Here is a 57,671-nt window from a genome sequence, read left to right on the forward strand (position 1 = left end):
GCGCCGCCATCCGCAAGGCCGGCGGGGCCGACCCACTGATCGTCGAATGCGGTGCCGCAGTACTAGAGGTCCCCAGCACGGTCGTGAAGATCCGCCGCCTCCCAGCCGCAAGCAAGCCGAAGGCGCGGAGCAAGAAGCGTTAACGGGCCGCGATGTTCCACGTGAAACGACGCGACTCGACCACCGACCAGACGTCTAGATGGAGGAGGTGTCGAGACCGGTGAATCCCCCGCCGTCCGACTCCACGGAGACCACCCCCGACGTGGGCTGGACCCCGATCGCCGAAGAAGCCGCCCGCGCCGCGCGTCTGCTGCACCCGAAGGAGGGGGAACTCCCCCGCCCCGGGCGCCGCCGCGTGATGACCGTGGCCAACCAGAAGGGCGGCGTCGGCAAGACCACGAGCACGGTCAACCTCGCCGCCGCGCTCGCCGTCCACGGGCTCAAGACGCTCGTCGTCGACCTCGACCCCCAGGGCAACGCGAGCACCGCGCTCGACGTCGACCACCGGTCCGGGACGCCCTCGATCTACGAGGTGCTCATCGGCGAGGTGACGCTGGCGGACGCCGCGCAGCCCACCGAGCAGTCCCCCAACCTCTTCTGCGTCCCCGCGACGATCGACCTCGCCGGCGCCGAGATCGAGCTCGTCTCGATGGCGTCCCGCGAGTCCCGGCTCAAGGAGGCCATCTCCTCGGAAATCCTCGACGAGATCGGCGTCGACTACGTCTTCATCGACTGCCCGCCCTCGCTCGGCCTGCTGACGGTCAACGCGATGGTCGCCGCGCAGGAGGTGCTCATCCCGATCCAGTGCGAGTACTACGCGCTCGAAGGGCTCGGGCAGCTGCTGAGCAACATCGAGCTCGTGCAGCAGCACCTCAACCGCGAGCTGCACGTCTCGACGATCCTCCTCACCATGTACGACGGCCGGACCAAGCTGGCCGACCAGGTGACGAACGAGGTGCGCAACCACTTCGGCGACACGGTCCTCAAGACCGTCATCCCGCGCAGCGTCAAGGTCTCGGAGGCGCCCGGGTACGGCCAGACCGTCCTCGCTTACGATCCTGGTTCGCGCGGTGCGATGAGCTACGTCGACGCGGCCAAGGAGATCGCCGAGCGCGGCGCACAGCTGGAGAAGGGTAGTTCGACATGACCGAGCGCCGAGGAGGGCTGGGGCGCGGCCTCGCCGCCCTGATCCCGACCGGGCCCGCCCCCGGCGGACCGCTGCCCGCGGCCGGAGACCCGGCCGCGGACAAGAAGGCGGCCGAGGACAAGGGCTGGTTCGCGGCCAACGGTCAGGCGAAGACGCACGGCGGCGAGGTCGCCGGCGCCGTCTACCGCGAGATCCCGGTCAGCTCGATCAAGCCGAACCCGAAGCAGCCGCGTCAGGTCTTCGACGAGGACGCGCTCGCCGAGCTCGAACACTCGATCCGCGAGTTCGGGCTCATGCAGCCCATCGTCGTCCGCGAGCTCGGGGACGACGAGTACGAGCTCGTCATGGGCGAGCGCCGGCTGCGCGCGTCGCAGCAGGCGGAGCTCGAAGCGATCCCGGCGATCGTCCGGCAGACCGCCGACGAGTCGATGCTGCGCGACGCGCTCCTGGAGAACATCCACCGCGTCCAGCTGAACCCGCTCGAAGAGGCGGCGGCGTACCAGCAGCTGCTCGACGAGTTCGCGGTCACGCACGAGGAGCTGGCGAGCCGGATCGGCCGCAGCCGGCCGGTCATCACCAACACGATCCGGCTCCTGAAGCTCCCCCTGCCGGTGCAGCGCCGGGTGGCCGCGGGCGTCCTGTCCGCCGGCCACGCCCGCGCGCTGCTCTCGCTGGAGGACGCCGACAGCCAGGAAGAGCTCGCCGCCCGCATCATCGCGGAAGGCATGTCGGTCCGGGCGACCGAGGAAGCCGTCACGCTCAAGAAGAGCGAGAAGCCGGCCAAGCCGAAGCCCGCACCGCGCAAGCCGATCCAGGCGCCGGGACTGCAGGAGCTCGCGAACCGGCTTTCGGACCGGTTCGACACCCGGGTGAAGGTCGACCTCGGCCGCCGCAAGGGCCGGATCACGCTCGAGTTCGGCTCGGTCGACGACCTCGAGCGGATCGTCGCGATCATCGATGCGAACGGGACGAATCAGACACCGAAAACCGATTAGGGATCACCCCGGGGTGTTTCGTCACGGTGATGATTGCTCGACGCAGTCGCGGTAACCACACCGGGTGATGATCAACCGCGACACGAAAAAGGCCGCCACGGACGTTCCGAGGCGGCCTTTCGCGTGAGAGGAGTCAGCGGGAAATCGCGCGACCGATCAGTTCGCCGAACACCGTGCCGAGCGACTTGCCCGCGGCCTCGATCGCCATCGGCACCGTCGACGTCTCGGTGAGACCCGGCGACGGGTTCACTTCGAGGAAGTACACCGTGCCGTCCGCCGCGACGACCGCGTCGGTGCGCGAGATGTCGCGAAGGCCGAGGACGCGGTGCGCGGCGACGGCCAGCTCGGCCACCGCCTTGGCCGCGGCGTCGTCGAGGCGGGCCGGGGTGAAGAAGTCCGTCAGGCCGGCCGTGTAGCGGGCCGTGTAGTCGTACACGCCGCTCTCCGGGACGATCTCGACCGCCGGCAGGGCCTCGGGCCCGTTCTCGCCCTCGATGACCGTCACGGCCACCTCGACGCCGTCCACGAACCGCTCGGCGAGCACTGTGTCGCCGTACGCGAAGCAGCCGACCATCGCCGCCGGCAGTTCCGCCGCTTCGCGGACCACCTGGGTGCCGAGCGCCGAGCCGCCCTGGTCGGGCTTGAGGATCAGCGGCAGGCCGAGGCGCTCGACCATCGCGTCGAGCACCGCTTGGGCGCCCAGCTCGCGGAACGTGCTGTGCGGCAGCACCGCCCAGCCCGGCGTGGTGAACCCGGCGTTCTCGATGAGGGCCTTCGCGGTCGGCTTGTCCCACGCGCGGCGGCAGCCCTGGGAGCCGGTGCCGACGAACGGCACGTCCAGCATCTCCAGGACCGTCTGCACCGAGCCGTTCTCGCCCTCGCCTCCGTGCAGGGCGACGACCACCGCGTCCGGCCGCTGGGTGCGCAAGCGCTCCAGCAGGCCCGCGTCGGTGTCCCACTCCTCGATGCCGAGGCCTTCGGACTTGAGCGCCGCGGAGAGCCGCCGCCCGGACCTCAGCGAGACGTCGCGTTCGTGCGAAAGCCCGCCGGCGAGCACGGCAACGGTACGGTCGACCACCGTGGGAACTCCTTAAGAAGATCTAGACCGTGTCCGGGGACGGGTTCTGCGGCCCCTGGATCTGGCGCGAGCCCACGCTACCGAAGGTGCGCGCCAGGTCCATTTCGGACTCCAGCACGGCAGCCAGCCGGCGCACGCCCTCACGGATGCGCTCCGGCGTCGGGTAGCAGTAGGACAGCCGCATCTGCCGGCTGCCGAACCCGTCCGCGTAGAAGCCGGTTCCGGACGCGTACGCCACCCGCGCGGTCACCGCGCGCGGCAGCATCGCCTTCGTGTCGACGCCTTCCGGCACCGTCACCCAGACGTAGAACCCGCCGTCCGGCTTGGTCCACGAGCACCCCGCGGGCAGGTACTGCTCCAGCGCGGACAGCATCGCGTCGCGCCGGTCGCGGTAGTTCTCGCGGAACTTCTTGATCTGGCCCTTCCAGTCGTGCGTGGCCAGGTAGCGCGAGACGATCATCTGGTTGAACGTCGGCGGGCACAGCGTCGCCGACTCCGCCGCCAGCACGAGCTTCTCGCGCACGGCGTGCGGCGCGAGCACCCAGCCGACGCGCAGGCCGGAGGCGAACGTCTTGGAGAACGACCCGAGGTACACGACGTTGTCGGGGTCGGTCGAGCGCAGCGCCGGGTACGTCTGGCCGTCGAAGCCGAGCAACCCGTACGGGTTGTCTTCGACGACGAGGACATTGTGCTCGCGGCAGATCTCGAGGATCTCCGCGCGGCGCTCCACGGCCAGCGTGACGCCGGCGGGGTTGTGGAAGTTCGGGATCGTATACAGGAACTTGACGCGGCGACCGGCCTTCTTCGCCTGATCGAGTGCTTCCCGCAGCAACGACGGCACCAGGCCCTGGTCGTCCATCGCCACGTGCACGACCTGCGCCTGGTACGCGGCGAACGAGCCCAGCGCGCCGACGTACGACGGGCCTTCGGCGATCACGACGTCACCCGGGTCGCAGAACAGCCGCGTGACCATGTCGAGGCCCATCTGGGAGCCGACGGTCACCACGACGTCGTCCGGGTGGGCCTTGATGCCCTCCAGGGCCATGATTTCGCAGATCTGCTCGCGCAGCACCGGCACGCCGTGCGCCGAGCCGTACTGCAGGGCAACCAGGCCGTCTTCGGCGATGATCTCCGCCACCTGCGCCGACAGCGTGTCGAGCGGGAGCGCGGCCAGGTTCGGCATGCCGCCGGCCAGCGAAACCACCTCGGGCCGGCTGGCGACCGCGAACAGCGCCCGGATCTCGGAGGCGGTCATCCCGGCGGTGCGCGCGGCGTACCGCTCGAGGTGCGGGTCGAGGTTCTGACGGCCACTGCTCGGCCGGCCGCTGTGCGGCTTGCTGGGGCGGTTCTCGGTCATCGACGATTCACCCGGGGCTCGATGGATGGGCTGCCTGTGAAGAGCGCAGCAGATCCAGTCGAGTGTAACCGGGCACCCATCCGGTACCCCTGGCCTTTCGGCGCTCGTCACATCGGCCTATCCTCGATCCTGGCTCCCGTGTCGTGCCGCGCTCCAGCGCGGCTTGACGGCCCGGGCGGCCGGTCGGGAGCAGCAGGTCAGGGGAGGTCGCGGGTGTCGCGTCGCGTCGTGGGCGTCACACTGGACAACCTCGAGCACCTGCCGAAGAGCTGCCGCCAGTGCGTGTACTGGGAGCTGGCCCCGCACCTGAAGAACCAGGCCGAGGAGTTCGGCGCCACCGAGGTCGAGAAGGAAGCCTGGGTTTCCAGCGTCCTGCTCGAGTGGGGTTCCTGCGGCCGCATCGTCTACAGCGACACGCTGCCGGTCGGGTTCGTGCTGTACGCCCCGCCGAACGCCGTCCCGCGCTCGCTGGCCTTCCCGACGTCCCCGCCGAGCGCGGACGCGGTCCTGCTGACGGCGTTCCAGGTCCTCCCCGAGTTCCGCGGCGGCGGCCTCGGCCGGATGCTGGTCCAGGCGGTCGCCAAGGACCTGACCAAACGCGGCGTCCGCGCGATCGAAGCGTTCGGCGACGCGCGCCCCGACGAGACCGACCCCGACGGCGGCCACAGCTGCGTGCTGCCGGCCGCGTTCCTGCAGAGCGTCGGCTTCAAGACGGTCCGCCCGCACCAGAAGTGGCCGCGGCTGCGCCTGGAACTGCGCTCGGCGATCACCTGGAAGGAAGACGTCGAGGCGGCCCTCGAACGGCTGCTCGGCCAGGTGACGATCACGACGGCCGAGCCGAGTCTCGGCCGCGCTTGACCCACCCGCAAACGTTTGCGCCCGTGCCTGAGCACGGGCGCGACACGCGTGTGCACAGCTGTGGAAGAAGTGCCGAGTTATCCACAGAGCGCTGCTAGACGCGGTGGACAAGCTGTGGATGACTGCCCGAAAACCTGGGGACGCAGCGCGTGCGTCCCCAGGGGTGGTGGGGCAGGTGAAGGTGAGCCGCTAGGGGTTGTGGTCGGCCCTATTCGGCCTTGGCGAGCTCGTGCGCCAGGACGTCGGCGAACGTGAACGTTCCCGTCGGCTGGTCGCCCTCGCCGAGCAGGTACAGGCGCTTGACGGCGATCAGGATGCCCTCCGCGACGATGTCGCGGAACGCCGGGTCGCCGAGCTTGCGGGCGTCGTCCGGGTTCGTCAGGTAGCCGATCTCGATCCGGACCGCCGGGCAGCGCGTGCGGGTGAAGATGTCCCACGACTTGTAGTGCGTGCGGTTGTCCTGCAGGCCCGTGCGGGCCGCGACCTCGCGCTGGATGAAGCCGGCCAGCAGTTCGCCCACCGTGGACGTCGTGCCGTTGCCGTTGCCGAAGTGGAAGCTCGCGACGCCCTGGGCGCGCGGCGACGGGTTCTTGTCGCTGTGCAGGGACAGGAACAGGTCCGCGCCCGCGTCGTTGGCGAACTTGGCGCGCTCCAGCTCGGTCGGGCTGTGGTTCGGCCCGCGGGAGATCAGCGCCTCCATGCCCGTGGCCTTCATCCGGCCTTCGAGGCGGCGCGCGAGGTCCCAGGCGATGTCGGCTTCACGCAGTCCGCCGGCGACCACGCCGAGGTCGTCGCCGCCGTGGCCCGGGTCGATCACGATGCGTTTGCCGCGCAGGCGCGGACCGGCCTGGCGCACCTGCTCCTGCTCGCGCAGGAACACGGGGCGCCCGCCGCGGGCCCGCGGCGAGGACAGGCGGTGCAGCTCGCGGATGGTCGCCGGGCCGCACATGCCGTCCGGCGTCAGGCGCATGTCGCGCTGGAACGTCTTGAGCGCGCGCTCGGTGGCCGGGCCGAAGTAGCCGTCCGGGCGGCCGGCGTCGAAGCCCAGCTCCGTGAGCCGCTCCTGCAGCGTGAAGACGTCGTCGCCGTGCACCGGCGACGCGATCATGTACGACAGCGGGCGGCTGCCCAGGTGGTAGCTGGCGCCCTTGAGCGCCTGGAAGGTCGCCGGACCCACGATGCCGTCGGTCATCAGCCCACGGCGCTGCTGGAAGGCACGGACGGCGTGCTCGACGGCGACGTCGAACGTGCCGTAGTCGTCGGTACCGGTGACCGGCGGGAGCAGGTCCATCCCGGCCAGGATGGACCTGATCTCGGCGACGTCCGGACCGGCGTCACCGCGGCGGAGTACCCGCATGCACTCCTCGCTCTTTCCTAGGGCACCGAGTCGGGGGGCTCGGTGCGTGGCAAGAAAACCTTCGCTGGGACGGGCCCAGGTCCTCTATTGTGCCTTGCCAACTCTCGGTGACAGCGCAGGCCCAGTAGGTTCGTCAAGAGCCCGATCGTGGAGTACCCCTCGTGGCCCCGGTCACGCTTGATTCACCCACACCGGTCGCATTCCCCCGAACGGCAGCGGACCCGGGGTCCACGAGAGGGTTCTCGCAGGCCCCGGGTCCGCCGGGCTTGATCGACTTCAGAGGACGTCGGCGAGGTCCGACAGCAGCGCGGCCTTCGGCTTGGCGCCCACGATCTGCTTCACCGGCTTGCCGCCCTGGAACAGGATCAGCGTCGGGATCGACATCACCTGGTAGTCACGCGGCGTGTTCGGGTTCTCGTCGATGTCGATCTTGGCGATGGTCAGCTTGTCGCCCTTCTCGGCCGCGATCTCCTCGAGCACCGGCGCGACCATCTTGCACGGGCCGCACCAGGTCGCCCAGAAGTCGACCAGAACGGGCTTCTCGCTGGTCAGGACCTCGTCGACGAACGTCGCGTCGGTCACCTTGACGGTGTTGGCCATGGTTTCTCCTCCAAGGGGGTGGTTGAACGCCGGAAAGTCAGTTGGTGCCCGCGCCGTAGCCGCCGCCGACGAGCTCGGCCGCCTCGTGCGCGTCCGATTCGCCGTGCTCCGCGAGCCATCGTTCCGCGTCGATCGCCGCGCTGCACCCGGAACCGGCGGCGGTGATGGCCTGCCGGTAGGTGCGGTCGACCAGGTCGCCGGCCGCGAAGACGCCGTCGAGGTTCGTGAAGGACGTCTTGTCCTTCGTCACGACGTAGCCGTCCTCGTCCAGCTCGACCTGCCCCTTCACCAGCTGGCTGCGGGGGTCGTGGCCGATCGCGACGAAGAAGCCGGACACGTCCAGCGTCGACTCCGAGCCGTCCTTGGTGTCCTTCAGCTGCAGACCCTCGACCTTGCCGTCGCCGACAACGCCGGTGATCTGCGAGTTCAGCTTCCACTTGATCTTCTCGTTCGCGCGGGCGCGCTCGAGCATGATCTTGGAGGCGCGGAACTCGTCGCGCCGGTGCACGACGGTGACGGACTTCGCGAACTTCGTCAGGAAGGTCGCCTCCTCCATCGCCGAGTCGCCACCGCCGGCGACCACGATGTCGTGGTCGCGGAAGAAGAAGCCGTCACAGGTCGCACAGGCCGAGACACCGCGGCCGAGCAGCTCCTGCTCGCCCGGCACGTTCAGGTACCGCGCCGCGGCACCCATGGCGAGGATGACCGCGCGGGCGGCGTAGCGCTTGCCGTTCGCGACGACGTACTTGACGTCCCCGGTCAGCTCCAGCGACTCGACGTCCTCCGCGCGCAGCTCGGCGCCGAAGCGCTCGGCCTGCTTGCGCATCTCCTCCATCAGGTCCGGACCCATGATGCCGTCGCGGAACCCGGGGAAGTTCTCGACCTCGGTCGTCGTCATCAGCGCGCCGCCGAACTGCGTGCCCTCGAACACCAGCGGTTCCAGCTGGGCCCGTGCCGCGTAGACGGCAGCGGTGTATCCGGCAGGACCCGATCCGACGACGATCAGGTTCCTGATTTCTTCGGCAGCCACCCGTGACCTCCGCTCGTAGTGACCTGTACCAGGCTCAACACGATCGTAGGTGGCCGTGTTCCCGGCCGTGACAGCCGCTACTTCTCCCCGACGACCTTGTCGAACAGCACCGCCGGGTTGCCGGGTCCGCAGTCCGCGCCGAAGGCCACGAGCCGGAACTGCGCGAGCTTGCCGGTGGTCAGGATGATCATGACCCCGGCCTTGCCGCCGACGTTCACCGGGCGGATGCCCTCCGGCCGCACCTCCGGGTCGAGCCCGGCGGCCGCGATGCACGCGTCCAGCTTGTCCTCCGTCTGCAACGGGCCGAAGTCGCGGACGCCGACCGCCTTGCCGATCAGGGCCTGCGCGCCGCTGCCGTCGCTGCCCACTGACGGGCCCGTCGGTGCCGGGGCCGCCACGTTCGGCGTGCCGCTCTGCTGCGCGGTGTTCGGGATCGCGACGGTCACGGCGACGACCGCCGCCGCGGCCGCGGTCAGGACGCCGGCGGCCCAGCCGAGCCGCTTGTTCCGGCGCCGCCGTGCGGCCGCGAGGTCCACCACCGGGGCGTTCCCCTGCTCCGGTGCCGTCCGCGGCTCCGGAAACTTGGCGGCTGCTTCGGCGGCCAAGGCCGCGTCGAGACGGGCCGCGAACTCGGCGGGCATCGGCGGGGCGGGCACGTCGGCGAGCGAGGCCAGGTCGGCCTGCGTCGCGTCGAGGGCGGCGAGGATCTCCCGGGCCTCCGGGTCGGCGTTCACCAGCGGCCACAGCTCGGCCGCCTCGGCGTCGTCCAGGACGCCGGCGTGGAGATCGGCGAGCACGTCGACAGACCAGGGCGGACCGACGGTCCCCCCGATCCCCCGGCTTTCGTCCGTCATCGTCCCTCCCCGCTACCCGGCTGGCGCCCGGCCCGTTTGCTTTCGTGAGTTGGGACGTTCGCAATCGCATCGGGGTTCCGCAGGTGCCCGAGAACCTTCGCGAGTTTTCCGCGGCCCCGCGCGCACCGGCTCTTCACGGTGCCTTCGGCGATGCCGAGCATCTTCGCCGTCTCCGCGACGGAGTAGCCCTCGACGTCGACGAGCACGATCGGGGCGCGCTGGTCCTCCGGCAGCTGGTCGAGGGCCTCGCGCACGAGCAGGCTCGTCTCGCGCTCGGCCATCGAGTCGCGCGGGGTGGCCGGCTCGTTGAAGCCGGTTTCCGGCAGCGGCACGGTCGGGCGGGCCTGGCGGCGGCGGATCCGGTCGAGGCAGGCGTTCACCACGATCCGGTGCAGCCACGTCGTGACCTGCGACTCCGCGCGGAACTTGTCGGCGGCCCGGAACGCCGAGATGAACGCGTCCTGCAACGCGTCGGCGGCCTCTTCGGGGTCGCGGACCGTGCGCAGGGCGACCGCCCACATGCGGTCGCGATGTCGCTGGACGAGTTCGCTGAACGCATGGGGGTCCCCCGCGGCGTGAGCCGCTATCAGATCCGCATCCGTGGGAGCTGCAGCTGTCACCCGCAAGAGCCTACTGACCCTGTCGGGTGCGTCACCCCGCAGGCAGGAACGTCAGGTCGGCGATTTCGGTCTGGAACTTCCCGTCGTCGCCACCCAGCTGGGTGATCCAGACGATGAAGTACTCGCCCTGCGTCGGCTGGGCCAGCGGGATCGTCGTCTCGCCGTCCTTCAGGTCGCCGTTGCCGACGACCTTCGTGTCGTCGAAGTCGGGGTTCTTCTCGGTCGCCGAGCGGATCTCCACCTTGGTGCCCGGCGTGCCGCCTTCGACCTTGATCTGGCTGAGGTTGATCGGGTCCTTGAAGGTGACGACCAGGCCGACACCCGGCTTGATGGTGGGGAACTGCTGCTTGTACTGCTCGGTCCGCCACTGCGTCTCGGGCTTGCCGTCGATCGCGTACTTCGCCCGCGCGGTGTTGTCGCCCTTGCCGTCGGGGTTGTAGACGGCCGCGGCCTGCGGGGCCACCGCGGCGCCCACGGTGGGCGACGGCGGCGGGGCCGGCGGGCTGGACGCGGGCGGCTGCCCGGCGGGCTGGCTCGACGCCGGCGGCGCGGCGACGTTGATCGTCGGCCCGCTCGCCTTCGAGTCGCCCTGGAAGACGTTGATCAGCATCAGCCCGCCCCAGGCGAGGATGACGACCGTCGCGACCACCAGCACGGTGACGCCGAGCGCGAGCTTGCGCCGCCGGGCGACGTCCTTGACCGGCTTCTTCGTCGTCCAGACGGTGCCTTCGCCCTCGGCCGGGTCCCCGCCGACGGCCTTGATCAGCTGGGTGCGCTCTTCCTCCTCGGCCACCTGGTCGAGCATGCGGAGGATGGCCGCGCTGGTGCGGATGCCGCCGTTGCCGCCGTCCTCAATCGTGCGGACGGCCAGCGACGACAGGTCGGCCGGGACCGTCGGCACCAGCTGGCGCGGCGGGACGATCCGCCCCTGCGGCGACAGCGGGGCCGGCTGGATCGCGGGCGGGCCGCCGGGCAGCGCCCAGCGGCCGGTGAGAAGCAGGTACAGGACCGCGCCGAGCGCCTTGACGTCGTCGCGCAGCGTCGCCTCCGGCAGCGGGCCGGGGAACGCGAGCTTCAGCGCGCCGTTCGGCGTCAGGCGGAGGCGCTGCGGGTGGTCGAGCCCGAGGACGAGCCCGTTCTGGTGGGCCTGCTCGACGGCTTCGGCCAGCGCCTGCACCATCCGCGCGGCCGCGGCGGGCGCCACCGGCCGCTGCGCGACGAGGTCGACCAGGTCGCTGCCCTTGGTCCACTCCGCGACGACGACGCCGAGCAGGCCTTCGCTGGAGGTGATGCCGCTGCCGAGCGCGAGCACGTCGAGCACGCGGGCGACGCCGCCGTGGCCGAACTTCGACGCGTGCGTTGCGCGTTCGAGGGTCCGCCGGGCCAGGCGGGCGGCTTCGGGGTCGGCCGGGTCACCGACCAGCAGGGTCAGCGCGACGTCCCGCTTCAGCTGCCCGTCCCGGGCGCGCCAGAGGTGCGCGTCGCCCCGCTCGTCCACGCCGAACTGCGCGAGGAGGCGGTAGCGGCCGTCGCCGACCACACGCCCGGGGGCCAGCGATCCGACCTGGGCCTTGCCCACGTGGTTCGCACCCCCCGCCTGTTCGCTCCGCCTCGTGTCCACCCTCACTCGCTCCCGCTCGATCCCCGGTGTCGAGGGTACCCAGAATACGACGCACGAGTCGTCGCCTTCCGTACCGGAATCGTTACCCCCGCTTGATCAACCGGGTGAACCTCGACGTGGCCGGTTTCAGCTCCTCCACCTTCAGCGCCATGAGCACGCCGAACGACACCACGATGCCGACGATGCCCTGCAGGAACAGTTTGACCCAGGCGCCCAGCTTGGGCCCGAAGGAGTCCGGCACGACCTGGCCCACCACCCACGCCGCGCCGACGCCGAGTGCGCTCGCGACCACCGTGAAGAGGATCACGCCGATCACCCGCTTGCTGCGCAGGTTGCCGAGCGTCACCCAGAGCCAGACCTGGCCGAGGATCGCGCCGACGACGAACGTCAGCGCGTTGACCATCATGACGCCGAGCACGACGTTGTCCGGCGACAGCAGCACCGGGCACAGGTACAGCAGCGGCACCTTGACCAGCGTCATCACGATCATGATCAGCGTCGGCGTGCGGGCGTCCTTCATCGCGTAGAAGACGCGCATCTGGAGCATGACCAGCGCGTACGGCAGCAGCGCGAACGCCGAGATGGCGAGGGCGTCGCCGAGGCGCTCGGCGGTGTCGACCGTGCCCTTGCCGAAGGTGAACAGCGCGATGCCGATCGAGCCGCCGACCACGGTCATCACCGCGGAGATCGGGACGAGCATCACCGTCGAGATCCGGGACGCGTACGAGAGGTCGCCGATCAGCTTCTTGTGGTCGCCGTCGGCGGCCGCGCGGCTCATCCGCGGCATGATCGCCGTCAGCAGCGAGACGCCGATGACGCCGTACGGCAGCTGGAAGAGCAGCCAGGCGTTGCTGTACGCGGTCACACCACCGGGTGAACCGGTGGTCAGCACGCGCGTGTTGATCGTGTAGCCGATCTGGCTGACGGCGACGTAGCCGAGGATCCAGAGCGCGAGGCCGCCGAACTCCTTCATCTGCTTGTCGATGCCCCAGCGCCACTTGAACCGGAAGCCGGACCGCAGCAGCGGCGGCACCAGCAGCAGGGCCTGGGCGACGATGCCGCCGGTGACGCCGATGCCGAGCGTCAGCACCTTCGGGTCGGTGATCGAGACGTTGGCCGTGTCGATGTCGCCGGGCATGACCCAGACGACGAGGATCGTGAAGATGACGACCAGGTTGTTGATCACCGGCGCCCACGCGGTGGGGCCGAAGATCTGCTTGGCGTTCAGCACCGCCGAGAGCAGCGCGAAGACGCCGTAGAAGAAGATCTCCGGCAGCAGCAGGTAGGCGAACGCCGTGGTGAGGTCCGCGCTCGCCTTGCCGGACGAGTCGACGTAGAGGCTCGTGAACGCGGGGGCCGCGAGCACCGCGACCACCGTGCCGACCAGCAGCAGCGAGAACGCCACCGTGATGAGCCGCTGGGTGTAGGCGGCCCCGCCGTCGGGGTCGTCCTGCGAGCGCACCAGCAGCGGGACGACCACGCTGGCGAGCACGCCACCCATCAGCAGCTCGAAGATGATGTTCGGCATCGTGTTGGCGACGTTGAACGAGTCGTTCGCGATGCCCTGGCCGATCGCGGCGACCAGCAGCAGCTTCCACAGGAAGCCGGTGATCCGGCTGATCAGCGACGCGATCGCCATCCGGCCGGACGCCTTCGCCAGCGACGGCGCCTTGGCCGGCGCTTCGACCTCTTCGCCGGGCCTCGGCTTGACCAGCGGGCCCTTGAGAGCCGGCATGACCTGGGTGGCCAGCGCGTCGTACGGGCGCATGACGTCCGGGTCGGCGACCGGCCAGCGCGAGTTCATCGGGACGCCGGCGGTGCGCGGGATGAACCGCGTCGCCTCCGGGTCGGGCGGGCGCTGGGCCTCCTCCTGCCACGGCCGGACCGGCGCGGGACGCCGGGAGCCGCGCCCGCGCGGGGGCACGGGGATGCCGGGCGGCGGGGTGCCGGGAGCGGGGGTGCCCGGCGGCGGGGTCACCGGCGGGGCGGGCTGCGGCAGCCGGCCCTGGGCCGACGGCGGGCCGGGTGGTCCCGGGGGCGGCGGCACGGGCGGCACCGGCTGGATGCGCGTGGGTGCCGGACCCCCGGCACGCGGCGGCTGCCCGCCACGCGGTGGCGGCGGGCCTTGCTGAGGCGGAGCGCCCGGCGGCAGGACGCGCCGGGCGGGACGCTGCGGCTCGCGGGGCGGGGCCTCGTCGTGGACGGGCCACGCGTCGTTGGGAGGCAGGTCGTCGCGGACCGGCTGGCCGTCGCGCGGCGGCCGCTGGTCGCGGACCACGCCGTCGTCGCGGAGGGGCCTGCCGTCGCGGGGTGGGCCGTCGACAGGTCGGCCATCGCGAGGTGGCCCGTCGACCGGGCGGCCGTCTCGCGGCGGGGCGTCGTCGCGGGCCGGGCGCCGGGGTGGCGGGCCGTCCTCTCGGACGGGCCGCCGGGGTGGGGCGTCGTCGCGCGCGGGCCGCCGCGGGCCTCCGTCGTCGCGGGCCGGCCGGGGTGGGCCGTCGTCGCGGACCGGGCGGCGGTCGCGGACCGTCGCGTCGTCCGGCGGCGGCATCTGGCGCGTCTGCCCGTTGCGGGGCGGCTGCCTGCGGCCGCGCTCCTGGGGTGGCGGAGGCGGCTGCTGGCGGCGGGCCGGACGCGGGGGCCCGTCACCCCGTTGCGGGGGCTGAGCGCCTTCGCGCCGAGGACGGCCCGCACGCTCGGGTGGTAAGCCCGGCTCTCTCTCCAACGCGTGCCCAATCCTCGGTGCTCTACTCCGGTGCCGCGGCCGGGTGCCGCGCACGTGCGGACCAAGGGTAATCGGGAACCGCCCGGAACACTCAAAGGCCGACGGATCAGTCCACGACGTCGCGACCCGTCCGGGCGTCCTTGACCCGCCGGTAGATGCGCCGGGAGGCGAGCAGAAGCAGGGCCACACCTGCGGCGACGGTCGCGATGATGGTGATCGCGCCGTACTCCGTCGACGTCAGTTCGAAGCGCGCGGATGACCCGAGCGGGGTACCGGTCGGCGTGCTCAACGACACATCGACGCTGAACCGGCCGGCCCGCAGCGCCTCCACGGGGAGGAAGTACTGCCGTCCGCCGCCCGCGGGGAACGACACCTCCTTGCGGTCGTCCGCGCGCAGGCCGATGTTGTTGTTCAAGGTGAACCGGGCGTTGATCCCGACCGGCAGGTCGTTCACCACGTACACCGGGAGCGGGGAGTTGCCGGACGCGAGCGCGATGGTCTGCCGCGGCTGCTGGACGCTCACCCGGTCGCTGATGGCCCCGATCTCGGCTTGGGCGTTCGCGGTCGCGGCGTCGGCGGGCAGGCCCCGCCAGCCGGTGGAGGCCCCGCGCAGCTCGGCCAGCCGGACCGGCGCGACGACGTCGTCCGGTTTCACCCGCTTGGTGGGGTCCAGCTGCATCGCGGACGCCATCCCGGTGGCCTGCTCGTCGAGCTTCGCCAGCGTCGAGACGGCGGCGGGGTCGGTGACCGCGCCGGGGTCCTGGCCGCCGTCGCCGACCGCGCCGGAGCCCTGCGGGTCGGCGTCCAGCAGCGACGGGAGCGACTGCGCCGTGACCAGCCCGGCGTTGAGGAAGTCGCCGACCTGCTGCAGGTACGCCGTGAGCTCGGCGGCCGGGGCGTCCCAGCGCCGCGGCGGGGCGACCAGCAGGTGGTCCGGGCGCTCCTGCCCGGACGGCAGGCCGAGGCCCGCGCGGAAGGCGAGCGCGCCGAGCCCGTTCTGGCTCGAGATCGCGCGCTCGGTGTTCACGGCGACGGTGACCGAGTCGGGCACGCTCGGCACGCCGGACATGGCCGCGGAGATCAGCGAGTCGGTCGGCTGGGCGCGCACGGCGCCGCCCTGCACGGTGACGCCGCCGCCGGCCCCGGCCGGAGCCAGCTTCGCCGCGTCGGTGAGCACGGTCTTGACGCCGGCCTGGGTGAGCGCGGTGAGCACGGCCTCGTTGAGCGTGCCGTCCGGCCAGAGCACGCCGGTCTGCGGCGTGACGCCCGCGACCTGCTGGATGGTCGCCGCCGCCGCGGCCGCCTGCGCGACCAGGATCGGGTCGCCGGGACGGATCCGGGAGACGGTGTTCAGGTCGGCGTCGGCGAAGGGCAGCGCCACCACGCACCGGCCGGTCAGCAGGGTGCGCAGCGAGGCGAGCCACGTCTTCGCCGTCTGGACGCCCTTGCCACCGATGTTGCCGCCCTCGGTGTGCACCTGGTAGCCGCGGGTCATCGAGTCGACCGTCGCCAGCAGGTCCGGGTCGAGCGCGAAGCACATCGACTTGGCGAGGCTCGGATCACCCTGCACGGCCGTCGACGCGGCGGTGACCAGCGCGTTCAGCCGGCCGTCGGGGCCGATCTCGTCGGCCAGCCGGTCGTCGCGCAGCACCAGCGGCTGGCCGTACGGCGCCGCGTACACCTGCGGGACGCTGCTGGTCAGCGGCCACAGCAGGGTCATGCTCGGCGCGCCCGCCGACGAGTGCCCGGCCGCCTTGCCCGGCCTGGCCAGCACCGGCATCAGCATGCTGACCGCGCCCAGCCGGGCCGGCCCGCCGAACTCCGGGGTGCCGTTGACGTTCACCAGCAGCGGGTAGACGCCGGGGCTGCCGAACTGCGCGGCCTTCGAGCCGGTCAGGTTCACCGTGATGTTCAGCGGTGCGCTCTGCCCGGGCTCCAGGACGTCGGCGACCGAGGTGAACTCGGTCAGCGGGGTGTCCTTGATGACCGCGCCGGACAACACGTCGTTGATCCCGCGCGAAGTCGTCGCGCGCTCGCCGACCTGCAGCCGGACCTGCGGCCGGGTGACCTTCCGGTCGCCGGTGTTGGTCACCGTGCCGGCGACGGTCAGCGTCGTCGACGACGTCGTGATCACGCGCGGGTTCAGCTGCGTCAGGTCGACGCGCAGGCGCGCGCCTTCCTCCGCCTGGGCCACCGTGGCTCCGGTGAGGGCGGGGACGGCCAGGAAGAGGACGGAAAGGAAGGCTGCGGCGAACCGCTTCACTCGGGGGCTCCCTCAGGGGCGTGCTCGTCTCGTCCGTGGACGTCCGGGCGCGCGAAAAGTTCCTCGATCAGCCGGCCGGCCTTCCGGACGAGCTTGCGCTCGTCGGAGTAGGCCAGCCTGGTCTCCAGCTCGGCCAGCGGGACCCAGGCCACCTCGGTGACCTCGACGTCCTCGTCGGACAGTTCGCCGCCGAGCGCTTCGAGCAGGAAGTGGTGGACGGTCTTGTGGATGCGCCGCCGCTCGGCCACGAACCAGTAGTCGATGGTGCCCAGTGGCTGCAGCACGCGCGCGGAGATGCCGGTTTCCTCCTTGACCTCGCGCACGGCCGTCTGTTCCACCGTTTCACCGTCCTCGATGTGGCCCTTGGGCAGCGACCACAGCAGTCTGCCGTGCCGGTCGAGCCGGCCGATCAGCACCGCCTGTTCGCGCTCGGCGTCCACCACGAGACCGCCGGCCGACGTCTCGTCGACCGTGGTCAGGCGCCTGCCGCGCTGACGCCTGCGCCGCCTCCGCGGCTTCGAGGCGCCGGGGCGGCCGGCTGATCCAGACATGCTGCGATGCTAGAGCAAACGGTTGCCCCGGTAGGCTGGCTCTCCGTGTCCTGTCCGGCGGTGCCTGTAGTAATCGCACCCGAAAGTAGTGGGAACTTCGTGAACGACGTGGTCGCCAAGGAGAACGCGGTGGTGGAGCTGATGCGGCTCTCCCCCCTGGCGGACGAGCTGGCCGAGCGGTTCGCCCGGGCCGGGCACCGCCTGTACCTCGTCGGCGGGAGCGTGCGCGACGCGCTGCTCGGCCGGCGCTCCGGTGACCTCGACTTCACGACGGACGCGCGGCCGGACCGGGTGCTGAAGATCGTCAGCGACTGGGGCGACGCGGTCTGGGACGTCGGGATCGCGTTCGGCACGGTCGGCGTGACCAAGAAGGGCATGCAGCTCGAAATCACGACGTTCCGCGCGGACAGCTACGACCGCGTCGGCCGCAACCCCGAGGTGACTTTCGGCGACAGCATCGAGGACGACCTGCTCCGGCGTGACTTCACGGTCAACGCGATGGCCGTCGAACTGGCGTCGAAGACGTTCATCGACCCGCACGACGGCTTGAGCGCGCTGCGCGAGCAGGTGCTCGACACGCCGGCGACGCCGCAGGAGTCGTTCGCCGACGACCCGCTGCGGATGCTGCGGGCTGCCCGCTTCGCCGCGCAGCTCGGCTTCACCGCCGCGCCGCGGGTGGTCGACGCGATGGCGTCGATGGCGGGCGAGATCGACCGGATCACCGCCGAGCGCGTCCAGGCCGAGCTGTCCAAGCTGCTGCTCGCGGACGACCCGCGGCCGGGGCTGGAGCTGCTCGTGGACACCGGGCTGGCCGACCGGGTGCTGCCCGAGGTGCCCGGCATGCGGCTGGCGATCGACGAGCACCACCAGCACAAGGACGTCTACCAGCACTCGCTGACCGTGCTCGCCCAGGCGATCGAGCTGGAGAAGACGCACGAGCCGACGTCGGAGCCGGACCTGATCCTGCGGCTGGCGGCGCTGCTGCACGACGCCGGCAAGCCCGCGACGCGGGAGTTCCAGCCGGGCGGCGGGGTGAGCTTCCACCACCACGAGGTGGTCGGGGCGCGGATGGCTCGCAAACGTTTGCGGGCGCTCAAGTTCTCCAAGGAGATCATCGACGACGTCTCCCAGCTCGTGTTCCTCCACCTGCGGTTCCACGGCTACGGCAAGGGCGAGTGGACGGACTCGGCGGTCCGCCGGTACGTCACCGACGCCGGCCCGCTGCTGACCCGGCTGCACAAGCTCGTCCGCGCCGACTGCACCACGCGCAACCGCCGGAAGGCGGCCGCGCTGCAGGCGACCTACGACGACCTCGAGGCCCGGATCGCCGCGCTCAAGGCCAAGGAGGACCTCGACCGCGTGCGGCCGGACCTCAACGGCGAGCAGATCATGGAGCTGCTGGGCATCCGGCCGGGCCCGGACGTCGGCAAGGCGTGGAAGTTCCTCAAGGAGCTGCGCCTCGACCGCGGCCCGCTGGAGCACGACGACGCCGTGGCGGAGCTGAAGAAGTGGGCGGCGGAACAGGGAATCGGAAATTCCTGACCGGTTTGCTGTGAATTCCGTGGAACGCTGGACCTAGCCGTCGCGGATCGGTGATACTCCCTATCCTCGGTTCACCGACGTGACCAGGGGGTTGTCCGCGCGATGTCCACGGAAGCGCCCGGCCCGCCCAAACCGGGCAGCTTCTTCGTGGCGCTCCTGCGGCAGGGCGCGCCTGCGATCGCGACGGCCACCAGCGAGCTTTCGGACGAGATCGGCGACCCGACCCCGATCCACGCGCTGAAGCGGATCTCGAAGATCGGCGGCCCGATCGACCCGAGCCGGCGCGACGGCCTGCTGCTGCGCGCCACCCGGTACGTCGTGCTCATCCCGCTGGCCTTCCGGCTGCTCGCGGTGCCCGGCCAGTTCGGCGCCTACGCCTTCCGCCACGGCACGACCGGCCTGCTGCCGGTCGGGCTGTTCACGCTGCTCTCGATCGCGGTGAACCTGATCGGCTTCCGCTGGATGTTCCGCTCGGCGCCGTACCGCGGCCGCGACGCGGGCAAGCTGCTGGCCGTCGACCTCGTCTTCACCGTGCTGTCGCCGCTGGTCCTCGCGCTGACCGTGCCGGCCGAGGCGTACTTCGACGCGCTGGCGGTCAGCAGCATCCACCTCTTCGGCGAGGCCGGTTTGCTGACGCTCGCCCTCGGCGTCCCGAGCGGGCTGGTGTTCGGGCTGCTCAGCTTCCCGCTGCGGATGCTGGCGAACTGGCTCAACACCGGGCAGTTCCACGTCGGTGCCGCGTTCTCGACGTACTCCGCACTGCTCGCCGAGCTGTTCCTGGCCACCGCCGCGCTGGTGCTGACCGGCCTCGGCACCCGGCTGGCGCTGGCCTACGGCACCCGCAACGGCCGGCTCGCCGAGCGCGCCCAGCAGCACCGGATGCTGCACGACACCGTGCTGCAGACCCTCGAAGCCATGGCGCTGTCCGACACGTCGAAGCCCGAAGAACGGCTGGTCGAAATCCAGCGGCTCGCCCGCGCGCAGGCGATGGAGATCCGGCACATGATCGAGACGGCGAAGACCGAGCAGGCGGAAGCCGGGGCCCGGCCGCTGGGCGAGAAGCTCGCCGCGCTCGCCGCCGAGATGGCGCGCGACGGGCTGCGTGCGCAGCTCGTGCTGGCCGAGCTCGACGACGACACGCTGTCGGAGGTCCGGCAGATCGCCATCCGCGACGCCGTGCGCGAGGCGATGCGGAACACGATGAAGCACTCCGGCACCGACCGGGTCGTGGTGCGCGTCGAGGAACGCGAGGGCGGCATCGCGGTGATCACCCGCGACCACGGCAGCGGCTTCAGCGCGGCCGACCACCCGGCCGGGTTCGGCATCAGCGAGTCGATCACCGCGCGCCTCGCCGAGGTCGGCGGGACGTCCCGGGTCGAGTCGGGACTCGCCGGCGGCGGCACTCGGGTGACGTTGTGGGTGCCGTTCTGATATCTCGTGGACATGACCTCGATCGAGCTGCTCGCCGACGCCCTCGCCGCCTACCGCTCCGGTGACCGCGACCAGGCCGCCGAACTCGCCCGCCGCGCCGGCTCACCATTGGCCGGCGAACTGCGGATCCACCTCGCCGGAGAAGGCGCGGCGGCGGTGTACGACCAGCCGGAGGCGTTCACGGCGTTCATCCGCGGCGGCGGCAACGTCGGGCTGTACCGGCGGCTGAGCGAGGAACTGGCCGCGCGCTACGACAGCGCGAAGCCGGAATCGCTGCTCGACCTGGGCTGCGGCGACGGCCTGGCCGTCGTGCCCGCCCTTGAGCAGGCCACGCACGTGCCGAGCCGGATCGACCTCGTCGAACCGTCGGCCGCGCTGCTCGACGGCGTCCGCGAACGGGTCCCGTCGGCGAGCTGCTGGCAGGCCACCGCGCAGGAGTTCCTGGCCCGCGACGACCTCGGCTGGGACTTCACCCAGTCGACGTTCGCACTGCAGTCCATCGAGCCGGAGCAACGCGCCGAAGTGCTGCGCGCGCTGCAGCCGCGCACCGGGACGCTGGTGCTCGCCGAGTTCGACGTCCCCGAGTACGTCGAAGGGTCGCCGGACCACCTGCGCTCGCTGGTCGCGCGTTACGAGCGTGGCGTCGCCGAGTACGGCGACGACGCCTCCCTGGTCGCGCAGGGTTTCCTGCTGCCCGTCCTGCTCGGGATCGTCTCCGGGCAGGAGCGGACGAACTGGGAGCACCCGGCCGCGGTCTGGGCCGGGCAGCTGAAGACGGCGGGCTTCGCCGACGTCGACGTCGAACCGCTCGCCGACTACTGGTGGTCGCCCGCCGTCCTGATCACTGCCTGCTGAGCGAGCCCGTCTCGAGGTGCTGGGCGAGCGGCCGCGGCAGCAGGTAGGCGACCGCGCCGCCCGGCATCCCGCCCCACGGCGCCGCCACGCCGGTCAGCACCCGCAGCGAGCGCTGCACGCGGTAGAGCCGCTTCTCGCGCTCACGCTCGAACGCCAGCGACGTCTCGACGAACCGCGAGCCGTCGGCGTGCACCAGGTTGCCGGTCTCGTTGCCGAACCGGACGACCGTCGTGCCCGGCGTGAGCACGATCAGGCGCTTGCCGCGGTAGAAGTTCAACGGCGGCTCGCCGCGCATCGGCAGGATCGGCCAGTCGGCGGGCTGGTCGGACTCCTCCGCCGGCCGCGGCGGCTGCATCAGCAGCACGCCGAGCAGGAACCGGGCCGCGTCGGCGAGCGAGCCGAACGCGACCGGCTCGTCGGACGGCGGCCGCGAGACCTCCCAGCCGTTCTCCGCGCGCCGCAGCGTCCAGACGTCGTCGGCGGGCACCTCGGTGGCGCCGATCCGGTAGGCCGAGGCCGGCACGCCGTGCTCGTGGAGCCGCTGCTGGAGCAGCTCCAGCGTCTCCGCGCCCTTGAGCGTCCGCACCTGCTCGCCGCGCGCGACGCGGGTGAGCGCGCGCTCGTCCGGCAGGTCGGCGGCCGTCTGCGGCGGCCGCGGCTGGCCGAGGACCTCCGCCTCCGCCGTCGCGCGGACCAGCTCGCCGACGAACGGCGGCCGGAAGCTCATCGCACGCGCGTGCTCGACCAGCTCCGGCTCCGGCGGCACCCCGTACTTGCGCAGGTAGTGCGGCACGGCGGCGGGCCAGATCCAGGTGCCGTCGGTGTGGAACGCGTTCGGCACGTCCGGCTTCGCGCCCGGCGCGCCGAAGATGTCCGGCAGCGGCGCGGGCCGGTGCAGCGCGACCGGCGCTCGGAACAGGTAGTCGAGCAGCCCGCGGACCTGGTCCGGCGGCACCGGCGGCCGGTTGACCACCGGGCGCTCGCCCTCGGCGTGCGAATCGGCGGTCCGGGCCAGCCGGAACGTGACGTCGAGCGGCAGCCCGGCCTTCGCGGTCAGCCACGCCGGGACGTGCTTCGCCGCCCGCGGGTAGGTGGCCAGCTCCAGCTCGTAGGCCGCGGTCGACGGGCGGCCGCCATCGTTGGGCGGCACCCGCCAGTCCGGCTCGCGGTCGGCGTCGAAGTCGAAGTCGAACTGCGACTCCGCGTCGAGCGTGAAGGTGCCCTGGTACCAGGTGCCGGTCTCGGGCTGGAACATCGCGGCCCGCAGCCGCGCGAAGAGCCCGCCGAGCCGCGGCACCGCCGGCAGTGAGACCGACACCGGGCCGTCCTCGTCGCCGACCGCGCGGACTTCGATCTCGGAGTAGTCCCCGACCTGCCGGAACTGGGCGCCGACGCGGGCCCAGCCACCCGGCACCGTGTGCAGCAGCGTCCGGCCGATCGCGCGCAGCAGCGCGTTCTGGTCGCCGGTGCCCGGCTGCGGCCGCGCCTCCGGCGTCTCGGTGAAGTCCAGCCGCGTCTGCCACAGCGCGGTGACCTGCTTGGCGGGCACCGTGACCGAGAAGTCGGTCAGGCCCAGCTGCGCCGCGCGGGCGGCGTCGTCGCGGACCCAGCGCAGCGTCAGCTCCGGCCGCGCGCCCGGCGCGACCTCGAAGATCTCGTCGTCGTAGGCGGCGAAGGTGCGCAGCGTGAACGTCGACGGCACCTCGCTGGCCGGCACGACCTTGGCCGGCCGGTCGTCGAACTCCTTGTCGAAGTCCTCCGGCGCCTCTTCCTCCGGCAGCACCGACAGCAGCACGGTGCCGTCGGTCGTCGAACGCTGCGCGCGGAACGTCCCCTCGCCCCACGTCGCGTACAGGCCGTCCGGGCGTTCGGCCACCTCTACCCGGTAACGCACGTTTCGTCCTCCCCTGACCCCAGTGACACCCGAAATCTAGTCGACCGGGTAGCGCGCGAACCACCGGTCGTCACCCGGTGCGTCCGGGCCGAATTCGGTGAGCGCGTCGTCCGCCAAGCCGATGATGACGTCGCGGAGCTCCAGCTGCTCCAGCCAGCTCTTGCGCAGGGCTTCCTCGCCGTACATCGCGCCGACGAGGTTGCCGCAGACCGAGCCGGTCGAGTCGCTGTCCCCGCTGTGGTTGACCGCCGCGAGCAACGCCGTGTCGGCGTCCGCGGTGGTCAGCGCGACGTACACGGACATCGACAGCGCGGTCTCGCCGACGTTGCCCTGCCCGAGCGTCTCCAGCTTTTCCGGCGTCGGCGGGCCCTGCTCCGCCAGCGCCAGGGCCGCGTCGAACGCGTCGCTCTGCTCTTCGTGACCCTCGTGTTTCACCAGCTCGGCCCGCGCGGCCGCGAGGGCGTCGAGCAGCGGTTTCCCGTGCAGCAGCCCGTGGACGAGCACCGCGAAGCAGCCCGAGGACAAATACCCGCTCGGGTGACCATGGGTCAGCGCCGCGCTCTCGGCGCCGAGCCGGAACACCTCGGCGAGGTCGTCGGACCACAGCGCGATGGGCGCCGCGCGCATCACGCCGCCGCAGCCCTTCGAGTTGTTCACCGGCCGCTCGATGGTGCCGCGGACGCCGGAGCGGCCGTACGCCTCCAGCTCGCCGAAGCACGTCAGCCCCGGCGCGCGGCGGCTGAACAGGTCCTGGTGCGTGATCAGCCAGCCGTCCGGCGCCTCGACCGCCGACTGCGGCCCGCGCGCCCGGTCCCACGCGACGCCCTGCGTGTGCAACCAGCGCTGGTAGGCCAGCTGCAGCGAGTGGACGACGTCCGCCGACCCGGTCTTCCGCCGCTGGGCGTGGGCGCGGATGAGCGCTTCGAGCGTGAAGAGCGTCATCTGCGTGTCGTCGGTGATCCGGCCGACGCCGCCGTACGCGGGGATGAAGTCGGTGATGCCCGCCGGCCCGGCGATCTCGCGGATCCGGTCGATCGAGTCGAACTCGGTCTTCGCGCCCAGCGCGTCGCCGATCGCCCCGGCCAGCAGGCTCCCCCGCAGTCGCGATCGCAAGTCGGGTCCCTTCGGTTTCGGCGTGAAGCGTCCGCTGGGGTATCGGCGTTCCCAGCGCGGGTGTTCCGCGGTCTCCGTCTGGAGGCCGTTGCGGTTGAAGTACCAGAAGACGTCGCTGGCGACGTCCTCGAGGAGGCCGAGGTCGGGCAGTCCCGTGACCCACGGCAGGCCCGGCACGCCGACCCGGGCGCCGACGAGCGCCCCCGCGATGGCGCCCGCGACCGGGCCGGACCGCGCGGCGAGCGTGATCGCGGCTTCGGGGTCGTGGCCGCGCTTGGCCGCGGCGAACAGCGCCCGGCCGAGCACCGACCGCACGCTCCGGCCGTCGCCGATGCTCTCCAGCTGCGTGACGTCGTCGGCGTCGCGGTCCTCGCGCAGCGCGAGTACCTGCGTGGCGAGGTCGCCGCCGATCTCGCGCAGCCGCAGGTGCACCGGCAGCGCGAACGCGTCCCGGGTGAGCAGGGCCTGGAACAGCGCGACCAGCAGGCCGACGCCCTCGGTCACCTCCGGGTCGCCGCCGGTGAGGGCGTCTGCGACGTCCTTCGCGTACTGCTCTCCGTCGACGCCGTCGATGGCGACCGCGCTCGCCGGCGTCGCGGCCAGCGCCGTCGCCAGCAACGTCGAGACGCTGTCCGGAGCGAGACCCGCGTGCCGCGTCGCGACCGCGAGCCAGCCGACCGGGTCCGGGAACGGCAGGTTCGCCGGCACTTCGCCGGTCGGCACCGGCGGCAGGCCGCGCAAGACGATGTCGGTGTGGAACAGCAGGTGGCGCGTCAGCCCGCCGAGCGTGCCGGGGGCACCGCCGCCCAGCGCGTCTCCGATGGCGAAGCCGACGTACGCGCCGACGAGCCGGTGCCACGCGAAGCGCGCGGCCGGCGTGCCGAAGGCGAGGAACTTGCCGTACGTCCACGGCACCGGACGCGGCTGAGCGTCCTCGCCGACGTGCGCGATCAAGCCGTTCGCGCCCAGGTCGGCGGGCCATTCCGGGTCCTGGCCCGCCCGCCGCCGGACGCCGTTGCGGTACTGCCAGGCGAACCCGCGCAGGTACCGGACGCACTCCTCCGGCGTCAGCTCGAAGTGGTGGTCACGGGCGTGGTCGACGGCGTACCGGAGGTGCCGTTCCAGCAGGTCGGGCGGCTCGACGCCGAACTCCGCGACCAGCCCCGGCAATGCCTCGGCGACCTCGGGACCGGCTTCCGGCGCGGGTTCGTCGACCTTCGTCCGCTCGCCCGGATCGATGTCACCCAGTTCGGCGGCGCTCAGGCTGCGCACCAGGCCGGTGCCGGGGTCGAGCGTCAGACCGGTCCCCGGCAGGTCCGCCAGCAGGTCGCGGACGGTCGTCCGCCACCGGTGCGGGTACCGGCCGGGCACTTTCGCCGACGAGCTGTAGGCGATGACCTCCCGGCCGCCCGGAACCGGCCGGATCAGCGGTTCGCCGTCCGGCACCGGCACCAGCACTTCGCAGTCCAGCAACGCGCGGGCGAACTCGGCGCGGCTGATCCAGTTCGCGCCCAGGTAGTTCAGCAGCTTCCCGGCGTCGGACGACGGCACCGGGAAGCCCCGCCAGACCGGGCCGGGCGTGTACTGCTCGTTGACTCGGCGCGGGCCGGTCGGCTCCCCGAACAGCGTGTACTGCACCCAGCCCCGGATGGCGCGCACCGGGATGCCGAGACCGGGAAACGCCTTCTCGTCGAACTCCGGGTCGACGTCGGGCCGCCACTCGACGAAGCCGTCGTCGCGTTCAGTCATGCTCCCCATCCTCGGGCTACCGCCGCGGGTACCGCTCGATCCACTCGTCGCCGAGCGCGCTCAGCGCCGAGTGGCGGTCGAAGTGCCAGTAGGCGTCCGAAGCGACGTTCTCCACCAGGTACCGCAGCTCCAGCTGGTCGACCCACTTCTGCGGCAGCCCCGGGATCCCGGTGCGCGCGCCGAGCAGGGCACCGGCGATCGCGCCGGTGAGCGCGCTGCGGCCGGAGTGGTTGACGGCGCGGAGCAGCGCCTGCTCCGGGTAGTTCTCGAAGCCCGACAACGCGGCGAAAGCACGTCCGAGGACCGAGAGGGTCGTCTTGCCGTCGCCGATCAGCTCGGGTATCCGCAGGTCGGGCAGTCCGTGCTCGCCGAAGAACGGCACCGACTCGGCGACCATGTCCTTGATGTCCGTCCACTCCGGACCCTGCTGGTACTGGTTGTCCGGGTTGAGCACCTCACGGCTGAGGTTCCAGATCGGGAAGCTGAACGCCTCCTTGGTCAGCGCGTGCTCGAACAGCCAGGTCAGGTAGGTCGCGGCGGCCAGGTCGGGCTCGGTCGGGTGGGTGACGCCGGCGAGGTCGCGCACCGCCTGGCGCGCGCCTCCACTCAGGCCACTGCCGGGCCCGGCCATGGTCAACGCCGCCGGCAAGGCCGGGATCAGCGCGGCCGGGCCGGTCATCGGCGGCGCGCTCCCGGCTTCGGTCGCGAGCTGGTGGTAGGAGTTCAGCTCGGCGTCGTCGGCGTCGCGGCGGGCGTGCAGGTCTGCGACCTGGACGAGCCAGCCGTCCGCGTTCTCCATCGGGGCGCCCTGCGTGCGCAGCCAGCGCTGCAGCGCCCCGCGGACGACGCCGGGGAAGAGCTGCTCGGCCTCACGCGACTCCGGCTGCTCGCGGTGCGGGCTGCGGATGGCGGCCTCGGTGTAGAAGAGCAGCCGCTGCGTGAGCGAGCCGATCCGGCCCGGCTGGTCGAACGCCGGCACCAGGTCGGTGACGCCTTCGATGCCGTACTTCGCGTGGATGTCGTGCAGCATCATCCGGTCGACGGCCGCGCCGAGGGCCTCCCCGAGCGCGAAGCCGACGTACGCGCCCGTGACGCGCTGCCAGCCGTAGCGGAAGCCGTCGAGGTTCCGCTCGAAGTACTTGCCGAACGTGTCGAGCCGCGGGGTCGGGCGGCCGGCGTTGTCGTACGTCGGGGCCAGGCCGTTCGCGCGCAGGTCGTTCGGCTTGCTGCGCGGCGGCTCCGGCATCTGCAGCCGCTTCAGCCACGACTCGCCGAGCACGGTCTTCGCGCACTCCTCGGCGGTCAGCTCGAAGCCGCGGCGGCGTGCCTTCTCGGCCGCGGCGAGCGGCGGCTTGACCGGGTCCGGCAGGCCCATCCGCGCCGCGGTGTCGGCGGCGACGCGGATCAGGTCCTCCTCGGCCTCCGGGCAGCGGCCGTGCACGTCGATGCGCGGCTCGTGGCGCGGGAACCGCTGGACGATCTCGGCGAGCTCCCCGCTGGAGACGTCCTCGATGGTCGTCGGGCCGCCGTTGATCACCAGGTTCGGCGGGTGCTCGAACTCGGCGAGCGTCGCGACGTCGACCTTCCACCAGCCGTGCTCGCGGGAAGGCAGGTGCCGGGTCGAGCTGAACACCTTGAGCTCGTTGCGCTCCTCGGCGAAGTAGAAGCGGTCGGTCTTGCCGGTCTCCAGGTCGAGCGGGACGTACACCTCGCACCGGATCAGCCCGATGAGCAGCAGCTCCCGGGTCAGCCAGCCGACGCTGCCGAACGACAGCAGCGTCTCCAGGGTGTTCTCCGGCTTCGGGTAGCCGCGGCGGATCGGCCCGGCCTTGTACTCGGGGTTTTCCCGCTCTTCGCCGGTCTGGTTGCCCTCGGCGTCGACCTTCACCCAGCCCGCGACCGCCTGCAGCGGCACGCCCAGCTCGCCGAGCCCGGCCTTCACGTACTCGGGGTCGACGACCTCGCGCCAGTTCTCCTGGCCGGGGAACGCCACCGGCACCGACAGCCCGCCGGGGTGCGGGTGCGCCTGGCGCAGCTCGCCGTCCGGCTCGCGGACGACGACCGACGGCGGCGGGAAGATCTCCTTCTCCGGGCGGCCCTCGTCGAGGAACGCGATGGTGTTGTAGGGCACCGACCAGCCCTCGGGGATGCGCAGCACCTTCTCGGTGTCCACCCGGAGCCCGGCGGGGCCGGAGACGTCCGGGCCGTGCACCGCGCGCAGCCACTGGCCGACCTTGGCAATCGCTTCCGCCGCTTCCACCTACTCGATCCTCTCCAGGCTTCCGTCGGACTCGTGCTCGGCGATCGTCTTCGGCAGCACGAAGGCCACCGCGCCACCCGGCAGGTTCGCCCACGGAACCGTGATGCCGGTGATCACGTGCAGCGGGCGTCTCAGCCGGTAGCTCCGCCGTTCCCGCTCGCGTTCCAGCGGCAGCGACGTCGTGGCGAACCGTACCTCCCCGTGGTGGACGAGGTTGCCGGGTTCCTCGCCCAAGCGCAGAACGACCGTACCCGCCACCAGCCGCGTGATGCGCTTGTTGCGGAGCAGGGTGAGGGGAGGCTCACCCGGTGCCGGGTGGACCGGCCAGTCGTCGAGCTCCTTGGCCGTTTCCAAGGGGGTTTCGTGGCCGGCGGTCATCCGGGCGGGGTGCAGCAGCAACGCGCCGAGCAGCTGCTGGGCGGCGTCTTCGAGGCGGTCGAAGTACTTCGGCTCGCGCGGCTTCCCGCCGGCGTACGCGGCGACTTCCCAGCCGTCCGGGGTGAAGTTGAGGCACCACGTGCCGTCGGCCCGGTCGCCGACGCGGTAGGCCTCCGGCCAGACGCCGTGCTCGCCGAGCCGCTGCACCAGCACGATCAGCAGCTCTTCGTCGGCGAGCTTCGGGTTCGGCGTCGTCTCCAGCTCCGCGGCGACGTCCCCGCTCGTCTTCTTGACGTCGGCGCGGCTCGGCTTCGGCCGCGGCTCGCCCAGCAGGTCGGCCGCGGCGGTCCGGCGCACCAGCGGCTCGACGTACGGCGGCTGGAAGTGGTGCCGCCGGATGTGCTCGACGAGGTCCGGTTCGGGCGGAACGCCGTCTTTGGCCAGCCGGTCGGCCACCGACGACGGCCAGATCCAGGCGCCGTCGGTGTGGAACCGCACGTCGCCGTCTTCGTGGACGACGGCTTCGCGCTCGAGGTACTGCAGCACGAGCGGCACCTCGGTGTCGGTCAGCGGCGGCCGCTCGACGTCCGGGCCGCCGGCGTCCGCGTGCCGGAACACCAGGCCCAGCGGCAGCTGCGCGCGCAGCCGCCACCAGTCCGGGATGTGCTCGTCGGCGCGCGGGAACGCGCCCAGCTCGTCGGGGTAGGCGGTGGCGGGTGGCGGGTCCGTCCACACCGGATCGTCGTCGAGCGCGAAGTCGAAGTCGAAGGTGCCGTCCGGGTTGAGGGTGAACCGCGCCTGCAGCCACGTCCCGCGGTCTTCGGCGTACATCCCCTTGCGCAGCTCGGAGAACAGCTCGGCGACGACGTCGGACGTCGTCGCGTTGTGGCCCTGCAGTTCGCGGTGCGTCCCGACCTGCCGGAAGTCGACGGCGGCCGGCCCGGCGGCGTCGGTCCGGAGCTCGCGGACGAGCTTTCCCAGCTGCACCAAGAGGGTGCGCTGGTCTTCGGGCGAAAGTCGATGTTCCACGTGAATCATCGCTCGAACACCGAGGTGAAGGTGAAGGTCGGGGCCTCGCCGGCGTCGCGGCGGGCGAACTCGTCCTCCCACATCTTGAAGGTGCGCCGGTACAGCGAGTCGATCAGCGCACGCTCTTCCTTGGTGATTCTGCGGCTGTCCTCTTCGGTGGCGGCCCAGATCGCGTCGATCGTCTGGTAGAGCGCGAAGATCGGTCCGTCGCCGCGGAGGTAGTGGTGCCGCTCCTCCTCGGTCCGGATGACGAACCGTTCCCGCGTGAGTTTCACGATCTCGGCTTCATGGCCGAGGAGCACGTCCGGGACGTGGTCCGGCCGTTCCTCGAAGGCGCCGGTCTGCCAGTTCAGGATGCGACCGGTGAGCCCGCCGTCGGGCGTGCTGTCGACCACGTACGTGTGGGCGTAGTACTCGAAGTAGGACGGCGTCTGGACCATTAGAGACTCCCCTGCAGCGCGTCCCAGAACAGCTCTCGTTCGCGCTTGATCAGCCCGTCGATCAGGGCTTGTTCCTCGGTGGTGAACTCCGCCCGGCCTTCGGCCTTCCGGAGTGCCTTGAGATCGCGCCGGACCTCGTAGAGCGAGTGCTCGTACGCCGAAACATCGTCGAGTGCCTTGACGTGCAGCCGCAGCTCGGCGACGTGGCCGTCGATGCGCACGCTCATCTGCAGATCGCGGTAACCCGCCTCGGCGGGGTTCGCGAACCGGTCCTCGAACTTCACGATGTCCAGCTCGGGGTGCGCGGCTACGCGTTCGAGCGCGGCGTACGCGTCCTGCACCCGCTCGAACCGGATCATCGCGCCGGCCAGGTCGATCAGCTGGGACGCGTCACCTTCGTAGCCGGCGATCTTGTCCATCGCACGACCGATCGACTTGGGACCGGGCCGGAAACCCGGGGTCCCCCCGGTCTCCTCGGCCAGCGGCGGCAAGGTCCGCTCGAGAACCGCCTGTGCGCGGGCCGCCTCTTCGTACCGGTGCCCGAGGTATTCGCGCGTGTAGGCCTCGTCGCCACGCATCGCGGGATCGAACGGGGCCTGCAGCCGATCGGTCGGCCGGTGCCGCCTCGCGTCATCGGTCACCTCGTCGGCGACCTGCTGCTGTTCCGCGGTGAGCGGGGTCGGCTCGGCGTCCGGCCCCACCGGGTCGGCGTCCGGGTCCGGGTGGTGGACCTCGTGCACGGCGTCGGCCAGGATCGGGATGGCCTCGTCGTGCACCAGCAGGCTGGCGATCGTCTCCGGCTTGCGCAGCAGCGAGCGCGTCAGGAACTCGTTGGCCGGGTCGTGGAGGAGTTCGACCAGCTCCGGGTGCTCCGCCAGCCGCGTCCGGACGAACTCGCCGACCGGCCCGAGGTTCTGCGGGTTGCCCTCGTGGTCCTTGACGACGAGGTCGGTGGTGGCGCCGTCGAGCGCTTCGGCGACGCGGGGCTGAGCGAGCAGTTCGTCGAGCCGGTTTTGCGGGGCGTGGCCGTAGCCGCCGTGTTCCGTCGTGGTCTCGACCTGGACGTGTTCCGTGCCTGGTGTGCCGACGTGCAGCAGCTTGATGTCCTTCGGCGGCTGCGGCAGGTGCATGAGGTCGCCGGACTGCGGGTCGATGAACGCGACGCCCTCGCGGGTGTGCACGACCATCGCGACGTGCCCGTACTCGGCGCCGTTCGGGCCCTCGTACTTGACCGCGACGACGGCGTGGTGGTCGAGCGGCATGTCCCGCATCTCGCGGATGACGTCGTCGTAGCTGCCGCGAGAGGAGAACGTCTCGCCGAACCGGCCCTCGATGTGCTCGAGCGTGCCGCGCGTGCCCATCTCGTGGAAGGGGATCGGCTCGGCCGTCGCGTCGCCGCCGTGCAGCCGGTCCCAGTACGCGCCGGGCCCGCGGGTGCAGTTGGACAGGTAGCCGTTCTCGAGCGCGCCCGGCTCGTGGAAGCCCGGGTTGACCTCGCGCAGGTGTGGGTGCCGGTCCTGGACGTAGGCCGCGCGCTCGCTCGGCGTCGTCCCGCCGGCGTGGATGGCCGGTTCGGCGGGCGGGTTGGTCGAGCGCGCCAGCCGTGAGTAGTCCGGCCCCGGTTCGGGGACGGGCAGCGGTTCGGCGGGGGTGTCGACGGCGCCGTGAACGGTCGGGTGCTCCGCCGGCGGCGTGACGTGCTCGGGTTCGTTGAGGCCGCCGAGGCGTTCCATCAGCGCGGACTGCCGGCGCCGTTCGAACTCCGCCGCGTTGTGGTCGTTCTCGGCGCGCCGCTCGGCCATCTTCTGCCGCGCGGCCTCGGGATCGAGGTAGCGCGGGTGGCCGGGGCCGATCTCCTCGGCCTCGATGACCCACTTGCGGCGCCCGTCGGGCGTGATCTCGAGCCGCCGTTCGTGCACCAGCAGCTGGGTACCGGGCGGCGACAGCGATTCGCGCTCGGACGGGTTCTCGGCGAGCTTCGAGATGTCGCGGAGGTTGTCGGACCGGACGTGCAGCTCGACGTCGTCGCCGAACTTGCTGGACGAGAACTCGTCGGTCTTGATGGACGCGCTGGAGAACGCGGGCTCGACGACCACGTCACCCGGGTTGTACGGCCCGGCGACGAGCTCGGCGAGCCGCGGGTCGCCCCCGACGTCGAAGGCGCGGACGGACTCGCCGGACGTGCGCGGGACCTGGTTGAGGCCGTCGGTGATGGCGCGGGCGTTGGCCTGCGCGAGGTCGAAGCCGGGGTGGCCGGGGCCGCGGCGAAGGGCCTCGTTGACGTCGTAGGCGTACTCGCCGCGGGTGTAGCCGTGCACCGCGACGGCGGCGTCGTCGGTCAGCGGCAGCCCGGCGGCGTCCCGGCGAGCCAGCGCGCGGTCGTGGATGTCCTGGTAGATGTGCTCGTCGCCGACCGCGCGCCGGATGCTCTCGTGGTCGGCCGTCGTCCCGCGGTGCTGGTCGTCGAAGAGGTAGCCCTCGTCGTGCGGCAGGCGTTCCGTCGTCGGGCTCAGGCGGTCGGCGATGGTTGGCGGTTCTTGATGCCCGAGCGGCAGTTCGCGGATCGACGTGGCATCGTGCGGCAGCTCGGCGAGCCGCCCGGTGACGGGATCGGCGAAGAGGACGCCGTGCTCGGTGCGCACACCGGCGACCAAGTGCTCCTGGCCACCGTGCTCGAAGGCGACGGCGGACCGCGCGCCGACGGGACGTTCTTGAAGGTCGCTCGCGACGTCGTCGAAGCTGTTCCTGGTGCTCCACGGCCCGTCGAGCGTTTCACCGCGGGCCGGCCCGGCGACGACGTCCTCACCGTTCATCCGCCGGTCGAAGGCGGTCATCGACTCGGCGGCGTTGGTCCGGAAGCCGTGCTCGCCGGGGCTGTAGTGGTTGCGGGTGTTGACGGCGGCGAGTTCGGGAACGGCGTCGCGGACGAGGCGAGCGTGCTGCTGCGGCGTCTCGACGGACCCGGCGTGCAGCACGGGCGTCCCACCAGGCGTCAGAGGTTCGGCGAGCTGCGACCAGCCCCCTTCGGGAGCGGTCGTGGCAGGCGGGCGCTTTTCCGCGGGCGGCGGCACGTCTTCGTCCCCGCCGAGCAGCTTGAACAGATCGTTGGTCGGCTTGAGGTGGGGGTGCTCGGCGTAGAACTGCTCGAGCTCGGCGTCGGCTTCGCGCTGGAAGCGTTCCTCGTCAGCGCGTTCCTGGGCCCGCCGTTGCTCGATGGCGTCGTGCTGGTCGGTCCGGAACCGCGGATCGCCAGGAGCGATCTCCTCGGCGTGCACGATCCACTGCGGCTTGTCCCGGGCCCCGGGCTCGTTCTTGAAGTCGGGGTGCTGGGGATGCCCCGGCCCCATCTCGACGCCGGTGATTTCGAACTGCGACCCGGCCTTGAAGAGGACCTCGCGTTCGCGCCCGATGCTGGCCATGGACTCGACGTCCCGCCCGGTCTTGGACTCGATCCGCATCTCGACCTCACCTGCGAAGGTGCTGCGCGGATGCTCCGCGTCGACCTTCGACGAGCTGAGGAACGAGGGTTCGGTGATGTGCGCGCCTTCGTGGAACCGGCCGAGGAAGGCCTGAAGCCGCGAGGGGTCGCCGTGGAAGTCAACGCGCCTGGAGACGGTCCCGACGTGCGGAGGCAGCTCGTTCAGCCCGGAAACAAGCGCGCCGGCTTGCGGAGCGAGGTCGAGCAGCTCCGGGCCACCGAACCGCAGAGCGTGGTTGAGCGGACCAACCATTTCCTGGCGCGTGTAGGCGTGTACGGCGAAGGCACCGTCGTCGGACATGCCGGGATGGAACTCGTCCCGCTTGGCGAGCGCTTCGCGACGGACCTGTTCGTGCCGCCACTCGCCCGTTTCCGGGCTTTGCCGCCCGGAGTCCATGAAGGTGTCCTCGATCCGCCGCACGCCGGCGGGGTCATCGGTCCGGAAGGCGGGATCGGTCAGGTAGGGCTCGTCGGGGGTCTGGCCGGACTGCCCGTACTGGTCATCGGGCGCGACTTCATGCTCGGCCGCCTGCTGCTCGTCGTGAGGTCCGTCCGCGGCTTCGTGATGCTCAGCAGTTTCCCCAACAACGGGCGGCTGTTGCTCGGAGCCGTGCTGCTGTCCGGCGCGCGACTCGGCGGCGGAAGGCTGTTTCGCGGACGGCTCGTGTTCAGCGGTCTCCTCGGCGCCGGGCGGTCGTTCAGTGTGCTGGTCGTCGCCGGGCTGCTGGTGTTCCGCGGGCTGCCCCTGCGCGTGCTCGGTTGCCCGTTCCTGGCCAGGCGCCTGCTCGGCAGCGTGGTGCTGAGCGGTTTGCTCGGCGTCAGGCTGTTTCGCGGACGGCTCGTGCCGAGCGGTTTCCTCGGCGTCGAGGGGCCGTTCGGCGTGCTGCTCATCGCCGGTCCGCTGGTGTTCGGCGGGCGTCCGGTGAGCCTGCTCGCCGGACACATCACCCATGGCAGGGCGATCCTGCGTCGGCTGCCCCGGCGCGGCGGTCCGCTGCTCAGCCGCGTGGTCGCGAACGCCAGCCTGCTCGGCGGGTGTTTGCCCAGCAGCCGGCGCCACCGGCCGCGGCGGCTCGGACGAACGCGGCGGATCAAAGGGACTTTGCGGCCCACGCCCCGAGTGCTCAGGCGGCGGCCCAAACCGAGGAGGCGGAACCTGAGGCGGCCGCGCCAACCCCAACCGCGGATCAAGAGGCGGCCGCCCACCCGGCGGCACAGGCGGACGCCCACCCGGATGCGGACCCGGCCCCTGAGGCCCCCGAGTCTGGTTCGGATACCCGGCCGGCCGCTGCCCACCAGACATCCCAGGATGCTGAGGCCCCCCAACAGGCGGCCGCTGCGACGGCATCCGCCGCGGATCATGAGGAGTCCCCGAACCCTGCCCGGGCGGCCCCCCAAGCGCCGAATATCCCCCAGGCCCCACCGGAGGCCGCTGCCCACCTGGCGCCGCCTGCCCGCCGGGAGCGTGCCCGCTGTGCGGAGCTTGCCCACCCTGCGGCTGCCCACCTGGCGCCGCCTGCCCGCCGGCAGCGTGCCCGCCGTGCGGAGTCTGCCCACCGTGCGTAGCCCGCCCACCTTGCGGCGGCGGACCACCCTGCGGCTGCCCACCGAGCGAGGGCAGGCCGCCCTGGGGCTGCCCACCCTGGGGCAGCGGACCACCTTGGGAGAGCCCGCCGTGCGGAGCTTGCCCGCCGTGCAGCTGCCCACCCTGCGGCGGCGAGCCACCCTGGGGCAGCCCGTCGTGCGGAGGCTGGCCGCCCTGCGGCAACCCACCGCGCAGCGCATGGCCGCCCGGCGCTTGCCCGCTGTGCGGCGCTTGGCCAGTTTGAGGCTGCCCGCTGTGCGGCTGCCCGCTGTGCGGCTGCCCGCTGCGCGGGAGGCCGTTGTTCGGTGGCTGTCCGCCGTGGGCTTGTCCGGTCGGGGGCGTCGCGCCGTGCGGTGCTTGGCCGCTCTGAGGCAGCCCGCTCGCCGGCTGTCCGCTGTAGGAAGGGCCCTGGTTCGGCGGCTGACCGCCCTGGGCTTGTCCGCCCGGGGGCATTCCGCTGTGCGGTGCTTGGCCGCTTTGCGGTAGCCCAGTCTGCGGCTGCCCACCGTGCGATAGTCCGCCGTTCGGCGGCTCTCCGACCCGCGCTTGCCCGCCGTGCGGCGACTGCCCGCCCGAGGCCGGCCCGCCGTGCGGGGCCTGGCCACCCTGCGGAGCCAGGCCTCCGGGTGGCTGGCCGCCGTGGAATGGCTGGCCGGCCTGCGGTGGCATTCCGCTTTGCCGCTGGCCGGCGCGTGGGGGCTGCCCACCGTTCGACGGCCGGCCGCCCAGCTGCTGTCCCGGCGGCATCCGGCGCGGGTCTTGCGGGGGCATTCGTCGGGGCTGCTCGACCGGAGGCTGCCCGCCACGTTGCGGCGTCGAGCCCTGGGGAACCGGCCCGCCCGCGCGCGGTCCTGGGCCGCCACCTGCCGGCATTCCAGCTGGTGGGGGCGGTGCGAATCCGCCGGGCGGTGGGGCCTGCTGTCCCGATGGTCCGTTCTGGAACGGCGCCGGGCCCCCGTCCGCCGCGAACGGCTGGTTCGTACCCCCGGTGAAGCCCGCCGCTCCGACGTTGTCCGCAGGGCGGCCACCCGTTTGACGGCCTGCCTCCGGGCCGAAGCCCGGCGGGGCCATGCCGTAACCGCCGTTCGAGGAGGCGGGTGACGGTCCGCCGCCTGACGGGCCGCCCGCCGACCCGCCTACCGAAGGTGCCGACCCGCCTACAGGTGGCGCGGATCCGCCCGCTGGCTGGCTCGGTGCCGGTGCCGGTTCCTGAGCCTGAGCCGGGGCCTGTTGCTGAGGTGTGGGTGCCGGCGCCTGAGTCTGGCCTGGTGTCGGTGCCTGCTGCTGAGGTGCCGGAGCTTCGGTGACCCTCGCCTCCGGCTGCTGCGACGGCGCCGGATTGTCGGCCGCCCGGACCTCGGGCTGCTGCTGGACGCGGTCGGCGCTCGGGCGCGGCCCGTCGGACTCGTCCGCAGTGGCCCGCGGCTCGACCGTCTGACGCTCCGGCTCCCGGCTCGGCGCGCTCTCCGCCCGTGACTGGGGAGCCTCGCCCCGGGACTCCGGTGCCGACGACGCCTCGCGCCGGGGCTCCTCACCACGCGACTCGGGCCCAGCCGACGGCTCCCGCCGCGGTTCCTCGCCACGTGATACCGGTCCCGAAGATGCTTCTTGCCGCGGTTCCTCGCCGCGCGACTCAGGCTCCGACGACGGCTCCCGCCTTGACTCGGGCTCGGAAGAACCCTCACCGCGCGGCTCTTCCCCGCGAGTTCCCGGCTCGGACGAATCCCGCCGTGACTCCGGCTCGGAGGATGGCTCGCTTCGTGACTCGCGCTCGGAAGACGGCTCGCCCCGTGACTCAGGTCCAGAAGACGACTCGCCCCGCGACTCGCGTTCGGAAGACGACTCGCCGCCCGACGGCTGGGAAGAAGACTCGCCACCCGACGGCTCGGAAGACGGCTCCCGCCTCGACTCCGGCTCGGAAGAACCCTCACTCCGCGACTCGGGCTCGGAAGAACCCTCGGTCCGCGACTCAGGCCCGGAAGAAGACGAACCCCCCTCGGAACCCGACCCCCCGGCATCCCGCGGAACGTTCGCCTCATGAACCGCATGCATCTGCTCCTTGGCGCCCCCAGCAGCCCCACCCACAGCCCCACTGGAAGCCCCAGTAAGCAACTGCTCCGGCGTCAAAGACCCCAAATCCCCGGTAACCGCGGCCTGCCCAACAGTCTGAGCAACCCCCTCCACAGCCCCCCGAGCCCCAGCGCGCAGCGCCGCGTCAGCAACCTGCCCCCCAGCGGAATGCGAAAGCCCCTCAGTAGCCCCCCGCCCGATCGACCCGGACGCCGCCCCCACGACTCCGCCGACAGCACCGGAAATCGCCGCGTCGGACGTCTTCGACCAGTCCCAGCTCTGGCGATCCCCCTTCGCCATCTGCAGACCCTGGATCCCCGCGTCCATCCCCAGGTTGATGGCCTCGTTCTTGAGGACCTCCATGCCGATCTTCTTGAGACCCTGCTTGAGCAGCTTCTCCAGCAGCTCCTTCGCGACCTGCTTGAACCCCTGCTGCGCCAGCTTCTCGAGCAGCTGCCGGAACAGCATCTGCACGGTCATCCGCGTCGCGATCTGGGCCGGCGCGATGCCCGCCGTCGAGCCGCCGAACGTCACCGCCGCGGCCGCGATCATCGCCGCTATCTGGGCCGCCAGCACGATCAGCGAAATGATGATCATGTACTTCGTGTACTCGACGTCCAACGCCGTCTGATCACACGAGTCGCCCAGTGCCTTTGCCGCGTCCGCCAGCTGCTTGAAGTACGCCTCGTCGCCCTCGACGAACTTCTTCCACTGCTCCACGAACGCGTCCGCGCCGTCGCCCGTCCAGTTGTCGCGGACGCCCGAAGCAGCCTGGTTACCCGTCTCCGAAACCGGTCCGACCGCCGACGACGCCGCGTGCCACGCGTCGCGCAACGCACGAAGCTTCGTCTCGTCGCCCTCCGGCCAGCTCTCGCCGACGACGATCGGCAGCAGCCACTTGACCGCGTCGGGCATCTCCATACCCACGGGTCATTGCCCCTTGCCGAGCTGCGAAGTCACGTCTTCGTCGGCGCCCGAAAGCGCCTTCATCGACTTGGCGACGTTCTGCTGCACGCCCCGCAACCCCTGCACGAGGTTGGTGAAGCCCTCGACCGCACCCTGCGAGCCGGGCACGTAGTCCTTCGCGAACTCCTTGCCCGAGTCGTCGCCGCCCCAGCACTCGCCCTGCGCGTCGAGCGCTCCCTGCAACGTCTTAAGCGCGCTCTCCAGCGCGTCCGCCGCCGTCGTGAAGCCGTTCGACGCGCGCAGGACGGCGTCGGGTTCCGCGGTGAACCCGGAGCCCCCGTCGGGCATCAGTCGCCCCTCGTCATCCAGGACGACGGCGGCTCCTCGTCCTCCTCACGCGGCGGGCGGACGCGCTTCGGGGCCGGCTTGGGGGCGGGCATCGGGGGCGGCACCGACTCGTTCCGCAGGATCGAGCCGCCTTCTTCGAACGGCGCGGGCTGCGGCGCCGGCGTCTCGACGAATTCGGGGATCTGCGGCACCAGCCCGGCCAGCGACGGCGCGCCTTCGACGAGGTCCGCGAGGTCGGGCAGACCCTCGGTGATCGGCGCCATCAGGTCGGCGATCTTCTGCTTGACCTGCAGCGTTCCCTGGCGCACCACCGTCTGGACGGTGGTCGCGAGCTGCGCGGGCGTCGTGCGGTCGAACGCGTTCGGCGCGATTTCGAGCTTCGCGAGGTTGCCACCGGCGTCGATCGTGGCGCGGACCAGGCCGTCGGGGGAACTCACCTGCGCGGTCGTCTGCGCCGCCGCCGACTGCGCGTCACGCAGTTGTGCCGTCTGCCGCTCGAAGTTCTCCAGGAGGGTGTCCACCTGGTCCTTCATCGCGGCATTGCGTGCTTCGAGCCGTGCACGGTCGTCGCCCGCGGTGGTCACAGGTGCCCCCGGTGTCCCTCGAACCTACTAATGACTTGCCGTCACCCTAATGCCAATGGAGCAGTCACCGTGACCGGTTCGGGTGTTTGCCTCAGCGAATCGCGCGGCGCCGCGCCAGCAGGTACCCGGCGCCGCCGACCAGGTAGCAGACCGTCGCCGCGATCAGCAGGCCCGGCGAGCGGCCGTCGTCCGGCACGACGAGCGCGCCCAGCGATACCGCCGCCACCTGGGTGATGTTGAACAGCGTGTCGTACAGCGCGAAGACGCGGCCGCGGGCCTCGTCGGCGACGTCGAGCTGGATCGACGAATCGACGCAGAGCTTCAGCACCTGGCCGGCGCCGGTGATGACGAACGACGCGAGCAGCGCCAGCGGCAGCAGCATCGGCAGGCCCAGCGCGGACTGCGCGATCGCGGCGAGCAGCAGCGACCCGAGCACCGCGCGCACCCGGCCGAACTTTCGGAGCAGCCGCGCGGTCAGCAGCCCGGCGAGCAGGATGCCGGCGCCGGCGAGCGCGGCCATCTGCCCGAGCCCGGGCAGGCCCGCGCGGAAGACGCCGTGGTCGGTGAAGTAGTTCCGCATCAGCAGCACCGTGACCAGCAGCGACGCCCCGAACGACGCCCGGTGCGCGAACAGCGCGATGAACCCGGCCGTGACACTGGGGGCGCGCCACGCGTGCCGCGCGCCGTCCGCCAGCCCGCGCGCGACGGCCAGCAGGGGGTTCGGCGGCTCGTCGACGACCGACGGCCCGAGCACACCGCGCGAGAAACCCCGGGCGATGAAGGCCGACACCAGCGTGCCGAGCACCGCGAACACCGTCGTCTCGGCCGATCCGACGTCGTTGCCGCCGAAGAGCGCGCGCAGGCCGATCGCGCAGCCGCCGCCGACGACGGCGACCGCCGAACCGAGCGTCGTCGCGAACGCGTTCGCCGTCACGACGCTCTCTTCTTCGACGACGTGCGGCAGCGACGCCGAAAGCCCGGAGCCGATGAAACGCGAGATCCCCTCCGCGGCCAAGGCCAGCGAGAACAGGCCGATCCCGCCCAGCCCGAAGCCGACGGCGGCCGCCGCGGCGACGATCGCCAGCCCGCGCAGGAGGTTCGCGAAGATCAGCACGCGACGGCGGTCCCAGCGATCCAGCAGCGCACCGGCGAAGGGGCCGACGACCGAGTACGGCAGCAGCAGCGCGGCGAACCCACCGGCGATGGCCAGCGGATCGGCGGCACGCTCGGGGTTGAACAGGACGGCTCCGGCGAGCCCGGCGCGGAAGACGCCGTCACCCCAGCTGGCGGCGAAGCGCGCGAAAAGGAGACGGCGGAAGTCGGGATCCTTGAGCAGCTCTCGCGGCCCTCGTCGCGTTGTCGCCGTCCGCTCGCTGATCGTCACGAAGCCAGGGTAAAGGGTGGCCGACGCACTAAGGTCGCCTCTCGGCGGCTATGCGCAGTGTGGCTCCAGCCGGACGGTATTCCACAAAGGCGGTTCTTCAGTGAGCCCGGGGGACACGGAGTGCGCCGGCCACATGTTTCAAACGAGGCTGCTGGGGCGATTGTTCCCGAGCCGAAGTAATTCGCCGGGCCAGGGGTGGGATCATGGGTCGCGTGCCAGCGGACGCCGAGGTTGAACCGGGAACGCTCCTGGTCGCCGCCCCCACGATGGTCGACCCCAACTTCAAGCGGACCGTCGTGTTCGTCATCGATCACCGCGACGAGGGCACCCTCGGCGTCGTCCTGAACCGGCCGAGCGACGTCGCCGTGCACGACGTCCTGCCCAACTGGGGCGGGCACGTCGCCGAGCCGCAGGCGGTGTTCGTCGGCGGGCCGGTCGAGAAGAAGACGGCGCTGTGCCTGGCGGCGCTGCGCACCGGCGAGACGGCGGCGAGCGTGCCGGGCGTGATCGCGGTCCGCGGGCCGGTCGCGCTGGTCGACCTGGACACCGACCCCGAGGCGCTGGTGCCGAAGGTCCGCGGCGTGCGCGTCTTCGCCGGGTACGCGGGCTGGGACTCCGGGCAGCTGGCGGGCGAGATCGAGCGCGACGACTGGGTCATCGTGCCCGCGCTGCCGAGCGACATCCTGGCCTCGCCCAGCGGCGACCTGTGGAGCCAGGTGCTGCGACGCCAGGGCATCCCGCTCGCGCTACTGGCCACCCACCCGGGCGACCTCCAGCGGAATTAGGCGTCTTCCTTCTTGAAGACGCCGCAACCACCGGCGCCGCACGCGCAGCCGCTGCAGCCGGCGGGCGCGGCCGGAGCCGGGGCGGGCACGCTCAGCGCGGCCCGGTTGCCGAGCACGCCACCGCCCATGACCAGCACCAACATGGCGAGCACGCCGGCGACCGCGGCGGAGACCAGCCCGGCGGACGTCGGCATCGCGAGCCCGGCCAGCCCGGTCAGCACGGAGATCGCGCCGCCCGCCATGGTCGGCAGCCCCGCGACGCGGTTGGCCAGCTTGAACGCCTCTTCGCTGCGCATCGAGGCCTGCGTGCGCACCCCGGTCCCGCCCTCGCGCGTCAAGCGCTCGCGGAACCCGAGAAACCCACCAAAGCCGACGAGCAGACCCAGCACGACCGGAACCAGCGCGATAGCGAACACGGGTCAAGGATAAGCGTGACGTCGTGGCAACCTGCCGGATACCCTGACCGACTGTGCTACAGGCCATGTCACCACGCGTACTGACCACAGCGTTGACCACTGCCCTGATCGGGGGAATCCTCGCCGCGACGCCGGCGAGCGCCACCGAGAGTCACCAGCGGCCCATCCGGCTGCTCGGCGAGCAGATCGTCCCGAACTCCCTGCAGTTCCAGGGCACGACGGTCGGCGGCCTGTCCAGCATCGACTACGACCCGCGGACCGGCGGCTACGCGCTGATCTGCGACGACCGGTCGGCGATCAACCCCGCCCGCTTCTACACGGCGACCTTCCCGGTGTCCGCGAACGGCGTCGGCCCGGTCACCCTCACGGGCACGAAGCCGCTCCTGCGTCCCGACGGCACGCCGTACCCGCCGCTCACGCAGAACGACCCGGCGAAGCCGCAGAACGAGCAGACGATCGACCCCGAAGAGCTGCGCGTCGACCCGTGGACCGGCGATTACTACTGGTCGCAGGAGGGCGAGCGCACCGCGACGACGTTGATCGACCCGTCGATCCGCGAGGCGCGCCGCGACGGGAAGTACGTCCGCGACCTGCCGATCCCCGCGAACGAGAAGATGACGCCGACGACGGGTCCGCGGCAGAACCTGGTCCTCGAGGGCATCACGTTCGCCGGCTTCGGCGCGCTGATCGCCAGCGAGGTCGAGGGCCCGCTCCTGCAGGACGGCCCGGAGTCGACGCTCACCACCGGCGGCGTTTCCCGGATCACGCTGCAGGGCCGCTACGGCCCGGTGCTGGCGCAGTACGCCTACCCACAGGAGCCGATTTTCGCGTCACCGGTCCCGGCTGGCGCGTTCGCCACCACCGGCGTCTCCTCGATGCTGGCCGTCGACCAGGCGGACCCGACGAAGTTCCTGATGATGGAGCGCTCGTTCGTCACCGGCGTCGGCAACAAGGTGCGCGTCTACGAGATCGACACGAAGGGCGCGACGAACGTCCGAGGCGTCAAGTCCCTGGCCGAGGCCAAGAACGTGAAGCCGGTGAAGAAGCGGCTCCTCTTCGACGCCGCCGACCTCGGGCTGTCCACTGTGGACAACCTGGAGGGCATGACCTGGGGCCCGAAGCTGCCGAACGGCGAGCGCAGCTTGATCATCGTCAGCGACAACAACTTCTCCGCCACCCAGGTCACCCAGTTCGCCGCTGTGGCGGTCCCCTCCGAACGGCTTTGACCAGCAAGTTACGATGTGCACATGAACACGGCTCGGCTGCTCCTTAGCCTGCCGCGCTGACCGGGCCCGGCCCGGCCGGCGCGGCGACCCCTCATGCCCTGGTGGCTGAGGGGTCGAGTTGTTTCTGGAGTAGCTCCGACGGAGGAAGACGTCATGACTGAGGCGACCGGGACCGACGTCCCCGCGCACCGCTACACGGCCGCGCTGGCGGGTCAGATCGAGCAGCGCTGGCAGGACCACTGGGCCGACCAGGGGACCTTCCACGCGCCGAACCCCGTCGGGCCGCTCGCCGTCGAGGGGCAGCCGGTGCCCAGCGACAAGCTGTTCGTCCAGGACATGTTCCCGTACCCGTCGGGCTCCGGCCTGCACGTCGGGCACCCGCTGGGCTTCATCAGCACCGACGTCTTCGCCCGGTACCACCGGATGATCGGGCGCAACGTGCTGCACACGATGGGCTTCGACGCGTTCGGCCTGCCGGCCGAGCAGTACGCGGTCCAGACCGGGCAGCACCCGCGCAAGACGACCGAGGAGAACATCCGGACCTACCTGCGCCAGATCCGGCGCCTGGGCCTGGGCCACGACGAACGCCGTCGCATCTCGACGATCGACCCCGAGTACTACCGCTGGACCCAGTGGATCTTCCTGCAGATCTTCAACAGCTGGTACGACACCGAAGCGGGCAAGGCGCGGCCGATCGCCGAGCTGGAGGCCGCGTTCGCGGACGGCTCGCGGCCCACGCCGGACGGCCGTGACTGGGCGTCGCTGAGCGCGTCCGAGCGGAAGAAGGTGATCGACGACCACCGGCTGGTGTACATCTCCGAAGCGCCGGTCAACTGGTGCCCGGGCCTGGGCACGGTGCTGTCGAACGAAGAGGTCACCGCCGACGGCCGCAGCGAGCGCGGCAACTTCCCCGTCTTCCGCCGCAACCTGCGGCAGTGGATGATGCGGATCACCGCGTACGCGGATCGCCTGGTCGACGACCTGGACCTGCTGGACTGGCCGGAGAAGGTCAAGTCCATGCAGCGGAACTGGATCGGCCGCTCGCACGGCGCCCGCGTTACGTTCTCCTCCGGTGACGACGGCATCGAGGTCTTCACGACCCGGCCGGACACGCTGTTCGGCGCCACCTACATGGTGCTGGCGCCGGAGCACCCGCTGGTCGACAAGCTGACGTCGGCTGAGTGGCCCGCCGACGTCGACTCTCGCTGGACCGGTGGCGCGGCGACGCCCGCCGAAGCCATCAAGGAGTACCGCGTCGCCGCGTCGCGGAAGTCCGAGCTGGACCGGCAGGAGAACAAGGAGAAGACCGGCGTCTTCACCGGCGCGTACGCGACGAACCCGGTCAACGACAAGCAGATCCCGATCTTCGTCGCCGACTACGTGCTGATGGGCTACGGCACCGGCGCGATCATGGCCGTGCCCGGCCAGGACGTCCGCGACTGGGAGTTCGCCGAGAAGTTCGGCCTGGACATCATCCGGACCGTGCAGCCTTCGGATGGCTTCGACGGCAAGGCGTTCACGGGTGACGGACCGGCAATCAACTCGGGCTTCCTGGACGGCATGGACGTCGCCGAAGCCAAGAAGACGATCATCGACTGGCTGGCCGAAAAGGGCGCCGGCACCGGCACCGTGCAGTTCAAGCTGCGCGACTGGCTGTTCTCGCGCCAGCGCTACTGGGGCGAGCCGTTCCCGGTGGTCTACGACGAGTCCGGCGAGGTCCACGCCGTGCCCGAGTCGATGCTGCCGATCGAGCTGCCCGAGGTCGCCGACTACTCGCCGGTGACGTTCGACCCGGAGGACCGCGACTCGATGCCGTCGTCCCCGCTGGCGCGCGCGACGGACTGGGTCGAGGTCGAGCTGGACCTGGGCGACGGCGTCAAGAAGTACCGCCGCGACATCAACACGATGCCGAACTGGGCGGGTTCCTGCTGGTACCAGCTGCGCTACCTGGACCCGACGAACGCCGAGACGTTCTGCGCGCCCGAGAACGAGCAGTACTGGATGGGCCCGCGGCCCGGCGAGTACGGCGCGGACGACACCGGCGGCGTCGACCTGTACGTCGGCGGCGTCGAGCACGCGGTGCTGCACCTGCTGTACTCGCGGTTCTGGCACAAGGTGCTGTTCGACCTGGGGCACGTGACGTCCAAGGAGCCGTACCGGAAGCTGTTCAACCAGGGCTACATCGAGGCGTACGCGTACACGGACGCGCGCGGCGTCTACGTCCCGGCCGAGCAGGTCGAGGAGCGCGACGGGAAGTACTTCTTCAACGGCGAAGAGGTCACCCAGGAGTACGGCAAGATGGGCAAGAGCCTGAAGAACGTCGTCACACCGGACGAGATGGCCGAGAACTACGGCGCCGACACGTTCCGGTTCTACGAGATGGCGATGGGCCCGCTGGCCATGTCCCGCCCCTGGGCGACCAAGGACGTCGTAGGCGCGCACCGGTTCCTGCAGCGGCTGTGGCGCCTGGTCGTCGACGAGACGTCCGGCGAGCTGCGAGTGTCCACTGAGGACGCTTCGGAGGCGGACCGCAAGGCGCTGCACCGCACGATTTCCGGCGTCCGCGAGGACTACGCGGAGATGCGGTTCAACACGGCCGGCGCGAAGCTGATCGAGCTGAACAACCACGTCACGAAGGTGTACGGCGCGGCCGCGTCGACGCCGCGCGAGCTGGCCGAGCCGCTGGTGCTGATGCTGGCGCCGCTGGCCCCGCACATGGCCGAGGAGCTGTGGCACCGGCTGGGCCACGCGGACTCGCTGGTGCAGGGCCCGTTCCCGGTGGTGGACGAGAAGTACCTGGTCGAGGACTCCGTCGAGTACCCGATCCAGGTCAACGGCAAGGTCCGGTCCCGGGTGACGGTCGCGGCTTCGGCGTCTTCCGACGAGGTCCAGGCGGCGGCACTGGCGGACGAGAAGGTCGCGGCCATGGTCGGCGACGGCTCGCCGCGCAAGGTGATCGTGGTCCCGGGCCGGCTGGTCAACATCGTCCTGTAGCGCTGCGTCGGAAAGCCGCCGGTGCTTCTCCGGCGTTCTCGATTTGATTGAACGGTCAAGGAATTTCGTTCGATCGAAGGAGAACCGGGGATGACCCTCGACGGCAAGGTGGCACTGGTGACGGGCGGCAGCCGCGGCATCGGCGCGGCCACGGCACTGCGGCTCGCCGAGGACGGCGCGGACGTCGCACTGACGTACGTGCACAACGGCGCGCAGGCGGCCGAGGTGGTCGAGCAGATCAAGAACCTCGGCCGCCGCGCGCTGGCGATCCAGGCGGACTCGGCGGACGCTGCCGCGGTTTCGGCCGCCGTTTCGGCGGTGGTGGCGGAATTCGGCCGCCTGGACGTCCTGGTGAACAACGCGGGCGTCGGGTTCGTCGGCGCGTTCGCCGAGACCGCGTTGGAAGACGTCGACCGCGTGCTGGCGGTGAACGTCCGCGGCGTGTTCGCGACGACCCAGGCGGCGGCCGGCGTGCTGAGCGACGGCGGCCGCGTGATCACGATCGGCAGCTGCGTCACGGACCGTGTGCCGGGCCCGGGCATGACGCTGTACGCGACGAGCAAGGCAGCGATGGTGGGCCTGACCAAGGCGCTGGCGCGCGAGCTGGGGTCGCGCGGCATCACGGTCAACCTGGTCCACCCGGGTCCGACGGACACGGACATGAACCCGGCCGACGGCCCTTACGCGGCGGACCAGCGCGCTTTGACGGCGTTCGACCGCTACGGGAAGCCGTCCGAAGTGGCGGCAGCGGTCGCTTACCTGGCTTCACCCGGCGCCGAATACGTGACGGCGGCGGTGCTGTCGGTGGACGGCGGCCACGCGGCCTAGCCGGAGTAGAGCCCGATCTCCCGGGCGAGGTCGATGAGCATGGCCTCGAACAGGACGTCCGGCTTGGACATCGGGATCGGGTAGTTGCCGAAGACCTCGAGCGTGACGTGCCCGTAGAGCCGGGCCCAGAACTGGATCATCAGGTACGTCACGCCGAGGTCGAGCTTCTCCACCGGAACGTCGTGGTCGGCCTCGGCGAGCACGGCGCTCAGCGACTCCTGGAAGGTCTGGAAGTCGTCCCGCAGCTCGTCGGGCACCCCGCTGGCAGAGGGAAGCACGATGTCGGTCCGCGCGAGCACCCGCCCGGCGGCGGCGAGGAAGATCCGCCCGAACGGCTCGTCGACCCGGCTCAGCGCACTCCCGGCCGCCGAGCCCACGCCCCCGGTCGGAGACGCGAAGACGAGCGTGAATTCCTTCGTGTGGGTGAGTGCCCAGCGGCGGAAGCCCTTGCAGATGGCGAACAGCTGCAGGATGCCGTCGTCGGGCAGCTCGGCGATCTCCTCGGCGAGCTCGTCGGCCAGGTCGGCGCAGACGTCCAGCCGCAGGTTCTCGACGAGGTCGTCCCGAGACTCGTAGTACCGGTAGAGAGCGGGCGCGGTGATCCCCAGCTCCCGCGCGATGGCGCGCAGCGTGACCGCCTCCGGCCCCTGCTCGACGAGCAGCTTCCGGGCGGTCCGCCGGATGTCCTGTTCGGTAGCCGCACGCGCGCGACCCCTGCGGGTGGGGTGGCTCATCCGAACAGTCTAGGTGCTTACTACGACAAGTCTTGCATTAACGCGATCTCGGTCGTAACGAAAAGGCGCAGCTCAGGCGCGCGCCTTGAGGTTGGTCAGCACCGTGTCGGCGACTCCGCGCCCGAGCTGGCAGGCGTCCTTGCCGGCCTGGACCGCCGAGTCACCGATGCTCAGTGAGACGGAGTACGCCAGCTCGTCGGAGATACCGACGACGATCACACAGGTCCGGTTGTCGGTCGACCCCACATCCACGTAGCCGACGGCGGGGTAGCCCTGGATCGGCTCCAGGTCGTCGACCCACCGTTTGGCCTTCGGCTTCTCGTTCTTGTAGGCGAGGCTGATGCCTTCGTCGTTCTTGGTCTCGTAGATGACCAGGATGCCGGCACTGCTTCCCGAGGTGCTGCCCCAGTCGCACATGGGACCCAGCTCCGAGTCCTTCGGTTTCGGCGAACCGTGCTCTCCGAGGTAGCCGGTCAGTTGCTCCGCGGTGAAAGCCGAATCGCAGGGACTGCCGTCCAGCACCTTGGCGGGCAGGGGGTCCGTCACCTTGGGAGCACCGCTGTTCGGCAGTTCCGCGCTACTGGCCGGCGCCGCCGATGCGGTGCCGGGCGTGCGCCGTTCACCCGTGCACGAGGTGAGCAACGCCGTGCCTACGACCACCGCGGTGGCACCGACGAGAACCCGTCGAATCATTCGAGCGACCCCTTGATCGTTTTCGTCGAATCCGCGGCTTGCTGGTCAGCCGCTTCGGTGATGCCGAGGGCTTGACTCAATCGCCGGATCAGTTCCGTGTAGTAGTTGAGCTGGTACTGCAGATGGCCCCGGTAGTAGCGCCCGGCTTCGTTGACTCCGTTCGGGCCGAGCACCGCCTGCCGGCTGACCGGCTCGTCCGCCGGCGGTTTCGCTTGGCTCAATCCTTCGGCGGCTCGCATCTGTTCGACGATGGTGTCCTTCTGGATCCCCGCCTTCTTGAGCATCGCCCGCATCTCCGAGCTGCTCATCGCGAACCCTTGCCCACCAGCAGGCCGCGCCGCTGCCCCGCTCGGCATGTCCGTCGCCCAGAAGTCGATCCCGCTGAAGATCGAGCCCGTCATCGTCCTCCCCCTAACCCGTTCAGGGTCGCGTACAGGACATCGGTCAGCGCACCCCGGGTCCCCGGCTGAAAGCTGACCATTCGCTCCCGCCCCGGATACACGTACGTCAGCACCCGCCCGGTCCCGGCAACGTCCACCGCCGTGATCGGCGCGCTGCGAGCACCGCGGTTCACGGCGTAGCACTGGTGCAACCCCGTCCGCCGAGCAGCCATCAGCCGACGCGCCCACGGCAACGGGTCCCGGCCCCGGTCGACGGTCGGGTCTTCCAAGTCGTACGACTCCTCCACCGCGCGGCCCGAGAACCGCGCTTCCGGGATCGACACCGCCGAAATCCGCGCCGGCGGGACCGGTGGCAGCACGTCCACCAGCGACTCCGCCAGCCGTGACGGCTCCACGACATCGATCCGGATCGTGTCGTCCTTACGGATGAGCCGGAGCGCGTCCGGCCCGGAGGCGGACACGAGCACCGCGCCCGACTCGTCCGCTTCGATGTCGCCCAGCCACGCCGTGAACTGGTGGGCGCCCTTCGCCAGGACGCGCAGGACATCGCGGAACTCCCGCGTCAACGTGCCGCCGGCCGCGAGCCGCAGCGATGCCAGGACGTCGAGGACCTGCTGCTCGAGCCGCTTACGGGCCTCGTCGCCGAGCCAGAGGTTGTCGGCGCCGAGGACCGCGGGTGGCGGGCCGTGCCGTTCCCACTCCCACGCGGTGAGCAGGGCGGCCTTGGGCAGGAAGATCACAGGCCGATCACCGGCGGGACCGTCCGCTCGTCGGAGCCGCCGAAGATGCTCTCCGGATCCGCCTCCACCAGGTACGACGCGCGCTGGTGCTCCGCGTCCTCCTCACCCTTGCCGCCCTTGGCGCCGTGGCCCATGCCGCCCATCCCGGGCGAGCCGGGCTTGCCCGCCGCGCCGCCGCGGACCCCGCCTGCCGCGCCGGGACGTCCTTCGCCCGGGACGCCGGCTCCGGTCGCCGCGCCTGGACCGCGGCCGCCCGCGCCGGTACCGCCGCTGCTCGCGCCCGACGACGAGCCCGGCCCGAAACCGCCACCACCAGGGCCGAAGCCCGGCCCGAAGCCGGGACCGGCCCCACCTCCGGGACCAGAACCGGGGCCGAACCCCGTCCCCGGCGGCTGGTAGCCCGGCGGGTACTGCGTCGACGGCGGCACGTAACTCTGCGCGCGAACGCTGTCGTCCACGCCGGACGTGTGCGATCCCGGCGGCGGCATGACCTGCCCCGGCGGCGTGACCTGGCCCGGCGGTGGTGGCTGGACGACCGGCGGGTGGACCGCCGGCGGCGGCTGCACCTGGGTGCCGATCGACCGGTCGTCGTCGCCACCACCGGGCGGTGTCCGCTTCGGAGGTGGCGGTTCGACGCGCTTCTTCGGGTCCTGCACCGTGAAGTCGCCGCCGGTGTACTCGCGGAGCTGGCCGTAGTCGATCGTCCGGGCCGCGGTGTTCGAGCTGGACTGCTGCGAGTACGCGGTGTACCGCTCGACGTTCTCCTGGGCCTTCTGGTTGTACTGGTTGATCTTGTCTTCGGTGTCGGTGTCCCACGGCGTCGCGACGTCCCAGGCGCTGCGCGTCGGCGGCTGGTCGGTGACGTCGGGGTGCAGCGAGTTCTTCATCTGGTGGAACTGGTCGATCTGCGTCTGGGCCAGCGTCGAGTTGCGGTCCAGCGTCGTGGACGCCGAGGTCGCCGACGCCGTCAACGGTTGCAGGCGCTCCCGGGCCGCGTCCGACGCGCCACCGGTCCACGCGGACTCGAGACCGGAAGTCAGCTCGCGCGTGCCCTGCTCGAGCTGGCGCTGGTAAGCCGACTGGTCGACGCCCGCCTGGTGCACCTTCTGCAGCGACTCGGTGCCGGGACCGTTCATCACGGCCTGGACCAGCTGGCCGGGTGACAGCCCGGAAGCCTGCGGGTTCGCCGCACCGGTGCCGGTCTGCGAGCCGATGTACGCCCCCGCGACGGCGCCGGGAATGCCGCCCGCGAGCAGGCCGACACCCGCGCCGGTCAAGACGTTGCCGAGCCGCTCACCACCCGACTGGACGGCGTGCGCGATCTCCGACCCGACGTGCTTGGCAGCGTCGAGCATGTCGCCGAACAACCCCACCGAACCGCGCTCCCCTCGCGTTCGATCTCCCCTCTTGCGTCACGCACAATACCGCACCGGTTACCGGCTGTGTGAGGAATCGACCAGGTCAGGCGACCGGAGCGCCGCGAACACCAGGCTGACTGCCCGGACGGGTGGGGAAATCCCGGACTGCTCCGAAACTGTCGGACCGGTGTGCCACACTCGGTCGCCGTACGGCTACTGACGTGAACGGGGAGGTTCGCGTGTCGAACCCTGAGCAATTGCTGGCGAGCTTCGACGCCAAGATCGCCGAGGCCAAGCAGCGTGGCGACCGCATGCAAGCTGAGATGGCGACGGTCTCCGTGGCCGAGCGCAGCCAGGACGGCCAGATCGCGGTCAAGGTGAACCACCTCGGCAACCTCGTCGGCCTGGAGATCGGGCACGCGGTGCGCGACAAGGCGAACCTCGCTGACGAAATCCTGCGAACCGTCCAGCGCGCGCAGAGCAAGCTGGCCGGGGCCGTGCAGGCCGGGATGCCGTCGATCGCGGGCACCGACACCATGAACGAGCTGGTCCAGCAGCTCCACCGCGAATTCCCGGAGCCGGAGCCGCAGGGTTTCGTGGACGGCGGCCACACGGCACCCGCGAACGAGGGGGCGCGTTTCATCGCCGAGGAAGAGCCGCCGGCGCAGCCGAAGCCGAAACCCGCGCCGCCGCGTCCCACGCCCGAACCGGGCGCCGACGACGACTACTTCAGCGACGGCGACTACCTGCGCTGACCAGGACGACGAGGGAGGGGAACACCGTGAACAACCCGCAGGCGGACATCCGGATCAAGCCGGAGCAGTTGCTGTCCCACGCGAAGAAGCTCGAACCGTTCGTCGACCGGTTCGCGAAGACGCTGGACGCGGCGGCCCAGGTCGTCGACCCGATGGCGTTCGGTCTCATCGGCCAGGCCTGCGGCCTCGGCGCGCTGTGCGGGGTCGCCCAGACGCTGGGGAGTGACTCCATCGGCCACGCGAAGAACGTGGCCCAAGAGCAGATCGACCGCGTGCGCACCTGGTCCCAGCACGTCGACTGGCGCGAGCAGGACGTCAAGGCGAGCCTGGAAGGCATCCACCTTGACTGAGAACGCGTTGGTGACGGCAGCCAAGAAGAAGGTCGACGAAGGGTCTTCGGCGCTCGAAGGCGCCGGGATGGCGCAGGACTTCTGGGACGCGGCGACGAAAGCCGCCGACGGTGACTGGACCGAAGGCCTGCTCAACCTCGGCTTCGGTGCCATGGGAGTGATGGACTTCCTCCGTGACCCGATCGCCGGCCTGGCCAGCATGGGGCTCGGCTGGCTGATCGAACACGTCGAGTTCCTGCGCGCCCCGCTCGACTGGGTGACCGGGAACCAGGAACAGCTCGACGTCATGCAGGAGACGTGGAGCGGCATCAGCGACGAGATCGACGCCATCGCCAAAGACCTCCTGGAGGTGGTGAAGGCCGACAGCGCGGAGTGGCAGGGTCAAGGTGCGGACGCCTACCGCGCGTTCACCGCCGAACTCGGCGACATGTACTCCAGCGTCGCGGGTGGTGCGAAGGCCGTCTCCGTCCTGATCGACGTCTGCAAGAGCATCCTGAACGTCGTGCGCAGCGTGCTGCGGGATCTGCTCACCGAGTGCATCGGCAAGCTGATCAGCATCCTCATGCGGTATCCAGGCCCCGCCGCGCCGGCCGGCCTGGCCGGTGAAGGCACGGCCGAGATCGTCAGCTGCGGCACGCGGATGTCGGAGTGGCTCCAGAAGCTCATGCGGGCCTTCCGGAAGGGCATCAGCCAGTTCAACCATCTCAGCGGGCTCTTCCGAACCGTCGGCCAGAAGCTGCTCGCCGCACTGCGGGACGCGGCGCACGCGGCGCCGGGCGTCTTCAAGGACGGGCTGAAGGAGCTGCCCAAGGCGCTCGGTGAAGAAGCCGGCAAGGAAGCGGGCAAGAAGACCGCGGGCGCCTACGACGAAGCGGACAAGAACTACCGCGAGAACCACTACAACGAGAAGAAGCCCGCGGCCGCCGAACCGGTCTTCCAGCAGCAGGGCGGCCAGCGCATCTCCGGGTCGATCTGACGCCGTGGTGTCGACGACTCCCGGCGAGCCGGAAACGGCCGTGGTGCGGGTCCGGTTGCCGATCCACAACCCGCCGGCCGAATTGAGGACGGCCGTCGGGTGCATGGCGGTTCTCGGACTCGTGCTCGCGGTCGCGGCGGGCCTGCTGGCTTGGGTGCGTCGCGGAGATCCGGTCGTGTACCTGGTCGCGCCCGCGCTCGGTCTGCTGGCTGTGCTGTGCTTCTGCGCCAAGCCGATCCTGGGGCGCTACATCCGACGGCACGGCGGAATGGTGACGGCGCGGGTCGAGTTCGGCCCCGACGGGTTCCGGCAGCCGCTCGAAGACAAGACGACGCTCGTCCTGCCCTGGGACGACGTCCGGCGGTTCGTCTTCCGCGAAGGGCAGCCGGGCGGCCGGGTCGCGCTCGCCGTTTCCCTCGTCGACGACGAGGCGATCCGCAACCTCAACCCCGACTGCCGGCACAAGTCCGACGACGGCTTCATCTTGTCTTCCGCGTTGGCCGGGGAAGAAGCCGAGAAGGCGTTGGCGGCGATCGAGCGGTATCGCCCCGGCCTCGGGCGGTGGAACTCCAAGGACGTCCGGCGCGGCGGCTTCGGCGTGCCGAACCCGGTGCGGCGGCTGGTCAAACGCTGGAGTGCGGACCAAACGCGCACGCTCGTCCGCGCCGAGCAGAGTTCCGCCGGCCGGTTGTTCGTCCTGTGGGCGGCGTGGCTGGCCGTCATCGCCGACTTCGTGGCGCCGGCCTTCTACGACATCCCGCCGGGTATCCCGCTGCCGGTCGCCCTGGCGACCTGGGTGTTGCTCTACCTGACGCGCTACCGGGGCGACTTCGGCGAATTCGCCGTGACCGCCGACGCGATCACGTGGCGTCCCAAAGAAGGTGATCCGGTCCGGGTGCGGCGCACCGACCTCGCCCGGCTGACCGCTGAGCCCTCTGCGAAGAAGGCCACGCGCCACTACGTCTCGGTCCACGCGATCCTCCGTCGCGGTGAGGCTCGGCAGTTGGCGGCGAGAGTCTCGCCGGGCGCGGCCAAAAACGTGCTGCGGCTGGTGACCCCGTGAACGACGGTGAGTCGCGAGGCGATGGCGGTCTACCAGCCGAACCGGTTCCGCGTGTTCACCGCCGAACTCGACGAGGTGGCGGTGACCGCGTGACCGACCGGCCGCGCGTTCCGAAGCTGTCGCCGGATGCCGCGGCAACACTCGTTCGCGAGGTGTGGGCGCCGCCGACGCCGATCACTCGGGGGGCTACGTGATCGGCGCCGGCGACCTGATGCCCTCTCCGGCTCTCGCCGGTTGGGGCACTGTCACCACGGCTTGCGTGATGACGCACCTGGAGAGCGGGACCGGTCCGGGATGTGACGGCCGGGGGACGGACATCCCCCGATCGAGTGACGGGTATCCGCTGCTCGCATGATTGTCGCACTCAACGCCGGATAAGTTACAAAAACCTTCACTTTCCTCTTCGTCACCCTTCCCGACCTGGTCGGACGGCTTTCGTGGGACAGTGCGGTATGAACTCCGACGTACTCGTTGTGGGATCCGCCAACGCCGACCTCGTCGTCGCCGTGGATCGGCGGCCGGCGGGTGGCGAGACCGTCTTGGGCGGGGACACCGTGCTCTCGCCGGGCGGCAAGGGGGCCAACACGGCGGTCGCGGCCGGGCGGCTCGGGGCGGACGTCGCGCTCCTCGGGGCCGTCGGGGACGATCCCTACGGGCGGCTGCTGCTCGACTCGCTGCGCGCCGCCGGTGTCGACACGGGGCTCGTCCGGACCAGTGAGCGGCCGACCGGCATCGCCTACATCACCGTCACCCCCGACGGTGAGAACTCGATCCTCGTCTCGCCCGGCGCCAACTCGAGCCTTGAACCCGGCGACGTCGACGCCGTCTTCGACGGGGTCGAGATCATGGTTGCCTCGCTAGAAGTGCCGCTGCCGACCGTCGAACACGCTGTTGCGCGGGCCGCCGAAAAGGGTGTCAAAGTCCTGCTGAACCTGTCGCCGGCGGCGAAGCTCTCCCCCGAGACGCTCGCCAAGCTGGACGTCCTGCTCGTCAACGAGCACGAAGCCGCCTGGCTGACCGGGCCCGGCGCGGACTTCCGGCGGCTCCTCGAACTGGGGCCGCGGGCCGCCGTCGTCACGCTCGGGGCGGCCGGTGCCGTCGTGGTGGAAAAGGACGCCACCACCGAGGTGGAATCGCCGCAGGTCGAGGCCGTCGACACCACCGGCGCCGGGGACGCCTTCGCCGGCGCGCTCGCCGCGTCGCTCGCCGATGGTGCGGACCTCGTCTCCGCGGCGAAGCGCGCGGTGCGCGTCGCGGCCTTCAGCGTGACGCGGGCCGGGGCGCAGCCGTCCTACCCGACCGCCGCCGACCTCGGGGAATGATCGTCCGACGGGACGTGTTGCCCATCACATGGGCGACTCTTTCGGTTCGGCCTGGTGGCGCGGCTACGCAGCTCAGCTGAGGGCGATCGCGGAAGCGCGGCGGCCCGACCACCTCGCGATCATGCCGCTCGAGGAGACCCTGCAGGCGCTCGGCAAGCAGACCGAGGTCGACGAAGGCGTCTACGACGTCCCGCTGGAGGGCATCGTCGGCACGGTCGCCCGCGCCGGCGACTTCGACCGCGAGTTCCGGCCGCGCAACCGCGCCCTGCGCGACCGCTGGGACCGGCTGACGCGGACGACCGCCGACCTCCCGCCGGTGCGGCTCGTGCGCCTCTCCGACATGTTCTTCGTCGACGACGGCCACCACCGCGTCGCCATCGCCCGGGCCCGCGGCGCCACGACCATCCGCGCGCGGGTCCGCTGGATCAGCACCGTCGCCTGCGCGCTGCGCTGCCTGACGCTCGCCGACCTGCCGTCGAAGACCGCCGAGCGGATGTTCCTCGAGCGCGTCCCGCTGCCCGACGACGTCCGGCTCGGGCTCTGGCTCGACGACCCGGCCGACTGGTTCCGGCTCGCCGACTCGGCCGAGGCCTGGGGTTTCCGCCGTATGCTGGCCGGACGGCCGGTGCACAGCCGCGGCGAACTGGCCGAAGCCTGGTGGCACGAGGAGGTCCGGCCGGTGCTCGAACAGGTGCGTCAGCGAGGCTTGTGCCCGCCACCACGAGATATCCAGACGTACTTGAGCTATGGTCTAGACCATGTCTGAGCTTGATGCCGCCTCCGCGGGGAAGAGTGCGTCGGCGGAGTCCCTGTCCGGGGTCGCCGTCAGCCCCGGCCGCGCCAGTGGTCCCGTCGTCCGCGTCGCGGAGCCGCTCGGCGAGCCCGCCGCCACCCCGGCCCCGGCCGATCCCGCCGCCGAAGCCGCCCGGATCACGCCCGCCGCCGCGGTCGTCGCCGGACGGCTCGAAAAGCAGGCCGAGACGGCCACCGGCGAGGCCGCGACGATCCTCATCACCACCGCCGCGATGGCGGCCGACCCGGCACTCGCGTCGCAGGCGGAAACACTGGTCAAGACGCAGGGGCTGCCCGCCGCGCGCGCCGTCTACCAGGCCGCGGAAGGGTTTGCCGAGGCACTGGCCGCCGCGGGCGGGTACATGGCCGAGCGCGTCCGCGACGTCCGCGATGTCCGCGACCGGCTGATCGCCGAGCTGCTCGGCATCGCGCCGCCGGGGGTGCCCGAGCTGGCGTCGCCGAGCGTGCTGGTCGCGCGCGACCTCGCGCCGGCCGACACCGCGGGCCTCGACCCGGCCAAGGTGCTCGCCCTGGTCACCGAGGAGGGCGGCCCGACGAGCCACACCGCGATCCTCGCGCGGGCGCTGGGCATCCCGGCCGTCGTCGCGGTGCGCGGCCTGCTGGCCTTGGACGCGCAAGCGCTTGCGGTCGACGGCGACGCGGGGACGGTCGAGGTCGCCGACCCGTCGGCGCCGGTCGTCGCGGCGACGGTCGCGCAGCTCGCCGACTGGAACGGCACCGGTGCGACGTCCGACGGCCACCGCGTCAAGGTGTACGGCAACGTCGGCTCCCCGGCCGACGCGCAGGCCGCGGCCGACGCGGGCGCCGAGGGCGTCGGCCTCTTCCGCACCGAGTTCTGCTACCTGGACGCCTCGGACGAACCGTCGGTCGCCGAGCAGCGCGCCGCGTACACGGCGGTGCTCTCGCCGTTCCGCGGCAAGCCGGTCATCGTGCGGACGCTGGACGCGGGCGCCGACAAGCCGCTGGCCTTCCTCTCGCCGGAAGCCGAGCCGAACCCGGCCCTCGGCGTCCGCGGGCTGCGCGTGGCGTTCGACCGCCCCGAGGTGCTGGACCGCCAGCTCGAGGCGATCGCGGGCGCGGCCGAGGACTCCGGCGCCGAGGTGTCGGTGATGGCCCCGATGGTCGCGACGGTCGAGGAAGCCGCCTGGTTCGCCGAGCGCGTCCGCGCGGCCGGCATCGCCCGGGCGGGCGTGATGATCGAGATCCCGGCGGCGGCGCTGAGCGCCCGCGAGATCCTCGACGTCGTCGACTTCGTCTCGGTCGGCACGAACGACCTGGCCCAGTACACGTTCGCGGCGGACCGCCAGCTGGGCGCGGTCGCGAAGCTCAACGACCCGTGGCAGCCGGCGCTCCTGCGCCTGCTGAAGCTGATCGGCGACGCGGCCAAGGCGACGGGCAAGCCGGCGGGCGTGTGCGGCGAAGCGGCGGCGGACCCGCGGCTGGCGCTGGTCCTGGCCGGCTTGGGCCTGACGAGCCTGTCGATGAACGCCCCGGCGGTCCGTTCGGTGGGCGCCAGCTTGGCGTCGGCGACGCTGGCGGAGTGCGAGGCGCTGGCGGAAGCGACGCTGGCAACATCGGACCCGGCGGCCGCCCGCGCGGCGGCGCGCCCCTGAACGACGACGGCAGCCGCACTCACGGCGGCAGCCGCACGCACGGGGCAGCTGCACGCATGGCGGCAGCTGCACGCATGGCGGCAGCTGCACGCATGGCGGCAGCCGCACGCATGGCGGCAGCCGCACGCACGGCCGCGCGAGCGGCGGATTTCAGCCCGATCCGCCGCCCCCTGGGGGTCCCCCCCCACTTTCAGTCTATCGGTCGTGACCGACAGTCCTGGGCTGTGCGAACCTGGATGCGCGGAGTTGTCCCCAATGCACGAGGGGTGTGGACAACCTGACACCACCCCGTGAAGGCCGCCTCGAGCGCGAGGTGGCCTTCACGGCTTCCGAAACAAATCCCGCGAGGCTGTCGATTACGGCCGGGTCCGCTCGACGAAGTGGTGAGAGCACCACCGAGCCGAGAGGACGCAGCCATGACCATCACCGCCGAAGCGCCGGGAGCGCCGGCCGGAGCCCGAGCGGGCGCACCGGTCGAAACCGCCGGGCGCCGGGAGTGGGT

The 57,671-nt window shown here is 71.5% G+C and carries 48 protein-coding genes (2 of these 48 cut by a window edge); 22 read left to right on the forward strand and 26 right to left on the reverse strand.

What is annotated here, in order from left to right; genetic code table 11:
* The 3 genes from rsmG to ACIQWX_RS05710 all read left to right on the forward strand — a co-directional run.
* Positions 1-143: the 3' portion of a 16S rRNA (guanine(527)-N(7))-methyltransferase RsmG gene (gene rsmG, locus ACIQWX_RS05700; RefSeq protein WP_400866053.1), read on the forward strand. The gene continues 541 nt to the left of window position 1, outside the view; only the last 143 of its 684 coding nucleotides appear in the window; its start codon lies off the left edge, out of view; its stop codon occupies positions 141-143.
* A gap of 77 nt (positions 144-220) precedes the next feature.
* Positions 221-1,147, forward strand: coding sequence for a ParA family protein (locus ACIQWX_RS05705; protein WP_400866056.1), 927 nt, complete (start codon positions 221-223; stop codon positions 1,145-1,147).
* On the forward strand, positions 1,144-2,142 hold the full coding sequence (locus tag ACIQWX_RS05710; protein ID WP_400866059.1) for a ParB/RepB/Spo0J family partition protein: 999 nt from the start codon (positions 1,144-1,146) through the stop codon (positions 2,140-2,142). Before ACIQWX_RS05705 ends, ACIQWX_RS05710 begins: the two co-directional genes overlap by 4 nt.
* A 133-nt stretch (positions 2,143-2,275) precedes the next feature.
* Here ACIQWX_RS05710 and ACIQWX_RS05715 read toward each other — a convergent pair whose 3' ends face one another.
* Positions 2,276-3,220, reverse strand: a complete 945-nt coding sequence (locus ACIQWX_RS05715; protein WP_400866062.1) for a D-alanine--D-alanine ligase — start codon at positions 3,218-3,220, stop codon at positions 2,276-2,278.
* Positions 3,221-3,242: 22 nt separating this feature from the next.
* Positions 3,243-4,577, reverse strand: coding sequence for a PLP-dependent aminotransferase family protein (locus tag ACIQWX_RS05720; protein ID WP_400866065.1), 1,335 nt, complete (start codon positions 4,575-4,577; stop codon positions 3,243-3,245).
* 213 nt (positions 4,578-4,790) lie between these two features.
* Here ACIQWX_RS05720 and ACIQWX_RS05725 point away from each other — a divergent pair, with 213 nt between their 5' ends.
* Positions 4,791-5,435, forward strand: coding sequence for a GNAT family N-acetyltransferase (locus ACIQWX_RS05725; RefSeq protein ID WP_257922727.1), 645 nt, complete (start codon positions 4,791-4,793; stop codon positions 5,433-5,435).
* Positions 5,436-5,643: 208 nt separating this feature from the next.
* On the opposite strand, the gene ACIQWX_RS05730 is transcribed toward ACIQWX_RS05725, so the two are convergent.
* The 7 genes from ACIQWX_RS05730 to murJ all read right to left on the reverse strand — a co-directional run bounded on the left by ACIQWX_RS05730 (position 5,644) and on the right by murJ (position 13,321).
* Positions 5,644-6,792 carry an N-acetylmuramoyl-L-alanine amidase gene (locus ACIQWX_RS05730; RefSeq protein ID WP_400866069.1) on the reverse strand — a complete coding sequence of 383 codons (1,149 nt, stop codon included), beginning with the start codon at positions 6,790-6,792 and terminating at the stop codon, positions 5,644-5,646.
* A gap of 276 nt (positions 6,793-7,068) precedes the next feature.
* Entirely contained in the window at positions 7,069-7,392 is a 324-nt protein-coding gene (trxA, locus tag ACIQWX_RS05735; protein ID WP_072475336.1) for a thioredoxin, read from the reverse strand.
* A gap of 37 nt (positions 7,393-7,429) precedes the next feature.
* Positions 7,430-8,422 (reverse strand): thioredoxin-disulfide reductase, encoded by a 993-nt coding sequence (gene trxB / locus ACIQWX_RS05740; protein ID WP_400866073.1) that lies wholly within the window; start codon positions 8,420-8,422, stop codon positions 7,430-7,432.
* A 77-nt stretch (positions 8,423-8,499) separates the two neighbouring features.
* The gene (locus tag ACIQWX_RS05745; RefSeq protein WP_400866076.1) at positions 8,500-9,276 is read right to left on the reverse strand and encodes a hypothetical protein; all 777 of its coding nucleotides are present in this window, start codon (positions 9,274-9,276) and stop codon (positions 8,500-8,502) included.
* Complete coding sequence (gene sigM / locus ACIQWX_RS05750; protein ID WP_086679039.1) at positions 9,273-9,896, reverse strand: RNA polymerase sigma factor SigM; 624 nt, start codon at positions 9,894-9,896, stop codon at positions 9,273-9,275. The genes ACIQWX_RS05745 and sigM overlap by 4 nt, the downstream gene beginning before the upstream one ends.
* A 31-nt stretch (positions 9,897-9,927) precedes the next feature.
* Positions 9,928-11,517 (reverse strand): hypothetical protein, encoded by a 1,590-nt coding sequence (locus ACIQWX_RS05755; RefSeq protein ID WP_400866079.1) that lies wholly within the window; start codon positions 11,515-11,517, stop codon positions 9,928-9,930.
* A gap of 82 nt (positions 11,518-11,599) precedes the next feature.
* Positions 11,600-13,321 (reverse strand): murein biosynthesis integral membrane protein MurJ, encoded by a 1,722-nt coding sequence (murJ, locus tag ACIQWX_RS05760; protein ID WP_400869404.1) that lies wholly within the window; start codon positions 13,319-13,321, stop codon positions 11,600-11,602.
* Between the two features lie 321 nt (positions 13,322-13,642).
* Here murJ and ACIQWX_RS05765 point away from each other — a divergent pair, with 321 nt between their 5' ends.
* Positions 13,643-14,224 (forward strand): hypothetical protein, encoded by a 582-nt coding sequence (locus ACIQWX_RS05765; protein WP_400866082.1) that lies wholly within the window; start codon positions 13,643-13,645, stop codon positions 14,222-14,224.
* A gap of 124 nt (positions 14,225-14,348) precedes the next feature.
* Here ACIQWX_RS05765 and ACIQWX_RS05770 read toward each other — a convergent pair whose 3' ends face one another.
* On the reverse strand, positions 14,349-16,505 hold the full coding sequence (locus ACIQWX_RS05770; RefSeq protein ID WP_400866085.1) for a DUF6049 family protein: 2,157 nt from the start codon (positions 16,503-16,505) through the stop codon (positions 14,349-14,351).
* Positions 16,502-17,056 carry an NUDIX hydrolase gene (locus ACIQWX_RS05775; protein ID WP_400866088.1) on the reverse strand — a complete coding sequence of 185 codons (555 nt, stop codon included), beginning with the start codon at positions 17,054-17,056 and terminating at the stop codon, positions 16,502-16,504. Before ACIQWX_RS05775 ends, ACIQWX_RS05770 begins: the two co-directional genes overlap by 4 nt.
* Positions 17,057-17,155: 99 nt before the next feature.
* On the opposite strand from ACIQWX_RS05775, the gene ACIQWX_RS05780 reads away from it, so the two are divergent.
* The 3 genes from ACIQWX_RS05780 to ACIQWX_RS05790 all read left to right on the forward strand — a co-directional run bounded on the left by ACIQWX_RS05780 (position 17,156) and on the right by ACIQWX_RS05790 (position 20,884).
* Positions 17,156-18,598 carry a CCA tRNA nucleotidyltransferase gene (locus tag ACIQWX_RS05780; RefSeq protein WP_400866090.1) on the forward strand — a complete coding sequence of 481 codons (1,443 nt, stop codon included), beginning with the start codon at positions 17,156-17,158 and terminating at the stop codon, positions 18,596-18,598.
* A gap of 102 nt (positions 18,599-18,700) precedes the next feature.
* Complete coding sequence (locus ACIQWX_RS05785) at positions 18,701-20,029, forward strand: sensor histidine kinase (protein WP_400866092.1); 1,329 nt, start codon at positions 18,701-18,703, stop codon at positions 20,027-20,029.
* Between the two features lie 12 nt (positions 20,030-20,041).
* Positions 20,042-20,884 carry a class I SAM-dependent methyltransferase gene (locus ACIQWX_RS05790; protein WP_400866094.1) on the forward strand — a complete coding sequence of 281 codons (843 nt, stop codon included), beginning with the start codon at positions 20,042-20,044 and terminating at the stop codon, positions 20,882-20,884.
* On the opposite strand, the gene ACIQWX_RS05795 is transcribed toward ACIQWX_RS05790, so the two are convergent.
* From ACIQWX_RS05795 to ACIQWX_RS05820, 6 genes are read right to left on the reverse strand one after another with little or no spacing between them, the layout of a single operon-like run.
* Positions 20,871-22,778: a TNT domain-containing protein gene (locus ACIQWX_RS05795; RefSeq protein ID WP_400866097.1), complete on the reverse strand. Its 1,908-nt coding sequence runs from the start codon at positions 22,776-22,778 to the stop codon at positions 20,871-20,873. The two genes, ACIQWX_RS05790 and ACIQWX_RS05795, sit on opposite strands and share 14 nt — an antisense overlap.
* Before the next feature lie 36 nt (positions 22,779-22,814).
* On the reverse strand, positions 22,815-25,640 hold the full coding sequence (locus tag ACIQWX_RS05800; RefSeq protein WP_400866099.1) for an ADP-ribosylglycohydrolase family protein: 2,826 nt from the start codon (positions 25,638-25,640) through the stop codon (positions 22,815-22,817).
* A 16-nt stretch (positions 25,641-25,656) separates the two neighbouring features.
* On the reverse strand, positions 25,657-27,900 hold the full coding sequence (locus ACIQWX_RS05805) for an ADP-ribosylglycohydrolase family protein (RefSeq protein WP_400866102.1): 2,244 nt from the start codon (positions 27,898-27,900) through the stop codon (positions 25,657-25,659).
* Positions 27,901-29,316, reverse strand: coding sequence for a glycohydrolase toxin TNT-related protein (locus ACIQWX_RS05810; RefSeq protein WP_400866104.1), 1,416 nt, complete (start codon positions 29,314-29,316; stop codon positions 27,901-27,903).
* Positions 29,313-29,747 (reverse strand): hypothetical protein, encoded by a 435-nt coding sequence (locus ACIQWX_RS05815; RefSeq protein WP_400866106.1) that lies wholly within the window; start codon positions 29,745-29,747, stop codon positions 29,313-29,315. The genes ACIQWX_RS05810 and ACIQWX_RS05815 overlap by 4 nt, the downstream gene beginning before the upstream one ends.
* Positions 29,747-34,177, reverse strand: a complete 4,431-nt coding sequence (locus ACIQWX_RS05820) for a toxin glutamine deamidase domain-containing protein (protein WP_400866108.1) — start codon at positions 34,175-34,177, stop codon at positions 29,747-29,749. The genes ACIQWX_RS05815 and ACIQWX_RS05820 overlap by 1 nt, the downstream gene beginning before the upstream one ends.
* 1,936 nt (positions 34,178-36,113) lie before the next feature.
* Between ACIQWX_RS05820 and ACIQWX_RS05825 the strand changes: the two genes are divergently transcribed.
* Both ACIQWX_RS05825 and ACIQWX_RS05830 read left to right on the forward strand, forming a co-directional pair.
* The gene (locus tag ACIQWX_RS05825) at positions 36,114-36,248 is read left to right on the forward strand and encodes a hypothetical protein (protein ID WP_400866111.1); all 135 of its coding nucleotides are present in this window, start codon (positions 36,114-36,116) and stop codon (positions 36,246-36,248) included.
* 993 nt (positions 36,249-37,241) lie between these two features.
* Positions 37,242-37,511, forward strand: a complete 270-nt coding sequence (locus tag ACIQWX_RS05830; protein ID WP_400866114.1) for a hypothetical protein — start codon at positions 37,242-37,244, stop codon at positions 37,509-37,511.
* 299 nt (positions 37,512-37,810) lie between these two features.
* On the opposite strand, the gene ACIQWX_RS05835 is transcribed toward ACIQWX_RS05830, so the two are convergent.
* The 3 genes from ACIQWX_RS05835 to ACIQWX_RS05845 form a co-directional block, all read right to left on the reverse strand.
* Complete coding sequence (locus tag ACIQWX_RS05835; RefSeq protein WP_400866117.1) at positions 37,811-38,134, reverse strand: WXG100 family type VII secretion target; 324 nt, start codon at positions 38,132-38,134, stop codon at positions 37,811-37,813.
* The gene (locus ACIQWX_RS05840; RefSeq protein WP_400866120.1) at positions 38,134-38,667 is read right to left on the reverse strand and encodes a YbaB/EbfC family nucleoid-associated protein; all 534 of its coding nucleotides are present in this window, start codon (positions 38,665-38,667) and stop codon (positions 38,134-38,136) included. The genes ACIQWX_RS05835 and ACIQWX_RS05840 overlap by 1 nt, the downstream gene beginning before the upstream one ends.
* Positions 38,668-38,809: 142 nt before the next feature.
* On the reverse strand, positions 38,810-40,102 hold the full coding sequence (locus tag ACIQWX_RS05845; protein ID WP_400866123.1) for an MFS transporter: 1,293 nt from the start codon (positions 40,100-40,102) through the stop codon (positions 38,810-38,812).
* Between the two features lie 203 nt (positions 40,103-40,305).
* Between ACIQWX_RS05845 and ACIQWX_RS05850 the strand changes: the two genes are divergently transcribed.
* A complete protein-coding gene (locus ACIQWX_RS05850) occupies positions 40,306-40,887 on the forward strand; it encodes a YqgE/AlgH family protein (protein ID WP_163046886.1) in 582 nt (193 codons plus the stop codon).
* On the opposite strand, the gene ACIQWX_RS05855 is transcribed toward ACIQWX_RS05850, so the two are convergent.
* Entirely contained in the window at positions 40,884-41,303 is a 420-nt protein-coding gene (locus ACIQWX_RS05855) for an SdpI family protein (RefSeq protein ID WP_400866127.1), read from the reverse strand. The genes ACIQWX_RS05850 and ACIQWX_RS05855 overlap by 4 nt on opposite strands.
* A gap of 65 nt (positions 41,304-41,368) precedes the next feature.
* Here ACIQWX_RS05855 and ACIQWX_RS05860 point away from each other — a divergent pair, with 65 nt between their 5' ends.
* The 3 genes from ACIQWX_RS05860 to ACIQWX_RS05870 all read left to right on the forward strand — a co-directional run bounded on the left by ACIQWX_RS05860 (position 41,369) and on the right by ACIQWX_RS05870 (position 46,351).
* A complete protein-coding gene (locus ACIQWX_RS05860) occupies positions 41,369-42,529 on the forward strand; it encodes an esterase-like activity of phytase family protein (RefSeq protein WP_400866129.1) in 1,161 nt (386 codons plus the stop codon).
* A gap of 153 nt (positions 42,530-42,682) precedes the next feature.
* Positions 42,683-45,523 (forward strand): leucine--tRNA ligase, encoded by a 2,841-nt coding sequence (gene leuS, locus ACIQWX_RS05865; RefSeq protein WP_400866132.1) that lies wholly within the window; start codon positions 42,683-42,685, stop codon positions 45,521-45,523.
* A 90-nt stretch (positions 45,524-45,613) separates the two neighbouring features.
* The gene (locus tag ACIQWX_RS05870) at positions 45,614-46,351 is read left to right on the forward strand and encodes an SDR family oxidoreductase (RefSeq protein WP_400866135.1); all 738 of its coding nucleotides are present in this window, start codon (positions 45,614-45,616) and stop codon (positions 46,349-46,351) included.
* On the opposite strand, the gene ACIQWX_RS05875 is transcribed toward ACIQWX_RS05870, so the two are convergent.
* The 5 genes from ACIQWX_RS05875 to ACIQWX_RS05895 all read right to left on the reverse strand — a co-directional run bounded on the left by ACIQWX_RS05875 (position 46,348) and on the right by ACIQWX_RS05895 (position 50,292).
* The gene (locus ACIQWX_RS05875; protein ID WP_400866137.1) at positions 46,348-47,085 is read right to left on the reverse strand and encodes a TetR/AcrR family transcriptional regulator; all 738 of its coding nucleotides are present in this window, start codon (positions 47,083-47,085) and stop codon (positions 46,348-46,350) included. The genes ACIQWX_RS05870 and ACIQWX_RS05875 overlap by 4 nt on opposite strands.
* A 72-nt stretch (positions 47,086-47,157) precedes the next feature.
* A complete protein-coding gene (locus tag ACIQWX_RS05880) occupies positions 47,158-47,778 on the reverse strand; it encodes a DUF3558 domain-containing protein (protein WP_400866140.1) in 621 nt (206 codons plus the stop codon).
* Positions 47,775-48,179, reverse strand: coding sequence for a hypothetical protein (locus tag ACIQWX_RS05885; RefSeq protein WP_400866143.1), 405 nt, complete (start codon positions 48,177-48,179; stop codon positions 47,775-47,777). Before ACIQWX_RS05885 ends, ACIQWX_RS05880 begins: the two co-directional genes overlap by 4 nt.
* On the reverse strand, positions 48,176-48,919 hold the full coding sequence (locus tag ACIQWX_RS05890; protein ID WP_400866146.1) for an ESX secretion-associated protein EspG: 744 nt from the start codon (positions 48,917-48,919) through the stop codon (positions 48,176-48,178). The genes ACIQWX_RS05885 and ACIQWX_RS05890 overlap by 4 nt, the downstream gene beginning before the upstream one ends.
* Positions 48,916-50,292, reverse strand: a complete 1,377-nt coding sequence (locus ACIQWX_RS05895; RefSeq protein ID WP_400866149.1) for a hypothetical protein — start codon at positions 50,290-50,292, stop codon at positions 48,916-48,918. The genes ACIQWX_RS05890 and ACIQWX_RS05895 overlap by 4 nt, the downstream gene beginning before the upstream one ends.
* Before the next feature lie 224 nt (positions 50,293-50,516).
* Between ACIQWX_RS05895 and ACIQWX_RS05900 the strand changes: the two genes are divergently transcribed.
* The 8 genes from ACIQWX_RS05900 to ACIQWX_RS05935 all read left to right on the forward strand — a co-directional run.
* Positions 50,517-51,032: a YbaB/EbfC family nucleoid-associated protein gene (locus ACIQWX_RS05900; RefSeq protein ID WP_400866152.1), complete on the forward strand. Its 516-nt coding sequence runs from the start codon at positions 50,517-50,519 to the stop codon at positions 51,030-51,032.
* Between the two features lie 26 nt (positions 51,033-51,058).
* Positions 51,059-51,382, forward strand: coding sequence for a hypothetical protein (locus ACIQWX_RS05905; RefSeq protein WP_091389312.1), 324 nt, complete (start codon positions 51,059-51,061; stop codon positions 51,380-51,382).
* Entirely contained in the window at positions 51,375-52,358 is a 984-nt protein-coding gene (locus ACIQWX_RS05910) for a hypothetical protein (protein WP_400866155.1), read from the forward strand. The genes ACIQWX_RS05905 and ACIQWX_RS05910 overlap by 8 nt, the downstream gene beginning before the upstream one ends.
* A 103-nt stretch (positions 52,359-52,461) precedes the next feature.
* On the forward strand, positions 52,462-53,421 hold the full coding sequence (locus ACIQWX_RS05915) for a hypothetical protein (RefSeq protein WP_400866158.1): 960 nt from the start codon (positions 52,462-52,464) through the stop codon (positions 53,419-53,421).
* Between the two features lie 452 nt (positions 53,422-53,873).
* Positions 53,874-54,743: a ribokinase gene (locus tag ACIQWX_RS05920; protein WP_400866161.1), complete on the forward strand. Its 870-nt coding sequence runs from the start codon at positions 53,874-53,876 to the stop codon at positions 54,741-54,743.
* A gap of 28 nt (positions 54,744-54,771) precedes the next feature.
* Positions 54,772-55,509, forward strand: coding sequence for a hypothetical protein (locus tag ACIQWX_RS05925; RefSeq protein WP_400866164.1), 738 nt, complete (start codon positions 54,772-54,774; stop codon positions 55,507-55,509).
* Positions 55,502-57,169, forward strand: a complete 1,668-nt coding sequence (ptsP, locus tag ACIQWX_RS05930) for a phosphoenolpyruvate--protein phosphotransferase (protein WP_400866167.1) — start codon at positions 55,502-55,504, stop codon at positions 57,167-57,169. Before ACIQWX_RS05925 ends, ptsP begins: the two co-directional genes overlap by 8 nt.
* A gap of 416 nt (positions 57,170-57,585) precedes the next feature.
* Positions 57,586-57,671, forward strand: partial view of an MFS transporter gene (locus tag ACIQWX_RS05935; protein ID WP_400866170.1) — the 5' end (the start) only. It continues 1,330 nt past the right edge of the window; the window shows 86 of its 1,416 coding nt (coding positions 1-86); it begins with the start codon at positions 57,586-57,588; its stop codon lies off the right edge, out of view.

Source organism: Amycolatopsis sp. NPDC098790 (genome assembly GCF_044759945.1).
Classification (GTDB): Bacteria; Actinomycetota; Actinomycetes; order Mycobacteriales; family Pseudonocardiaceae; genus Amycolatopsis.

Coding starts and splice junctions, on each gene's coding strand:
- ACIQWX_RS05710 (WP_400866059.1), top strand. CDS start 1,144: ATGACCGAGCGCCGAGGAGGGCTGGGGCGCGGCCTCGCCGCCCTGATC.
- ACIQWX_RS05720 (WP_400866065.1), bottom strand. CDS start 4,577: ATGACCGAGAACCGCCCCAGCAAGCCGCACAGCGGCCGGCCGAGCAGT.
- ACIQWX_RS05730 (WP_400866069.1), bottom strand. CDS start 6,792: ATGCGGGTACTCCGCCGCGGTGACGCCGGTCCGGACGTCGCCGAGATC.
- trxA (WP_072475336.1), bottom strand. CDS start 7,392: ATGGCCAACACCGTCAAGGTGACCGACGCGACGTTCGTCGACGAGGTC.
- ACIQWX_RS05745 (WP_400866076.1), bottom strand. CDS start 9,276: ATGACGGACGAAAGCCGGGGGATCGGGGGGACCGTCGGTCCGCCCTGG.
- murJ (WP_400869404.1), bottom strand. CDS start 13,321: ATGAACTCGCGCTGGCCGGTCGCCGACCCGGACGTCATGCGCCCGTAC.
- ACIQWX_RS05775 (WP_400866088.1), bottom strand. CDS start 17,056: ATGTCTGGATCAGCCGGCCGCCCCGGCGCCTCGAAGCCGCGGAGGCGG.
- ACIQWX_RS05785 (WP_400866092.1), top strand. CDS start 18,701: ATGTCCACGGAAGCGCCCGGCCCGCCCAAACCGGGCAGCTTCTTCGTG.
- ACIQWX_RS05790 (WP_400866094.1), top strand. CDS start 20,042: ATGACCTCGATCGAGCTGCTCGCCGACGCCCTCGCCGCCTACCGCTCC.
- ACIQWX_RS05800 (WP_400866099.1), bottom strand. CDS start 25,640: ATGACTGAACGCGACGACGGCTTCGTCGAGTGGCGGCCCGACGTCGAC.
- ACIQWX_RS05810 (WP_400866104.1), bottom strand. CDS start 29,316: ATGATTCACGTGGAACATCGACTTTCGCCCGAAGACCAGCGCACCCTC.
- ACIQWX_RS05815 (WP_400866106.1), bottom strand. CDS start 29,747: ATGGTCCAGACGCCGTCCTACTTCGAGTACTACGCCCACACGTACGTG.
- ACIQWX_RS05820 (WP_400866108.1), bottom strand. CDS start 34,177: ATGGGTGATGTGTCCGGCGAGCAGGCTCACCGGACGCCCGCCGAACAC.
- ACIQWX_RS05830 (WP_400866114.1), top strand. CDS start 37,242: ATGCCGATCTTCTTGAGACCCTGCTTGAGCAGCTTCTCCAGCAGCTCC.
- ACIQWX_RS05835 (WP_400866117.1), bottom strand. CDS start 38,134: ATGCCCGACGGGGGCTCCGGGTTCACCGCGGAACCCGACGCCGTCCTG.
- ACIQWX_RS05840 (WP_400866120.1), bottom strand. CDS start 38,667: ATGAAGGACCAGGTGGACACCCTCCTGGAGAACTTCGAGCGGCAGACG.
- ACIQWX_RS05850 (WP_163046886.1), top strand. CDS start 40,306: ATGGGTCGCGTGCCAGCGGACGCCGAGGTTGAACCGGGAACGCTCCTG.
- ACIQWX_RS05860 (WP_400866129.1), top strand. CDS start 41,369: ATGTCACCACGCGTACTGACCACAGCGTTGACCACTGCCCTGATCGGG.
- leuS (WP_400866132.1), top strand. CDS start 42,683: ATGACTGAGGCGACCGGGACCGACGTCCCCGCGCACCGCTACACGGCC.
- ACIQWX_RS05870 (WP_400866135.1), top strand. CDS start 45,614: ATGACCCTCGACGGCAAGGTGGCACTGGTGACGGGCGGCAGCCGCGGC.
- ACIQWX_RS05875 (WP_400866137.1), bottom strand. CDS start 47,085: ATGAGCCACCCCACCCGCAGGGGTCGCGCGCGTGCGGCTACCGAACAG.
- ACIQWX_RS05880 (WP_400866140.1), bottom strand. CDS start 47,778: ATGATTCGACGGGTTCTCGTCGGTGCCACCGCGGTGGTCGTAGGCACG.
- ACIQWX_RS05885 (WP_400866143.1), bottom strand. CDS start 48,179: ATGACGGGCTCGATCTTCAGCGGGATCGACTTCTGGGCGACGGACATG.
- ACIQWX_RS05915 (WP_400866158.1), top strand. CDS start 52,462: ATGGCGGTTCTCGGACTCGTGCTCGCGGTCGCGGCGGGCCTGCTGGCT.
- ACIQWX_RS05920 (WP_400866161.1), top strand. CDS start 53,874: ATGAACTCCGACGTACTCGTTGTGGGATCCGCCAACGCCGACCTCGTC.
- ACIQWX_RS05925 (WP_400866164.1), top strand. CDS start 54,772: ATGGGCGACTCTTTCGGTTCGGCCTGGTGGCGCGGCTACGCAGCTCAG.
- ptsP (WP_400866167.1), top strand. CDS start 55,502: ATGTCTGAGCTTGATGCCGCCTCCGCGGGGAAGAGTGCGTCGGCGGAG.